Genomic DNA, 56,893 nt, shown 5'->3' with positions numbered 1-56,893 from the left:
TCACCCCGGTGACGTCGCGCGAGGTCCACGGGGCCAGCGCCTGCAACGGTTCGGGGATCCTCGCCTCCGAGCCGGTGGCGAGCACGACTGCCCGCTCGGCGTGGACGAGTGTCGGCCCGCTGCCGTCCTGGCCGTCGGCGGGCTCGACGAGCACCTCGCGCTCGCCGACGAGCCGGCCGTGCCCGCGCACCACCTGGATCCCGGCACCCTCGGCCCACTGCACCTGGCCGGAGTCGTCGTAGTTCGAGACCCACGTATCGCGTCGTGCCAGCAGGGCGTCCCGGTCGATCTCGGGATCACCGACCCCGTCGAGATGAGCGGCGGCGCCGGCCACGGACGTCGGCCGCAGCAGAGCTTTCGAGGGGATGCAGGCGTAGTACGAGCATTCGCCGCCCAGCAGTTCACCCTCGATGATCACGGCGCTGAGGTCCGTGCCCTCGGTGGCGTACTGGGCGGCGTTCTCACCCACGGGGCCGCCGCCGAGCACGACGACGTCGGCGGTGATCTCTGTGGTCGGGGCGGAGTCGGTGGCGTTCGCTTCGTGGGCCATGACGGCACGCTACGCCGCCCGGCGGCCGACGTCACGGGGTGTTCCTCCCCAGTGCCGTCCGTCCACAGCGCCGCGCGGCGCGCCCGGGTTGTCGGCGGCGGTCCTTAGAGTCGGAGCCATGAGAATCCTGCACACCTCGGACTGGCACCTGGGGCGCACCCTCCATGAGGCCGATCTGCACGATCACCAGGCCGACTTCCACGACTGGCTGGTCGACCTGGTGACCGAGCGCGAGGTCGACGTGGTCGTCATCCCGGGTGACGTGTACGACCGCGCGGTGCCTCCGGTGCGGTCCGTGGAACTGCTGGGGCGGACTCTGCGGCGTCTGGCCGACGTCGCCACCGTGATTCTCACGCCCGGCAACCACGATTCCGCGAAGCGTCTCGGCTTCGGCTCTGCCCTGATGCGCGACGGGGTGCACATCCTCGCCGATGCCCGCACCGCGCTCGAGCATCCCGTCGTGGTGCCCGATGCCCACGGTGAGGTGCTGTTCTTCGCTCTGCCCTACCTCGAGCCCGACATCGCGCGCTTCGCCCTCGCGGCCGACGAGACCCAGCCGCTCGGCCGCAGCCACGAGGCCGTCACCCGCGCCGCGATGGAGCGCATCGCCACGCGGATCGCCCAGCACGCGGAAGCCGCCGAGCCGGGACCGAGGGCACGATCGGTGGTTCTGGCGCACACCTTCGTCGCCGGCGGCTCCGGCAGCGACTCCGAGCGGGACCTCAGCGTCGGCGGCGTCGACTCGGTGCCGGCCGATGCGCTGCGCGGCGTCGACTACGTGGCCCTCGGTCACCTCCACGGCTGCCAGGATCTCTCCGCCCAGGCAGGCACCACGGCCTGGTACTGCGGGTCACCGCTGGCCTTCTCCTTCTCCGAGAAGGACCATCGCAAGTCCGTGCTGCTGGTCGAGCTCGACGCCCCCGGGGAGGTGTCCGTCCAGCGCATCGCCACCCCGGTGCCGCGGCGCCTGAGCGAGCTGCAGGGCACCCTCGAGGAGGTCCTCGCCCAGGCCGAGACCCACGGCGAGGACTGGGTCAAGGCGGTGATCACCGATCCGCATCGGCCGCCCCACCTGCTCGAACGCCTGCGCGGCGCGTACCCGCATCTGCGCCATACCGAGCATCGTCCCCAGGGGCGCGAGGACAGCGACCTCACTCCCGTGGTGCGCCGTGAACAGGATCCGATGGAGGTCATGGGCCAGTTCCTGGAGTACGTCACCGGGACGGAGGCGACCGACGCGGAACGTGACGTGCTCGAGCAGGCCTACCAGAGCGTGCGCGCGCAGCGGTCGGAGGCCTCATGAAGCTCCACCACCTGCGCCTGACCGGCATCGGCCCCTTCCGCGACACCGTCGACATCGACCTCGCCTCCCTCTCGACCAGCGGCATGTTCCTGTTGGAGGGGCCGACGGGATCGGGCAAGTCCACGATCCTCGACGCGATCGTGTTCGCCCTCTACGGCACCGTGGCCGGCAGCGAAGCCAGCGGCGAACGGATCCGCTCCCAGTTCGCCGACCCCACCGCCCCCAGCGCCGTCGACCTCGTCTTCGAGACCGGTCACGGGATCTACCGGGTGCGCCGCCAGCCGCAGTACGCCCGCGCCAAGCGCCGCGGCACCGGAACCACCAAGGAGAACGCCCGGGCCATCCTGTGGCGGCTCAGCTCGCCCGAGCTGATCCCCGCCGCCCTCGCCGACCGCGCCGGGGAGGGGGCCGGCGTCACGCCGATCTCGACCCGGCTCGACGAGATCGGCGGGGAGATCACCCGTGCCGTCGGCCTCTCCCGCGAGCAGTTCACCCAGACCGTGCTGCTGCCGCAGAATGAGTTCGCCCGCTTCCTGCGCGCAGGCACGGGCGAGCGCCAGACGGTGCTGCAGCGCGTGTTCGGCACCGAGATCTACCAGAACGTCGAGAAGCAGCTCGAACAGATGCGGCGCGAGGCCGCCACGGAGGTCACCGCCGCCCGCAACGACGTCAGCAAGGCCGTCGCCCGCTTCGCCGAGGCCGCCGGCCTCGAGGACGAACAGCGCAGCGAGCTCGACGACCACGCCGCGAGCGGTCGCCGGGACGAGCTGAGCGTCGCCGTCACCAGCATCGAGAAGGCCCTCACCGCCCGGGCCGAGGACGCCGCCGAGGCCGCCACCGCCGCCACTGGGCGCGAGACCACGGCCCGCGAGCACGCCGACCGCGCCGCCACCCACCGCGCACGGATCACCCGCCGCCGCGAGCTCGATGCCCTGGCAGCGCGCCTGGCCGAGGAGGAACCGGCAGCCCGCGCGGCGCAGCGCCGACTGACCTGCGACGACGCCGCCCGGCCCGCCGCCGTCGCGCTGCAGCGGGCGAGCCACGCCGCCCAGCGGCTGAGCGACCTGCGCGCTGCCCGGGAGGACGTCGCCGCGAGGCACCGGGAGTCCCACCCGGACCTCGTCGAGCTGCTGGACGGGGAGGATCCGCTGGAGGCCCTGGCCGCCGCCGCCGAGGACGCCACCTCGGCCGCCGGAGCCCTGGGGGACCTCGTCGACCTCGAGAAGGCCCTGCCCCAGCGCGCGAGGGAGATCGAGACCCGCCGCCAGACTGATGCCGAGCTGGCCACGAGCATCCAGGCGCTGACCGAGCAGCTCGCCGCCCGCCCCGAGGCCCGCCAGAAGCTCGTCGCCGAGCGCACCACTGCCCAGACCGCCGCGGAAGCACTCGGCGATGCCCGCGCCGCTCGCGTGACCGCCGCCTCGCACCTGGCCGCCGCCCGCGACGCGGACCGGCTCGCGAAGGAGGTCACCGCGGCGGAGAGGACCGCCGCCGCCGCGCTCGCGGCCGCGCGACGGGCCGCCGACGAGGAGAAGAGGCTGCGCGATCGCCGCCACGCCGGCATCGCCTCCGAGCTCGCCCTGCAGCTCGCCCCCGAGGAGGCCTGCCCCGTCTGCGGGTCCACGGAACATCCCGCACCCGCGGAACCCGCCGAGGACCACGTCGGCCCCGAGCAGATCGAGGCCGCCGAAGAGCACCGCCGGAGCGCCGACGAGGCCGCCTCCCGCGCCGCCGAATCGCTCACCGCCGTGCGCACACAGCGCGACAAGGCCCTGGCCGACGCCGGCGGGCTCACCCTCGAGGACGCCCGCACCGCCGACGCCGACGCCCAGCAGGCCGTCGAGAAGGCGCTGGCCGCTCAGAAGCGCGCCGAGACCCTGGAGAAGGAGCTCGAGGCGCACGACGCCGAGACCACCCGGCTGACCCAGCACTGCAGCGCCCAGGAGCGCGAGCTGGAGGGGCGGGCCGCCTCCCTGCGCGAGGCCGAGACCGCTCTGGCCAAGGACACCGAACGGGCGCGTGAGGCCCGTGGCGAGCATGCGAGCGTGACCGAGCGTCGCGCGGCCCAGCTGACCAGAGCCAGAGCGGCGACCGCGCTGCGCGAGGCGCACCTCGCGGCGGACCAGGCCGCCGCTCGCCTCGCCGAACTCGAGGAGGAGGCAGCCGCCGCCCGCGCCGAGGCCGCCGAGCAGCTGACCGCTGCCGGGCACACTCCCTTCGCCACGGATGACGAGCTGCGCGCCGCCGTCCTGGCCGAGGGCGAGCGGGCAGAGCTGACGACGCTGCTCTCGGACCGCACCGTGAACCGGGCCCGATACACCGATGGCATGGCCGAGGAGGGCGTCGCCGAGATCGACGCGAGCGAGGACGCGGCCGGCGCAGTGGACCAGGTCGTCACGGCCGCCGCCGAAGCCCTCACCCTCGCCCGCACCGCCGCCCGGGAAGCCGGCGACCACGCCGCGAGGCTGCGCGCCGCAGCCGAGCGCACCGCCGGTGCACGCACCGCGCTGGACGGGGCGCTGGACCGCCTGGCACGTCTGGACAGCACCGCCGGGGCCATCGTGCGCGTCGCCGACCTCGCCACCGGGCGCTCCTCCGACGGCACCCGTATCCAGCTGTCGACCTACGTGCTCATGCGCCGCTTCGAGGAGGTCGTCGCCGCGGCCAACACCCGCCTGGCCCAGTTCTCCGACTCCACCCTGGAGCTGCTGCGCGACACCGGGGCCCGAGGCGCCAAGAAGACCGGACTGGACCTGCTGGTCATCGACCACCGCACCGACCAGCATCGGCTGCCCGAGACCCTCTCCGGCGGCGAGACCTTCTTCGTCTCCCTCGCCCTCGCCCTCGGCCTGGCCGACATCGTCACCGCCGAGGCCGGGGGAGTGCAGATGGAGACCCTGTTCATCGACGAGGGCTTCGGCAGCCTCGACCCCGAAGCCCTGGAGCGGGTGGTCGCCGAGATCGGGCGCCTGGCCGAGCACGGTCGCACCATCGGCATCGTCAGCCACGTCAGCGAGATGAAGGCCCAGATCGCCGAGCAGATCCATGTGCGGCGCCTGCCGGACCGCTCCTCGACCCTGTCGGTGACCGCGTGACCGCGTGACCGCGTGACCGCGTGACCGCGTGACCGCGTGACCGCGTGACCGCGCGACCGCGTGACCGAGCCGCGCTACAAGGGGAGCGGCCCGCCGGTCGCCGTCACGGCCACGGGTCCTCATCCGCGGCGCCCTCGTGTCCACCCTCGCGGCCGCGATCATCGTCCAGCGGTCGCTCATGGACGAACAGCGGCACTCCCAGCCGGGTGAACACCGGGGCGATCAGCGCCCCCAGCAGTGCACCGAGGGAATTGGCCAGCACGTCGTCGATGTCCGCGATCCGCACCCCGCACGGATACAGCCCCCACGCCCCGGTGTACTGCGTGGCCTCGATGAGCACCGACAGCATCACCCCGATGGCCAGCGACGTCGTCGTATCCAGCCGGAACACCCCGCGCAGGATCGCCCCCAGCGGCACGAACAGCACGATGTTCATGCCCAGCTGCAGCACCGGCCAGCTCAGCAGCAGGCCCAATCCGGTGGTGCCCTCGGCATGGACCGCGAGGATCTCGCCCACCGCGTTGAAGGGGTAGGGCCGCAGCTCGCCGCCCGCCCGGTTCTGGCAGGTGCTGGCCACCTCGTAGGCGGGAGCGACCGTCAGGCCCGCCAGCGTCATGGTGTACACGCAGATCACCAGCACACCGACCAGCCGCAGCGGCCGCACCCGGCCGAAGCGTCGTCGCTGCAGCAGCACGGCGGGGAGCAGGATCGCGACGAACACCCCCACGCCGCCCGCGATGCCCACCAGGGCCAGGCGCACGAATTCGGTCACAGGAGCACGCTATGGCCAGTTGCTGGACGCTGCACAGGAACCGTCGGATGACCCTCCCGGGACCGGCTCCACCCACGGTAGGAGCGACGCAGACACATGGGCCCATCCCCCCGGAGCCCCCTGCGACCTTAGGGTTCAGCCATGATCGACGCATGGGCCTGGCAGATCCCCTTCAGCCTCCTCGGCGGCACACTGTGCTTCCTCGCGGTCCTGCTGCCGATCCTGATCATCCAGTACTACGCCTACGGGCGCCTCAGCCCCGCCCGCCTCATCGGCGCCGCCGGCGTCGCGATCTACGCCGTCGCCCTGGTGGCATACACGCTGCTGCCGCTTCCTGACCCCTCGGTCTGCGCGGGCGGCGGCGGGACCTCGCTGCAGCCGGTACCGCTGGCGACCATCGGCGACATCGCCCGGCTCGCCGGGCAGTACGGCCTGGGCTCGACCACCACCATCGCGGCGATCGCCCAGCCCATCCTGAACGTCGTCCTGTTCATCCCCCTGGGCGTGCTGATCCGCGTGATGGCCGGCCGCGGCATCCTCACCGCCACCCTCACCGGCGTCGCCGCCTCGCTGCTGATCGAGACCACCCAGTACACGGGGCTGTGGGGCCTGTTCGACTGCGCCTACCGCGTGGCGGACGTCGATGACCTGCTGACCAACACCGCCGGAGCGCTGATCGGCGCACTCCTCGCCCCGGTGGTGGCCGGCTGGATCCCCGAACCCACCGCGCTCGCGACGCTGCCGCCGCGACCCGTGACCCGGCTGCGCCGCCTGCTGGGGATGGCGATCGACGCTGCGGTGATCTCGGCCCTGCCCGGGCTGCTGCTGACGGCCGGACTGCTGACCTACGTCGTGGTCTGGACCCTGGCCAGTGATGGGGGAGAGGTTCCCAATCCGCCCGGCCATGCGGCGGTGCTGCCGCTGGCCTCCATCCTCATCGGAGCGCTGCTGAGCGTGGTGCTGCCGGCGCTGATCGGCAGCGGCGCCTCGCCCGGGCAGCGGATGGTGGGGATCGTGCCGGTCTTCGACGGCCGACGGGGCAGCGCGGGCCGGCGGCTGACGCGCGCCCTGTCCGTGGCCGGCCTGTACGCGGCCCTGGCCCCGATCGGCGACGTGCTCGAGGGCCTCGGGGTGCCCGTCCTGCCCGTGCTGCTGCGCCTCGCCTCGGGCGGCCTCGTCCTCGTCGCGATCGCGATCGTGCTCTTCGTCGACCGGCGGGGCCTCTCAGGCCTGATCAGCGGGGCCGACCTGGTCGACCGCCGCGCCGCCCGCCGCTGACGACGCGGGGCACCCCGTCGGCGCCCAGCGCTGCGTCACTAACTGGTGCCCCACGCTGTCCGCTCCCTCACCCGTCGGCCGCGTGCCGAGCCGGCAGCGGTAAGGTGCTCGGCGCGCTCGCCGCACCGACCACACCGCTCCTGCTCACCCCACACCCCGGACCCCAGAGCCCACCGGGCCGACCCACCCGCGTCCCGGCTGACCCGGCGCATCGGGGACCTGTTCAACGGGACCTGCCGGAGAGGCGCGAGGATGTCGATCCCCGGCGGGCGGCACATCTCGACACCAGAAAGCAGACCTTGCCGATGAGCCAGCCGGATACCCCCGCACCCTTCCACTCCCCGACCCCCGCTGCGGGGTCACGGATCATGGGGACCGGCCACTATCGCCCCGCCCGGATCCTCACCAACCATGACCTCGAGCAACTGGTCGAGACCAGCGACGAGTGGATCCGCCAGCGCACCGGCATCGAATCGCGGCGGATCGCCGGCGAGGACGAGACGGTCGCGAGCATGGCCACCGAGGCCGCCCGCGCAGCCCTCGCGGACGCCGGCATCGACGCCTCCGAGATCACCCAGGTCCTCGTCGCGACCTGCTCGAACGATGAGCACTCACCCAGCGCCGCCGGCCGCGTGGCCGAGGCCCTGGGCCTGCCGGCCCCGGCCGCGTTCGACGTCGGCGCCGCCTGCTCCGGCTTCAGCCACGCCCTGGCCCTGGCCGATCAGTCGATCCGGGCCGGGGCCTCCACCACGACCCTGGTGATCGGGGCGGAGAAGCTCTCGACCTACACCGACTACACCGACCGCACCACCTGAATCCTCACCGCCGACGGGGCCGGCGCCGTGGTGCTGCGCGCGAGCGAGCGGCCCGCCGTCGCGCCCGTGGTGTGGGGGACGGTCCCCGACCTCGCCGATGCCGTGACGATCACCGGCCCCGGGCCGTACTTCGCCCAGCAGGGACGTGCGGTGCTCGGCTGGGCCCTGCGCGAGGCCCCCGCCATCTGCCACCGGATCGTGGAGGCCGCCGGGGTGACCATGGCCGATATCGACGTCTTCGTCCCCCACCAGGCGAACCTGCGGATGATCGAACCGCTCGCGGAGTCCCTCGGGCTGCGTGAGGACGCGGTGATAGCCGACGACGTCATCACCAGCGGCAACACCTCCGCGGCGACGATCCCGCTGGCGATCTCCCGGATGCGCGAGGCGGGCCGGATCCCCGCCGGGGCGACGGCCCTGCTGATCGGGTTCGGCGGCGGGTTCTCCTGGGCCGGCCAGGTGGTGCGCCTGCCCTGAGGGCCCGACGGGCGGACGAGCGGCGGCGGGACGGCGCCGATAGGATGGTCACGGCCCGGCGCACCGCTTTCCCAGCGGTGCCGCGCCCCCACCCTCGACACTCCCCGGAGGACCCGTGGTCGACTCCCTGACCATCCAGATCATCGTGACCGTGCTGGTCTGCCTCGCCTACATCGTGGGCCTGGTGGGGATCGTCGTCCCCGTCCTGCCCGGCACGATCACCATCGTGATCGCCACGCTGATCTGGGCGATCGTCACCGGCGGCTGGATCCCGTGGATCGCCTTCGCGATCATCCTGGTCCTCGGGGCGATCGGCATGACCACCAGCTACGTGCTCACCGGGCGGCGCCTGCACCAGCACGAGGTGCCGATGTGGCCGATTTACGTCGGCATCGCCTCCGGCATCGTCGGCCTGTTCGTGATCCCCCTGCTGGGCCTGCCGATCGGCTTCGTGATCGGCCTGTACGTCTCGGAGTCGCTGCGCCTGCAGGACTGGAGGAAGGGCCTCGGATCCGCCTGGGTCGCGGTCAAGGCCCTGGGCATCGGGATCATCATCGAGTTCACCCTCGCCATGCTGGCCACCATCGTCTTCGCCATCGCCGTCGTGGGCCACTTCGTCTCCGTATGACCAGCACCGACGCCTCCGCCACGAACCGATCCGCCCACGAGGGCCCGGGCGCGACCCGCTCCGGCCGCCCCCGCCCCGGCAACCACCCGCACGACGACCGCACGGGCAGCTCCCGGCCCGCAGGCTCCGCCCCGCCCGCCGTGCCCGCACCTCAGCACCCCGCCGTGCTCATCCCCGGCATGAAGCGCCTGCTCACCGGTGCCTGGGAGAAGCGCAAGTGGTTCATCCCCGCCGTCCTCGGGGCGCTGCTGTTCTCGGTGCTGCAGATCGCGACCTCCGCGATCATCGGCCGCGTCACCGAGGAGGTCATCGTGCCCTCCTTCCAGCGCGGCGAGCCCGTCATCCCCGTCGTCCTCGGCGGCGGTCTGGCCATCCTCGGCATCGGCGTCGCCCGCGCCGTCTCCGTCATGACCCGCCGCATCTTCGCCGCCGCCACGCAGTTCGACCTGTTCGGCCTCTACCGCCGGCGACTGGCCGCCGTGTACGCGAAGGTGCCGCTGCTGTGGCACCGCCGCCAGTCCACCGGCACCCTGCTCTCGGCGATGTACGCCGACATCGAGGCCACCTTCTTCGCGATGGCGCCGTTCCCCTTCGCCCTGGCCACGATCGCCATGCTGGTCTACGCGACCGTGGTCGTCGCCCGGATCGACCCGGTGATCCTGCTGGTCATGCTCGCCCTGATCGTCCTGCTGATCGTGGCGAACGTGCTGCTGCAGCGCTTCGCGACGCCCTTGGCGATGCGTTCCCAGCAGCTGCGCGCCGAGGTCGCGGAGATCGCCCACGAGTCCTTCGACGGCGCCAACGTCGTCAAGTCCCTGGGGCGGGAGGACGTCGAGCAGGAGCGCTTCGACCACTCCGCCGAGCAGCTGCGCCGCACCGGCATCCGCTTCGGCTACGTGCGCGGCTGGTTCGACCCCCTGATCGACGCCCTGCCCAACCTCGGGATCCTCGCCGTGGCCGTGCTCGGCGCCTGGCGCATCGGCGACGGGCACCTCACCACGGGCCAGCTGGTCGAGGTCTCCTACCTGTTCACGCTGATGGCGCTGCCGATTCGCTCCTTCGGCTGGGTCCTCGGCGACCTCTCGCGCACCGTCGTCGGCGGCGGCCGCGTCCAGCAGATCCTGGACGTGAGCGAGCAGCGCACCTACGGCCCCGACCCGCTGCCCGACGGGCCCGGTGCGTTCGAGGTCGACCGTGTCTCCTTCGTCTACCGCGACGACCCCTCCCAGGTGATCCTGGGCCGCGACGTACGCCCCGAGGACCAGCAGCTGCGCGAATCCCGGGCCCTCGACCAGGTCTCCCTGCGCGCCGACCCGTCGGCCGGCACCCGCGTGCTCGCCGTCGTCGGGGCCACCGGCTCGGGCAAGTCGACCCTCGCGCTGCTGGCGGCCCGCCTCGTCGACCCCACCGAGGGCAGCATCCGGCTCGACGGGGCGGACCTGCGCTCGCTGACCGCCGACGCGCTGACCGCTGACGTCGCCCTGGTCCTCCAGCAGGCCTTCATCTTCGATGCGAGCGTGCGCGAGAACGTGACCCTCGGCGAGGACATCGACGAGGACACCGTGCGCTGGGCGCTGCGCGTCGCCCAGGCGGAGGGCTTCGTCGACGCCCTCAGCGACGGCCTGGACACCGAGCTGGGCGAGCGCGGCGGCTCCCTCTCCGGAGGGCAGCGCCAGCGCATCGCCCTGGCCCGCGCGCTCGCCCGCCGCCCCCGGCTGCTGATCCTCGACGACGCCACCTCCGCCTGCGACCCGAGCGTCGAGCTGGCCATCCTCGACGGGATCCGCCGCGAGATGACCTCCTCGACGCTGCTGTCGATCGCGTACCGCAAGTCCACGATCTCCCTGGCCGATCAGGTGGTCTTCCTCGACCACGGCCGCGTCGTGGCCACCGGCACCCACGAGGAGCTGCGCTCGACGAGCCCCGGGTACCGGGCCCTGGTCGACGCGTACGACGAGGCCGCGATCTCCCACAACCTGCTCGAATCCAAGGGGCCCCAGCCCAGCGACGGGCCGGACCCGAGCATCGCCGTGCCCGCCGAGCGCGCCCGCACCGTGGCCGATGCCGTCGAGCGTCACGGCGCCGGCCGCTACCGGCGCGAGGACGTCACCTCCGAATGCGAGGAACCGGAGACGAGCACGGGGGCGACGCCCGCCCTCGGCACCGGCGAGGACCGCACCGCTCGCGGCGCGGGCGAGGACCGCGCCGTCCACGGCGCGGGCGAGGACCCCGCCGCACGCCCCGCCCGCGAGCAGGAGGAGGGACGATGACCGCCGCACCCGCCGCCCGCGCCGCTCAGAACTCCTCGGAACTGGGCACCGAGACCACCACCGATGAGTCCGCCCTCCACACCATCCGCCGCGGTCTCTCCCTGACCCCGCAGCTGCTGCGCGGACTGTGGATCACTCTGCTGCTGGCCGTGGTCGCCACCGCCGGCAAGGTGGTGGTGCCCATCGCGGTCCAGTCCATCCTCGACCGCGGCATCATCGCCCCCGAGCAGCCCGACGTCGCGTTCGTCGCCGGCGCTGCCGGACTGGCCGCACTGCTGCTGCTGATCACCGCGGGCTGCAACGTCATCATGAACCGGCGCCTGTTCCGCCTGGCCGAGACGTCGCTGGCGACCCTGCGCAAACGCGCCTTCCGCCACATCCACGACCTCTCGCTGCTGACCCAGGGCACCGAGCAGCGCGGCGCCCTGGTCTCCCGCGTGACCAGTGACGTCGACACCGTCAGCCAGTTCATGAGCTTCGGCGGCATGATGCTGCTGGTGATGACCATGCAGCTGGTGCTGGCCACCGGCGTGATGGTCTTCTACTCCTGGCCGCTCGCGCTGGCCGTGTGGCTGTGCTACCTGCCGATCCTGTTCATCATGAGCAAACTGCAGCGCCGCATCCGCGCCCGCTTCCAGACCGTCCGTCTCAAGGTCGGGCAGATGCTCGGGACCGTCTCCGAGGCCCTCGTCGGCTCCGCGACCGTGCGCGCCTACGGCATCGAGAACCGCACCCGCGACGACCAGTTCGACCGGATCGACCAGGTGCGCAACGCCCAGTTCGCCGTGCTGCGGCCGCAATCGGCCTCGATGTTCCTGTCGGAGACGGCCGACGGTCTGGCCACCGGCGTCGTCGTGGTGGTCGGCGTGCTGCTGGGTACCCAGGCCCTCGGTGCGAACCTGCCCGGCGCGGACCTCACCGCCGGTGGCGTGATCGCGTTCGTCTTCCTGGTCTCCCTGTTCAGCCAGCCCGTGCGGATGGGCATCGAGATGCTCTCGGAGGCCCAGAACGCGGTGGCCGGCTGGCGGCGCGTACTCGGCGTGCTCGACACCCCGGCCGACGTCGCCGACCCCGGCGGTGCCATGGACCCCCACACCGGCCGGCGCCTGGAACCGACCGACGGGGCGACCGCGCTGCCCGAGGGTCTGCTGGACATCGAGGTGCGCGACCTCCACTACCGCTACCCCTCCGGCCCGGAGGTGCTCCACGGCATCAGCGTCGACATCCCCGCCCGCAGCCGGATCGCGATCGTGGGGGAGACCGGCAGCGGCAAGACCACCTTCGCCAAGCTGCTGACCCGCATGATGGACGCCACCAGCGGTGAGCTCACGATCGGCGGTGTGCCCCTGCACCTGATCACCTATGCCTCGCTGCGCAAGCGCGTGGTGATGGTCCCGCAGGAAGGGTTCCTGTTCGACACGACCGTCGCCGGCAACCTGGCCTACGGCAAGCCCGATGCCACCGCCGAGGAGATGCGCCGCGCGCTGGATGAACTGGGGCTCGGCGGCTGGGTCGACGACCTTCCCGAGGGCCTGGACACGCCCGTCGGCCAGCGCGGTGAGTCGCTCAGCGCGGGGGAGCGGCAGCTGGTGGCCCTGGCCCGCGCCTACCTCGTCGACCCCGACGTGATCGTGCTGGACGAGGCGACCAGTGCGGTCGATCCCGCGGCCGACGTGCGCCTGCAGCAGGCCATCGACGGCCTCGCCCGTGGTCGAACCACCATCACCATCGCCCACCGGCTCTCCACCGCCGAGCGCGCGGACCGGATCATGGTGCTCGATGAGGGGCACCTGGTCGAGCACGGCACCCACGACGAGCTGGTGAGCCTGCCCGACGGGATCTACGCCGGCCTGCATCGCTCCTGGGTGGCGCACCGTCAGGCGCGGTGAGCGCGGCAGGAGAGGACGGGACATGAGCACTGAGCGGTCGCAGAGGCCTCCCGCGCCGACTGCGGGCGGGCGCCGCCGCCCCATCATCGCCGTGCTCTCCATCGCCCTCGGCGTGCTCGGCGCCGTGGCGGCAGGTCTTGTGACCGCGTACGTCATCGCCTCCGCCCGGATCACCTACTACCTGCCGCCGGCGCCCGGCAGCACGGAGCCGTCGACGCACCACGACGTCCACGAGCCGATGCTGATGCTGGCACCGGTCGGCGGGCTCGGCCTCGCTCTCTCGATCACCGCGATCGCCCTGGGTGCGTGGGGGCTCGCACGCCGGCGGGGCGCGCGGGCCTGGACTCTCGCCGTGCCCTGCGCGGCGCTGCTGATCGTGCTCATCGTGCTGGTGATCGCCGGCAGCATGACCATGTCGGTCTACTGAGCGTGCCCACCGGCCCTAAGATCCTCGGCGTGGCCGATCCGCTTCACCCGCCGATCCCTCCGGTCTCCTCGCGTGAGGAGCCCCGGTTCGCCAGCGCAGCGCGCAAGCGGGCGCTGGCCGCCGCCTTCGAGGAGCAGGGCGGGGAGTACGACCGGCTGCGTCCCGGCTATCCCGATCCGGTGCTCGAGGCGATGCTCGCACCGGTGCCACGCCCGATGAGCGGAACCCCCGCCCGGGCGATCGATCTGGGCGCGGGCACCGGGAAGCTGTCGTGGGCGCTCGTCGCTCGGGGCCTGGACGTCATCGCGGTGGACACCAGTCGCGCCATGCTCGAGACCGCGCTGCGCCGGGGGCCGTCGGCCGGCTCCGGGCCTTCGTCGCCGCGCGCGGCCTCGCCCACCCTCCCGGCCGGCCACGACGTCGACCAGGTGCCATCCGCCGCGCCCGCACCCGACCTCACCACGCACCTCGCCCCGGCGGAGGCGACCGACCTCCCCGACGCATCGGCCGACCTGGTCACCGTCGCCCAGGCCTGGCACTGGTTCGACGCCCGCGCCGCCTCCGCCGAGGTCGCGCGGCTGCTCGCACCCGGCGGGGTGCTGGCGCTGGTGTGGAACACGCTCGATGTAAGGATCCCGTGGGTCCACCGCCTCTCGCGGATCATGCACGCCGGGGACATCCACCGCGAGGACTTCCGTCCGACCGTCGGCGCCGAGCTCGCGCTCGTCGAGCGCAGCGTGCACGAGTGGGAGGACCCGATGCCCACCCACGACGTCATCGACCTCGCCCGCACCCGCAGCTACGTCATCACCGCTCCCGAGGAGCGCCGCGCGAAGGTGCTCGCGAACCTCGACTGGTACCTCCACGACCATCTCGGCCATGAGCGCGGCGCCGTCATCGGCGTCCCGTACCGCACCGACCTGTTCCTCTACCGGAGCGGGTCCGCGTCGTGACAGCCAAGAGCGCCCTTGGGAAGCGGAACGCCTTCTGCGGCTCCGTCCGTTGCGACCGCTAGTGTCGATGTCCGAGCCTGGCACGGGAGGGGTGGAGATGAGCGGAGAAGCTGGCTTCCGCGCCGCCCGCCGTCACGCCGGAGAACTCGGCAGGCCTCTCGAGGTCTACGCGGACCGTCCCGGCACCGTCGTCGTCGGCGCAATCGTGTTCGTCTGGCTCATCTTCACCGGGCTCACAATGATCAACCCGGCGGAATCCCCCCTGCTCATCGCAGCACCCGGCATCATCTTCGCGCTGCTCGCAGCGGGCATCCTGGTACTGATCAGTGGCGAGCGGCTGATCGTGTGCGAGCGAGGACTGCTGGTCGGGAGCGTCGCGCCGGGGACGCGCCCCTACATCGTGCGCTACGAACAGATCGTCCCGGGCAGCCTGGTGCCCGTCACCGGGGCCGGCCGCTACGCTCGCGAGACCGGGACGGGCGGTTTCCCACAGTCGACCGTCCGGCGTTCGGCCTGGACCCGGCAGGGCATTCACTTCGTCGGGCCGTCGGCCCAGGAAGCCCGCCGGCGCCCGGCCTTGATCGCGGTCCTGCAGGATCCACCGCCGCGTTCCGTCGACGGTCGCTGGGTCTGGTTCGCCGGCACCGGGCGCACGTCCCCGGAAACCGTCACCGCGCGGATCGCGCAGGCCGCGGGCGCATCCGGAGCCCAGCAGCTTGCCCGGGCGACGGCCTCGGCTCCGGTCCGCACGCTCAGCGGCAACCCTGCGGAGGCCGCTGCCCATCTCCCCGGGTTGCCGTAGCCCAGGGTCTCTGCCGACGGCCGGTGGCGCTTCGCGGGCAGGGGGCTGCAATGGCCGGCCCCGCGGCTGCCCGGTTCCAGAACCGCAGAGCACCTGGCCGGCTCCGCGCCACGCCTGCTACGTCGCCGTGGCAAGGTGAAGCCCATGAACGCCCGTCCGCGCAGTCGCACCCGTCGCACGGTCCTCGACCGTGTCGCCGTGGTCCTGGGTGCTCTGTGCCTGGTCGCGGCGGTGCTCTCGGGGATCAGCATCGTGGCCTCGAGCCACGTCGGCCCCGACGGCCCGGAGTCACCGTTCGTCGTGGGTTCCTGGGATCTGCGGCGCTCGACCCCGTTCCTCGGGGTTCCGGTGGCAGCGTTCCTCGGTGCGTGGGCCGTGCGCCGAGGCGCGGGCCTTGGGGATCCTGGCCGCCCGCACGGTCGTGCCGGCGGCGCTGCGCACGCGGGCCGCCTTCATGTCGGCCTCGCGCTGGTCGGTCTCGTGATCGCGCTACGGATGGCGATGTACGCCGACGGGTTCGGCTTCTTCGGCCTCACCTTCTGACGCACTGCTTCTGCATGGCCCCAGGGCGCCCCCAAAGGTCCCCGCCCATAGCCCCGCCCTGGGGCACAGATGCCTGCGCAGACGCCTGCGCGGATGCGAACACCCCCTCTGGGAGGCCGTTTAGCATCCTCCATTCCGGCCTTCCAGACGGGGTGCAGGGCTTGGGCCCGGCTCTCGTGGCGGGCTCCGCGCTCCTGGCAGCCCGGTGTCGCTGGCAGGCCCGGCTCTCATGGCGGGCCCGGCGTTCCTGGCGTGGGGCGCGGTGAGCAGCACCCGGCAGGCCTGGGAGGTCTCGAGCAAAGACGCTCGGGTGTCAGGGCCTCCAGCCGTGGCGGATGAGCTCGTCGCGGACGATCCGTACGGCGTCTCCGCAGTCCGGCAGGGTGTCCTGCGAGTACAGGCGGACTTCGGTGAAGCCTGCACGGGCGACCGCCCGCCCACGCCGGATGTCCCTCTCGACCTGACGGGTGCCGTCATGGGGTCTGCCGTCATACTCCGCGCACATTCCGTATTGCGGCCACTGGAAGTCGGGAGTGATGCGGTTGTTCCCGTCGGCACCAGCGAGCGGTGTGTTGATCTCCGGCGTGGGAAGGCCCGCCTCTCGGAATGCCAGTCGCAGAAGCGTCTCCATGGGTGAATCGGCGCCGATGCGTATGTCGCCCACGGCGGCGCGCAGCGCCTGCATGTGGTTCCCCCGGCACACGTCCCGAAGCTCGTCGATGGTGCACCAGGGGCGGTGACGTCCACGTTCGAGTCCGGGGCGTGGAGTGCGGACTAGGTGATCGCCGACCGCGACGAGCCGCCAGTGGGAAAGGAACTGCGCGAGATCGCGCCACGTTCTAGCTCTGGTGGAGAGCCGCAGAGACGACGTCGGTTCCGCGCCCGGAGCGCCTGCAACTGACGGCTGGCGATACGAGAACCTCCCTACGTCATGATCCTGGAAGGTGAAGTCGTGCCACCGCACGACCTGGTCGGAGCCGGACCGCCCTCCGGGGACGGAGACATGCACGGGAGTGGAGATGCCCCAGGACTCCACCTCCTTGGGCAAGGGCATTTGCAGCAGCCGTGCCGCCGAGAGGCCGACGATGACGGCAGTTCGCTCGTGGCGACACAGAGCTGCGGCGACGTCCACCTCGAAGACCGGACTGCTCGTCCTCCGGTACAGCCCCCGACGAAGTGCAGTCACATCCGAACGCTTGAGCCGCCCCGGGGGAACTCCCGCTCGAAGCGCCTCGTCGCGGGTGAAGACCCGCCACGGCAAGCCTGCTGGTAGGGGGCTCGGGCGTCGGCTCATGACCTCACACTTGCGCAATAGGGGGTGACGAGCCCTGACCATCCACAATTGCAGCTTGGGGAGGAACGGTCAGCACGCGTGGGTGCGCGAAAGTGGTACTCGCGGTCATGGAGCGTCACGCTCAGTGCAGCGGCGAGCTGTGTGCAATGGAGCGTCGGCGGCGAGACGGGCGAGCATCATGAACAGCGGAGCGCCCCCTCTGAGTGGCCGTTTAGCACCCTCCATTCCGGCCTCAACGAGGGGGTGCTCGGCGCGGCCCGCCCACGCCCGCGCCGCTCAATCGCCGACGCCCGCGCCGCCCGTGTCGCTCAGCCGCCCGCGCCGCCGGCGTCGCTGGCCCCGCCCGCGTCGCTGGCGCCCGTGCCCTCGGGGGCGATGCTCATATCGGTCACGCGCCAGCGCTCGCCGTCCCAGGCGATCTGGGCCACGAGCTGGCCGGAGACCTCGGGAAGCTCGTTGGCCTGGAGATTGGGATCGTCGACCAGGATGCTGGCCTCCTGGGTGAAGTCCGCGACGACCTCGCCGCTCGCGGGCGGGTCGCCCTTGCCCTCGAACGTCGTCGAATGCACCGCGAAGTCGCCATCGACCAGGTAGCCGTCCTGCTCGGCGAGCAGCTGGGCGTTGTCCAGGAAGGACATGCAGACCTGGCACTGCGGGTCGATGGAGCTCTCCCACACGGAGACGTCACCGGTGGTCATCATGTAGGTGTACGACTCGAGCAGGTAGGTCACCGTCTCCTGCGCACCCTCATCGGTCTGCTCGGTCAGGCCCGCGGGTTCCTCGGGGCGGGGCACCTCGGGCCGCGGCGGCTGGTCGGCGGGGTCCGCCGTCGGCCGGTTGTCCGGGTTCTCGACCGCGGTCGGGTCGGCCTGCTCACCGCCGTCGTTGCCCAGCAGCTGGCCGATCCCGATCACGCCGATCGGGACCACGAGCACGAGGGCCAGGACGATGATGATGATGCGTTGGACAGGTCGGTTCACGCGGGCCACGGTAGACGACGCGGCTCCGCGGGCACTGGATCATCCCGTGATCACCGCGCGGCGGCCGGACCGAGCTCACCGCCACCCACCATTCGGTCCGAGGTGCGGCGCAGGAGCCGAGCCGGTGGTAGGCAGAGGACATGGTCGACAACCACGGCGCGCACAGCGATCCGGCACACGCCACGGCGGCCGGCGGCGTCCTCGTCGTCGGCCAGATCGGTCGCGACCTGGTGATCTCGACCGACCGCGTTCCCGACCCCGGGGCGAGCGTGGACGTCGCCGAGCGCCTCGAGATGTGGGGCGGCAAGGGCGCGAACCAGGCCGTCGGCATGCGCCAGCTCGGCACGCCGGTGGGGCTGCTCGGCGTGGTCGGTGAGGACGAGGTGGGGGAGCGGCTGCTCGCCTCGGCCCGCGCAGACGATGTCGATGTCCGCGCCGTGGTGCGTCGTGGTACCAGCGCCCTGCTGGTCGACGTGGTCGATGCCGAGGGCCGGCGTCGCCTCTTCGAGCACGTCCCGGCCGAAGCGCTGCTGACCGGGGGTGACGTGTACAGCGCCCGGGAGGCAGTGGCACGGGCCGACACGGTGTGCCTGCAGCTGCAGCAGCCTGAACCGGCTCTGCTGGAGGCGGCGCGGCTCGCGACCGCGACCGGCGCCGACCTCGTCCTGGATGGCGCCCCGCAGACGCCCGAGGTGCGTGCACTGGTCGGGCAGGCCCGCGTGGTCCGCGCCAACGCCCACGAAGGCGAGCTGCTGACGGCGATCGCACTGGAGAGCGAAGAGGCAGCACTCTCCGCGGCACGCGGGGTGCTCGATGAAGGTGTCGAGGTGGTGGCATTCGGCGTTGCCGACGCCGGTGACCTGGTCGTCTGGGACGAGGGGCACCGCTTCCTGCCCCACGGCCCCCAGCGCGTCCTCGACCCGACCGGGGCGGGCGATGCCTTTCTTGCCGGGCTCGTCACGGGCCTGCGCAACGGAGCCGCCCCGGCGCAGGCGGGCGAGCTCGCCGCCGCCTGCGCGGCCTCGGCGGTTCAGCGGTTGGGAGGACGGCCGGACCTGTCCGCGCTGCGACCGTGACGTCGTTCCGGTAACGGCCCTCGTCGGCCGTACCCGAGCCCATACACTCCAAGAATGACCCCGGGCCCGCCTCGCCGCCGCGCAGCAGCCCCTCGCCGAGCCGCGGCACCGCACCGCGCACCGGCCCCTCCTCTGCCTGCGCCCCCGGATGCACGAGCAGCGGCGGTTCTCGTCGAAGTTCGGCCACATGGCCGAAGCGGGGAGCGCCCGTGCCGGGGGAGCGTGGCCGCATGGACACCACGCCGCCCCTGCCCGACGCGACTCCTGCCGACGCAACGCCCACGGCCGACCCGATCCCCACGCCCGCTGCCCGCACGCTTCGCAATGGGCCCCGAAAGTCCAGGAGGCCGCGGATCCCGCGCCGTGAGTGGCTGCTCGGCGCCGGCCTCGCCCTGCTCGCGGCCATCCCCTCCATCGCCGGCGCCGTGAAGCTCGAAGGTCTGGCCACCGGCGTGCCCGCGACTCCCGAGACGGCGCGCTTCGTCGAGATGCCCACGCCCGTCGCGATCCACATCGTCGCGGCCATCGTCTATTCGTACGTCGGCATCGGCCAGTTCCTGCCCACCGTGCGCCGCCGCAACCTCGGCCTCCATCGCGCGATGGGCCGGTACGTCCTGGTCCCGGCCGGATTCGCCGTCGCGCTGACGGGCCTGTGGATGAACGTGGCCTATGAGTTCCCGGCGATCGACGGTGTGGGTCTGCTGATCTCCCGCTACGTGGTGGGGATCGGCATGGCCGTGGCGCTGGTGCTCGCGCTGGGCGCGATCGGCCGACGGGACGTTCCGACCCACGCGGCCTGGATGATCCGCGCCTACGCCCTCGCCCTCGGCGCCGGCACCCAGGTGCTGACCTCCGCCCCGCCGATGATCCTGTTCGGCCCGCCCGACGAGCTCGGCCGGCTGCTGCAGATGGACGCCGGGTGGCTGATCAACATCGTGGTCGCCGAGCTCGTGATCGCCCGCTGGATCCGCCCGCGCCGCCGGCCCTCGACGACCTCCGGCCACCGCACGAAGACGTCCCGCCGTGCCGGCACGGCCCGCCCCAAAGCCGCGCAGGCGTGAGCGCGATGCCCCCGTCCGTGCCCTCGACATCGGCCTCATCGGCCGCGGATCCGCCGGATCCGGGCGCCTCGAGCGCGGGCTTCTCGAATCCGAACCCCACAGGCCCGTCCCCGTCACCGCGTCGCGCTCTCCCGCCCTGGGCGGACGGGCTGGTCACGACACCCGCCGCCGGTCCCCGACCCCGCGACGCCCTGCTGCTGATCCCCTTTACTCTCATCGCCCTGGCCGAGGGCATGCTGCGCACAGACCTCCCTCTGCCCGCGCTCACCACGGCCGCGGCGATCGCCATGATCGCCGGACTGCCGTGGCGTCGCCGCCATCCGCTGCTGGTGCTGACCTGGATCACCCTGCTCGGCGCTGTACTGGGCATCGTGCAGGCCGCGTCCGTGCACGTCGCGGTCGGCATGGGAGCGATGGTCGTGCTGCTCACCGTGCCGTACGCACTGTTCCGTCACGGAACTGCTCGCATGCGCGTCGTCGGCGGGACACTGCTGGCCGCCGGCCAGGCGCTGACCCTGCTGCAGAGCCGCGCCGCGCTCGCCGACGTCGTCGTGGGGATTGCCGTGCTCGGCGCCACCGCGCTGAGCGGTGCGCTGGTGCGCGAGCGCGTCCAGGCCCGCGCCCGAGAGATCGAGATGGCGCGATCGCGGGAGCGTGAGGCCCTCGCGCGGGACCTGCACGACACCGTCGCCCACCACGTCACCACGATCGCCATCCGCGCCCAGGTCGCCTCCGCCATGCCGGAGGACCGCAACCAGGTCGCCGAATCCCTCGCCGTCATCGAACGCGAGGCGCAGAACGTGCTCGCCGAGACCCGCGCCCTGGTTCGCGCGCTCCGGGAGCCGACGGGTGGTTCCGGGGCCACGGGGAGCGCGGCCGCCGGGGCTGCCGCCTCCGATCCCATGCCCGCCGACGTCGACCTGCCCGAGACGGAGCTGGCCCCCGCCGCCGGCCTCGCCCAGCTCGAGGCGCTCGCCGATCCCGGCCCGCCGCAGGTCACCGTGCGGATCACCGGCACCGACCAGCTCGCGGGGGAGATGCCGCAGATCGTGCAGTCGACCCTGTTCCGCATCGCCCAGGAGGGCGTGACCAACGCCCGGCGCCACGCCCGCGGCGCCCGCGCGATCGACGTGAGAGTGAGCGTCCGCGACGCCCGCACAGTGCTGGAGGTGCGGGACGACGGCCCCCGCGACGTGGCCCCGCACCGGGCCGACGGATCCGGTGGCGGTCACGGTCTGCTGGGGATGACCGAGCGCGTCACCCTGCTCGGCGGCACCCTCGAGGCCGGCCCCGTCCCCGACGGCGGATGGCTGCTGCGCGCCCAGGTCCCCACCACTCCGGAGGCGGCATGACCAGTCCTGATGACGCGTCAGGAGCCGACGCACCGAGTCCGGCCGGCTCGCCCCGCCCGCTGACGGTCCTGATCGCCGACGACCAGGAGCCGGTCCGCACCGGGCTGCGCCTGCTGCTGGGCACCCGGCCCGGCATCGACGTGATCGGGGAGGCGGCCGACGGGATCGAGGCTGTGACCATGGCCCAGCAGCTGCGCCCGGACGTGTGCCTGGTGGACATCCGCATGCCCGGGCTCAACGGCATCGAGGTGACCAGGAAGCTCTCCGGGCCCGCCGTCTCCGACCCGCTCGCCATCGTCGTGATCACCACGTTCGACCTCGACGAATACGTCCACGGCGCCCTGCGCGCCGGGGCACGCGGATTCCTGCTCAAGGACGCCGGCCCCGAACTGCTGGGCGAGGCGGTGCGGGCCGCCGCGGCCGGGGACGCCCTGATCGCGCCGAAGATCACCGCCCGGATGCTGGGGGAGTTCTCTCGTCGGCCCGTCGCCCCACCCCGCGCCCCGATCGACCCGCTCTCCCCGCGGGAGGAGGAAGTCCTCGCCCTGCTCGCCGCCGGCCGCACCAACACCGAGATCGGTGCCCAGATGCACCTGTCCCTGGGGACCGTGAAGACCCACATCGGCGGGATCCTCACCAAGCTCGGTGTGCGTAACCGGGTCGAGGCTGCGATGTGGGCGCACGAGACCGGGCGCGTGCGTGCCGAGGACTGATCATCCGCGCGACGGGGCACGGGGCACGGGGCACGGGGCACGGGGCGCGGGCACGGGGTCCGGGGCAGGGGCGCGAGCCGCGCCCGCATGCCGCATCGGTGAGCCATGCGACAACGATTGGTTTTCATGCAGTGGCATGAATAGTATTCACGGGTGACTTCCACCCGTCCCCGTCGGCGCAGCCTGCTGCATGCCGCGCCGCTCGCACTCGCCGTCGGCGCCCTGACCCCTGCGCTGGCCTCCTGCACCCGCGCCTCCGAGCGCCTGGACGCCGAAGCGAACGCGGTGCCCGAGGTGGGCCTCTCGGAGATCACCGAGGTCCCGGAGCTCGCCGAGCTGGTCCCGGCCGACATCCGCGAGCGCGGCGAACTGATCAACGGCGCCGCCCTCAACTACGCGCCCGGCGAGTTCGTCGGCTCCACCGGCGAGGCCGTCGGCTACGACATCGACATCCTCGCCGCGATCGGCAAGGTGCTGGGCCTGGCCACACGTACCGAGGCCGCGGTGTTCGCACAGATCATCCCCGCCGTCGGCTCGAGCTACGACGTGGGTATCTCCAGCTTCACGATCAACGAGGAGCGCCTGGCGACGGTCACCATGGTCTCCTACTTCCAGGCGGGGATCTCCTACGCGGTCAAGGCCGGCAACCCCTTCGACATCCACCCCGACGACCTCTGCGGCAAGCGGGTCGCGGTGCAGGTCGGCACGTATCAGGAAAAACTCTCGAACGAGCGCTCCCAGCAGTGTCGGGAGGCGGGGGAGCGTGGCTACGACCTGCTGGCCTACGCCTCCAACTCCGACGCCGCGACCAACGTCGCCGGCGGCAAGGGCGACATCCTCATGGCCGACTCCCCGGTGACCGCCTACGCCATCGCCCGTTCCCGCGGGAACCTCGAGGCGATCGGCGAGATCGAGGAATCCGCCCTGAACGGCATCGTCGTCTCCCCGGACCAGCCCGAGCTGGCCGAGGCGATCCGCGCCGCCGTCCAGCACCTCATCGACTCCGGCCACATGCAGCGCATCCTCGCCGCATGGGGCAACGAATCCGGCATGATCCCGACCGCGGAAGTGAACCCCCAGCCGTGACCAGCACCGAGACCGCCCCCACGCCCGCGCCCGCCGGCCCGGACGGCTTCACCCCGATCCGTGCCAAGGCCGCCCCGCGTCCGGGCACCTGGATCTCCGCGATCATCGTCGCCCTGCTGGCCCTGGGCCTGCTCACCTTCCTGGTGCGCAACCCGGTGCTGGAATGGGGCACCGTCGCCACGTACCTCTTCGACATCAAGGTCGTCCAGGGCGTCGGCTGGACGCTGCTGCTGACGGTGCTGTCGATGGTCCTCGGCACGATCGTGGCCCTGCTGGCCGCGGTGATGCGCCGCAGCGACAACCCGGTCCTGCGTGGCGTCTCCTGGGTCTACATCTTCGTCTTCCGCGGCATCCCGGTGTACACCCAGCTGGTGTTCTGGGGCCTGTTCACCGTGATCGTGCCCAAGATCGCCGTCGGCGTGCCCTTCGGGCCGGAGCTGCTGAGCTTCTCCACCCGTGACCTGCTGACCGCGTTCTGGATGGCGGTGATCGGCCTGGGCCTGAACGAGGGTGCCTACCTCGCCGAGATCATCCGATCCGGCCTGAACAGCGTCGACCGCGGGCAGAGCGAGGCCTCCAAGGCGCTGGGCATGAGCAACGGGACGATCCTGCGGCGCATCATCGTGCCCCAGGCCATGCGGGTGATCGTCCCGCCGCTGGGCAACGAGACCATCGGCATGCTCAAGACCACCTCGCTGGTGCTCGCCGTGCCGTTCACGCTGGATCTGACCTTCGCCACCAACGGCATCGCCAACAAGCTGTTCACCCCGATCCCGCTGCTGATCGTCGCAGCTCTGTGGTACCTGGCGATCACCAGTGTGCTCATGGTCGGCCAGTACTACCTCGAGAAGTACTTCGGTCGCGGCTTCGACGACCGCACCCCGGCCGCTCCTCGCCGCGGCTCGACCGCCTCGCGCCAGGCGGCGGTCAACCGCGCCGGCACCACCCCGCACGACCCGCTCCCGGAGGTGGAGCTGTGATGACCCAGAACCCCGCTGCTTCCGGCTCCCCGGAGCCCGCACCGTCGGACCCCGCCGCCCCGTCCCACCCCACCGGCGCGCCGGACGCCCCGCCGGTGATCGAGGTCGAGGGCCTGCACAAGGCATTCGGCGACCTCCACGTCCTCAAGGACTGCGACCTCACGGTGCGCTCCGGCGAGGTCGCGGTGCTTGTCGGCCCGTCTGGCTCCGGCAAGTCCACGCTGCTGCGCTGCCTGAACCAGCTCGAGGACGCCACCGCCGGCACCGTGCGCATCGAGGGCGAGCTACAGGGCTACGCCGAGCAGCCGCTGCCCGACGGCAGGCTGCAGAGGCTCTCGCCCAAGCAGATCGCCGCCCAGCGCTCCCGCATCGGCATGGTCTTCCAGCGCTTCCACCTCTTCCCGCACCTCACCGCGCTGGGCAACGTCATGGAGGCACCCGTGCAGGTGCGCGGCGTGTCCAAGGCCGAGGCGGAGAAGAAGGCGCGCGAGCTGCTGGCCCGGGTGGGGCTGGCCGACCGGGCCGACCACTACCCCTCCGAGCTCTCCGGCGGCCAGCAGCAGCGCGTCGCGATCGCGCGCGCCCTGGCCATGGACCCCGAGCTGATGCTCTTCGACGAGCCCACCAGCGCCCTGGATCCCGAACTGGTCTCCGAGGTGCTCGCCGTGCTCAAGGATCTGGCGGCCGACGGGATGACCATGGTCGTCGTGACCCACGAGATGGGCTTCGCCCGTGAAGTGGCAGACCAGGTCGTGTTCATGGACGAGGGCCGCATCATCGAGCGCGGCACCCCCGAGCAGGTCATCGACCATCCCCGCTCCGAGCGACTGCAGGGATTCCTCGCCTCGGTGCTCTGAGCCGTTCCGCGCAGCAATCAGCCGCGGCACTGCAGCTGCGCCCCGCCGCTCGGCAACTCTTGCATTCCGCCGCTCCGCAACTTTCACCCGCCGCTCCGCAACTTTGTGGACGCCAGCGCCGAGTCACCGCACTCAGAGGGGTCGAGGATGCGCAGACGTCCAACTAGTTGCGGCCTGCCCCGCAGCCGTCCCGGTTCAGGTCAGCTGAGCAACCTTGCGTCGCCCCAGTGGACCCACCTGCTCGATGGTTTCCAGGAGAGCCTTCAGCGTGTGCTCCCACGTCCGCCAGGTCTGGGCGTAGCTGAGGCGGATCAGCTGCAGACCGTGCCGCCGCACCGCGAGGTCTCGCTGCCGGTCCGCCTCGAAGGCTTCGGGGGAGCTGTGATGGGCGCGTCCGTCGATCTCCAGGAACACCCCGGCGACGTAGGCGTCGACGTATCCCGCGCCCTCGACGAAGACCTGCTGCTCGACATGGAACCCACGCCGTCGGAGAGCTCGCACCACACGGGTCTCCGAGCCCGAGTCGCTCGCGGTGGAGATTCTTCCGACGCGCGAACGAGGCCGGGTGGGCAGCTCGTCGAGGAGCCCCTGCACCGCGGCCGGCTCCTGCAGCCTGCGTTCGATCGCTGACTCCAGGAGGATCGCTGCCGATTCGCCGTCCAGGCAACGGACGACGTGCTGGAGAGCAAGAGGGAGGGATGCGACCGGGTCCGGCTCGGGCCACGCGCGAAGCCCGGCACTGTGATCGACAGCCCACGGCGGGCACGCGACGCATCGCCGGTTCCGGTACACGTGGAGTCGGCGGGCGTCGGCGCCCGCTCGGTGAGGCGTCCACAGGCCGTGCATCTCCACCGCGTCGAGACAGGTCAGGCGGTAGCCCGCGGAGAGCGCGCGAACCAGCCGGGACTCTGCGTCGGGGTGTGCGTACCACCCGGGGGCTATGCGCTGGAGGGACGTGTTACCCGCTCTCGCGCGCAGCTGGGAGCTGGAGAACCCCGCATCCAACAGCTGCCGACGGCTGATCACCGAGGTGCTTCGCGGAGGAAGGCGAAGGGTTCCGCGCACCTGACCGCGAGGCCGACCGGGCGGGTGCGCACCGGCGGGGACGACGAGGTCGCTGGCCGTGTGCATGGGCCGAGCCTGCCCGGGGACGGCCGGGTGTCGCCATCACGGACTCCTGGCAGGGGATGGCGGATCGATGGGGAGGAACCGTCCAGGGCGCAGACCCGCCACGAGGGTCGGGGGAGTCGGCGCCTGGTTCCACACGGGCGGGGCCGGCGCAACTTCCTGGACGCCGGCGCCGAGTCACGCGGCCTCAGCTCGTCCAGCTCGCGCTGGCGTCCATAAAGTTGCGCGTCCCCACGGGCCGCGGCACTCACCCGGCACTCATTCAGTACTCACCCGGCACCCACCCGGCACCCCCGGCACCCACCCGGCCCGGGCCTGGTGAGGCGGGGCCCTGTGCCGGCCGGTGGGCGCGGCTCACCACTCCAGGATCTGCCACCGCTTCTTCTTTGCCACGGCGTACAGCCCCAGGTCGGGCGAGATGGCGGTGGGGGTGCCCATCAGGTCCAGCCAGGCCGCGTCGGCGTGGGAGTCGCCGTAGCCGTAGGAGGCGGACAGGTCCGCGTCGTGGGAGGCGGCGTACTTGCGCAGCCAGTTCCCGCGGGCCTCGTCCACCAGCGGGGGAGTGGCCAGGAAGCCGGTCATGACCCCGGCGGCGTCCTCGTCCATGTGGGTGGCGACGACCTCGTCGAACAGGTCCGCCAGCGGCTCGACCAGCACGTCCAGCGCGCCGCTGACCAGCACGGTGCGGTGCCCGGCAGCCCGGTGGCGCTCGATCACCTCGAGGGCCTCGGAGCGGATCGAGGCACGGATGCGCCGGCCGGCCTCGCCCCGCATGAGCTCGCGCAGCTCGTCGGCGCGGTAGCCCTTGTAGCGGCGGTTGACCAGGCGGATCAGCTCGGAGCGGTCGCGCTGCTCGGCGCGCAGGTAGCCCGGCACGGCGGCCAGCAGGCCACCGATCTCGGCGGGCCACACCCGGCGCGGGCGCGTCGCCCGGACCACGGCGAAGTACTGCTGGACGATGTTGGTGGCCAGCACGGTGCCGTCGAGATCGAACACGGCGAGCGCGTTCGGGTTCTGCGTCAGCTCCGGCGTGGGGCGGGAGGCCCGCTTGCGCTGGGCGGACTTCGCCCGGGAGTACGCCTTGGTCAGCTCGGTGACCGCCGGCAGGTGCTGCTGCTGGAAGTATTCGCGCCAGGAGATCTCCGTGACGTCGAAGTCGTGCTCGGCGAGGAACTCCGCCGGGAGCTCCTCCCGCAGCGCACGGGTGTTGGCGTCGTCGAAGACCATCTCGGTCTTGGTGTACTGCCGGTACAGCTCGATGTACTTGCGCAGCATGGTCAGCCCGGAGGTGGCCTTGTGCAGGTCGGAGGTCCACTGCCGGGTGCGCTTGGTCGCGGGCAGGTAGGCGACCGCGGTGGCTCCGGCCTTGGCGACGATCTCCTTGGCCCGGAAGCGCTGCTCGACCATCTCGACCGCCGGGAAGTTCCACTCCGGGATCTGGACGGGCTGGCCGTTGTCGTCCTCCAGCGGGTGCTCGAGGAAGTACTCCCGCACCGCGCTGACCATCTCGTGGAAGGCCAGCGGATTGGTCGCGCCGGAGACCACCTGGAAGTAGGCGTCATCGCCGCGGCGGGAGACGTCCTGGGTGGCCAGCGCGACGATCACGTTGACCACGAAGTCGACGGGGATGATGTCCAGGACGGAGTCGGCCAGGCCCGGGAACTCCGGCAGCGAGCCGCGGCCGTAGGCCATGATCAGCGGGTCGGCGACCTTGTAGCCGTCGATCCAGCCGGGGTAGGGCCGACGCATCGCGGATTCGATGATCGAGGGGCGCACGAAGGAGACGCGGTGGCCGGCGTCGGCCCACAGCTCCTCGGCGACCTGCTCGGCCATGGCCTTGGTGAAGGTGTAGATGTCGGTCCAGCCCACGGACTGGGCGCGGGTGCGGCCGAAGTCGATCAGGCGCTGATCGACCCAGTCGCGGCGGGCCTCCTCGGTGGCGGAGGCGACGGCCTTGGGGCCCATCCTCCCGTCGCGCAGCTTCGCGGTGCGCATCTGGGAGCGCAGCGTCTCGGGCCGGCGCGACTCCGCCTCGACCCGGGAGCGTGCCTCGATGGCGGCCTGGTACTCATCGCGCCAGTTCACGTCGGCCCCGAGCCGGCCCTCCTGGCGCAGCCCCTTGGAGATTCCGCCGACGTAGGCGGTCGAGACGTGGATGACGTGCGGGTCCTGTCCCGACTCCAGCAGTGCCTCGTAGAGGTTGCGGGCGCCGCCGACGTTGGTGCGGAAGGCCTCGTCGATCGGCGGGTCGAAGGAGACGGAGGAGGCCGAGTGGATGACGACGTCCAGCGGCTCCTCGATCACGGGCATGTCGGTCAGGTCACCCTCGAGCACGCCGACGCGCGCGTCGAAGACGGCCTTGGCCTCGTCCTTGCCGATCTTCTCGACCCATGAGGCGAACACGGGCTTGCGCAGCAGCTGCTCGAGGCGCTTGCGCCCGTCGACCGAGCCCTTGGGGCGGATCACGGCGGTCACGTGCGTGTCCTGGGTGGTCTCGAGCAGCGAGCGCAGCACCGCCTGCCCCAGGAAGCCGGTCACGCCGGTCAGCAGGATCCGTCGGCCCCCGCTGGTGGATCCGCCGGAGGCGGACTGGTCGGCGGGCGTGGTGCTGTTCGACATGGATTCCCTTTGTGGACGGGTACGGCAGGAGCTGACGAGGAGCCGGGGAGCGAGAACGGAGGTGGAGGGCGGATCCGGGCGGCGGCTCACGCGCCTCGGGGTCGCCTCGCGAGGGGTCGTCCCAGCGCTGGTCAGGGCGGCGCTAGTGTATCGTAGCCGCCATGCATAGGGCCCTGATCACCGGCGGCACCGCGGGCATCGGGGCCGCTTTCGCCAGAGCATTCGCCACTCGTGGAGCCTCGCTCGTGCTGGTCGCACGGGATGCCGAGCGGCTCGACGAGGCCGCCCAGAAGCTGCGCGATGACTATGGGGTCGAGGTCGAGACGCTGGTCGCCGATCTCGCCGACCGCGAGGCGCAGCAGCGTGTCGCGGACCGTCTGGAGACCGGCACCGATCCGGTCGACGTGCTCGTGAACAACGCGGGCTTCTCGGTGCGGGCGAGCCTGCTCGATGAGGACCTCACGCCCCACGACCTCGGCTTCGAGGTGATGATCCGCGCGGTCCTCAAGCTCGGCGGCGCCGCAGGACGCGGCATGCGCGAGCGCGGCCAGGGCTGGATCATCAATGTCTCCTCCGTCAGCGGCCTGGTCACGCAGAACAACTACTCCGCGATCAAAGCCTGGGTGAGTAACTACTCCGAGTCCCTCGGCGTGCAGCTGGCCGGCACCGGTGTGCAGGTGACCGCGCTGATGCCGGGCTGGGTGCGCACCGAGTTCCACTCCCGCGCCGGCATCAAGGGCTCCTCGATCCCCGGGGTGCTGTGGCTCAGCGCCGATCGCCTGGTCGAGGACTGCCTGCGCGACGTCGCCCGCGGCAAGCCCGTGTCCGTGCCCAGCAAGCGCTGGAAGCTGATCGCCGGCATCCTGCGCACCACGCCGCGCGGTGTCGTCGCCCGGCTCAGCGCCGTGCTCAGCCACCGCCGCAGCCGGGAGCGCTGACGTATGACCCCCACGACCTCCGCCGGCGGCCCGGCCGACGACGAACCCACTGCCGCCACGCCCGAGCCCGGCACGCCGTCCAGCGGCAAGCCCACCCCGAAGGCGACCGACGGGGCCTCCCGCTCCCAGCGCCTGCTGCATTCCCTCTCGGCCCGCTCCCGCGGCCAGGGCTGGGAGAAGCCCGAGGGGGACCTGGCCAAGTACCGCTCGCGCTGGCGCGCCGGCATCCGCTTCGTCCTCCAGCGCATCTTCTTCCGCAGCGTGGTCGGCGCGAACCTGACCACCACCGCTGTCGTCCACCGCCGGGTGCGCACCGTGCGCGGACCGTTCGTCCTGGTCGCCAACCACTCCAGCCACATCGACGCCCCGATGCTCGCCGCCGGCCTGCCCTGGGCGCAGGCGAGGTTCCTGTCCACCGGGGTGGCCGCGGACTACTTCTTCACCGTCTGGTACCGCCGCTGGTTCGTGCGCTGGATGTTCAACGCCTTCCCGATCGATCGCGGCGGCAGCCGGAAGTACTCCGGCTACTCCCGGCGCCTGCTGCGCTCCGGGGTGCCGATCCTGGTCTTCCCCGAGGGCAGCCGGCAGAAGACCGGCAGGATGGGCGAGTTCAAACCGGGCGGGGCGGCGCTCGCGATCGGCGTCGGCGTCCCGGTGATCCCCGCCGCGATCATCGGCGCCTATGAGGCGATGCCCAAGGGCCGCAGCTGGCCGAAGAAGGGCCGCCCGCCGGTGGCCGTCGTCTTCGGCGAGCCGATGATCTCCCACGAGGACGAGTCCGCCGTGGAGTTCTCGGCCCGCATCCGCGCCTGCGTCAAAGACCTGTACGACCAGCATTACGACGAAGTTCTGGGCAACGGGGCCAGTGAGGCTGGCGGCACCGCCCCGGACGAGGAGGAACCCGCATGAGCGCACCCCTGAGCGCCCGCGAGGTCAAGCGCCACAAGTGGTGGGGCTGGGGCCTGGACGACGTCACCTTCAACTGGCGCAACAAACCAGGGTTCGCTCCGCTGGCGAAGGAGAAGATCGGCCTGGACCTGCTCTCCAAGCCCGATCCCGTCGCCCCCGATCTCTCCGAGCACCAGGTGCCCGCCTCCCGCCTGGGCGCCGCCCAGCGCGACGGCCTGGCGGAGATCGTCGGCCCCGAGAACCTGCTGGACGATGACGAGTTCCGGGTCCTGCACTCCTTCGGCCGCTCCCTGCCCGACCTCTTCCGCGCGCGGGCCGGGGACTTCACCCGCCTCGTCGACGCCGTGGTCTACCCCGGCAGCGAGGAGGAGATCGCCGCGATCCTGCGCCTGGTGATCGAGCACGACCTGGTGCTGATCCCCTACGGCGGCGGCTCGTGCATCTCCGGCTCCCTCACGCCCGACGAGGCGGAGCAGCGCCCCATCCTCACCATGAACCTCGGCCGGCTGCGCGAGGTCGTCGAGATCGACGACACCTCGGGCCTGGCCCGCGTCCAGGCCGGCGCCTACGGGCCCGACCTCGAGGAGCAGCTGAACGCGCTGGGCTGGACCATGGGTCACTTCCCGGACTCCTTCACCTACTCCACCGTCGGCGGCTGGGCGGCGACCCGCTCCTCGGGCATGCAGTCCGACCGCTACGGCGACATCGAGCAGATGGTGCGCGGGCTGCGCATGGTCCACCCCGACGGCGTGGCCGTGACCAAGGCGATCCCGGGCCGCGACGCCGGGCCCAGCGTGCACGAGATGATCCTGGGCAGCGAGGGCCGCCTGGGCGTCATCTCCGAGTGCACCGTCCAGGTCCACCGCACCGCGCCGGTGCGGCAGGTGATCGCCTACATGTACCCCGACTGGGAGCACGGCATCCGCGGCATGCACGCGATCGCGCGCTCAGAGGTCAAGCCCACCTTCACCCGTCTCTCCGATGGCCCCGAGACCCGCTTCAGCCTGGCCCTGGTCAAGGAACCCACCTCCACCAAGAGCAAGCTGATGGGCAAGGCCCAGGATGGGCTGTTCGCCTTCCTGCGCTCCAAGGGCTGGGACACCACCGAGGGGATGTGCATCTCCTACGTCTGCTTCGAGGGCACCAAGGAGCGCGTCGAGCGCGAGAAGGCGATGGTCAAGAAGATCGTCTCCCGCAACGGCGGCATCACCCTCGGCGCCGGGCCCGGCGCGGTCTACGACCAGAAGAAGTTCGACACCCCCTACCTGCGCGACTTCCTGCTGAACTACCAGGTCTTCGGCGACGTGTGCGAGACCGGCGCCAGCTGGTCGAACCTCAACGAGGTCCACGCCACCGTCTACGACGCCTTCCACGGGGTGCGACAGGCGGCCGACGGGCCCGGCTTCATGTTCTGCCACATGTCGCACAGCTACCACGGCGGCGCCTGCCTCTACTTCACCTTCGCCTTCCCCTACGCCAGCGACGAGACCGCGCTGGCGGAGTACTACGACGCCAAGAACGCCGTCCAGCAGGCGTTCGTGGACCTCGGCTCCGGTGTCTCCCACCACCACGGCGTGGGCACCGAGCACCAGCCCTGGATGGCCGAAGACATCGGCGAGGTCGGCGCCCGCATGGTGCGCGGCCTGTTCGCGGACAACGACCCCGGCCGCAACCTCAACCCCGGCAAGGTCCTCGCCCCCTGACCATGAGCGACATCTGGGTGCTGCGGCACGGCGAGTCCACGGCCAATGTCGAGGGGCTGATCGTCTCCGCGCCCGGCCCCAGGGCACTGGTCGAGGTGGGGCTCACCGAGCTCGGCCGGGAGCAGGCCCGCCGCGCCGCGGCCGATGCCGCCGCCCACGGGCTCGGGCCCGGCACGAACGTGGTCTCCAGTGACTTCGCCCGGGCCCGCCAGACCGCCGAGGAGTTCGCCGCCGGGATCGGGGCGGCGGCGCCCCGGCTGGATCAGCGCCTGCGGGAGCGCAGCTTCGGGACGCACGACGAGGGGCCGGTCAGCTCCTACGACCTGGTGTGGGCCGTGGATCGCGACCGCGGGGAGCACGAGCACGAGGTCGAGCCGGTCCGCGCGGTCGCCGAGCGGGTCGATGCGGTGCTGCGCGATGCGGACCGGTGGGCCGCCGAGGCCCCCGTGGTGCTGGTCGCCCACGGCGACGTCCTTCAGATCGCCCTCGCGCTCGGCAGTGCCGAGGACCCCCACGACCACCGCGACGTCCCCCACCTCGGCAACGCTGAGCTGCGCCGCATCGGCCCGGCCCGGCTCGCGGACGCGTCCGGTGCCCGCTGCGCGCTCCGCCCCGGGACCCCATGACGACGCCGTCGGGCAGGAACCCAGCCGAGACGGGCCCCTCGGACCAGGTCGTCTACGTCGTCCGCGGAGACCACGACGACACGCGCGAGAGCGTCGAGTGGTTCTTCCGCGAGCACGGCTGGAGCCCGCGCGAACGCGGACCCGGCCGGGTCGACTACGAGCGCGGCAGCCGCCGGCGGACCATCCTGCTCGGCGCCCTGGCAGGCCGGAGGTTCTTCCTCACCGCCCAGATCGAGATCCGCGAGCGCGACCACACCACCGACGTGCGCTACAGGTGGGGCGCCGGGGCCGGTCTCGCGCTCGGCGGCACCGTCGGCCGTGACCGTGCGGCCCGCGCGCACCGGGAGACGGCCGCCGCGCTGGAGAAGCATCTCGAGGCCGACGGCCGGCTGGTGAGCACGCGCGAGATCTGAGGCGGATCGGGGCCGAACGAAGAAGAGGCTCCCTCGCCATTGAGGGAACCTGCGTCGACCATAGTCGGCTTCCGGTGAGTAACAGGTCACATCCGGGTCACGGTTGTCTGCACGTATGGACGCCGGGACGGCGCGCGGTATCCCTTCCGGCGAGTCGCGGACAGGACTGCGTCGGCGCCGGGCCGCGTGCCTACGATGGATCGGCCGCCCGCACGGGTGCGGCCACAGCCAGACAACAAGGGACTGACATGACACTGCGCATCGCCGTCTTCGGCGAGAACCGGCACGAGAAGGTCGATCCGAAGGTTCAGGAGATCTACCCGGAGGGTATGCACACCGTCATCGCCGACTGCCTGCGCGAGCACCTCGCGGCCGACGGCGTCGAGGCGGAGGTGCGCATCGCCCTGCTCGACGACATCGAGGACTCCCTCTCCGAGGAGGCCCTGGCCGAGACCGACGTTCTCACCTGGTGGGGCCACATGGCCCACGGCGACGTCCCCGACGAGGTCGCCGCCCGGGTGGCGCGTCGCGTGCACGAGGGCATGGGTCTGATCCCGCTGCACTCGGCGCACTACTCCAAGCCCTTCAAGCTGCTCATGGGCACCACCTGCAACCTGCTGTGGCGCAACGAGGCCGAGGAGGAGCGGGTCTGGACCGTGAGCGGCTCCCACCCCATCGCCCGCGGCGTCCCGCACCCGATCCTGGTGCCCGAGCAGGAGACCTACGGCGAGATGTTCGACATCCCCGCGCCCGATGAGCTGGTCTTCGTCTCCTCCTTCACCGGGGGCGAGGTGTTCCGCTCGGGCTGCGTGTTCCGCCGCGGCAAGGGCAAGGTCTTCTACTTCAGCCCCGGCGACCAGGAGTACCCCGTCTACTTCCAGCGCGACATCCAGCGCGTGCTGGCCAACGCCGTGACCTGGGCCCGCCCCGAGCATCACGACCAGGCTCCGGTGAAGATCGCCAACGCGCCGCGCGACTGGTTCCGCGGCGAGGAGGTCACCCATGTCATCTGACGTCCTCAGCGTCCCCGGCACGGACACCTCGGCGGCTCCCGTCCTCGACCCCGAGCTGACCGGCTTCCCACGGCTCCCGGCCGACCGCCCCGCCCGCGTGGTCGTGGTCGGCGCAGGCGGCATGGGCAGCTGGTGGGCCCGCGAGATCGTCGCCAGCGACGTCGCCGAGCTGGTCGGCGTGGCGGATCTCGTCGAGGGTGCCCCGCAGCGCGTCATCGAGCAGTCCGGCATCGCCGATCCGTCGGCGGTGAGCACAGGGGCCGACGGCACCGATCTGGCCCTGGAGGTCGGTGCGGACCTGATCGTGAACCCGACCGTCCCGGTCGCGCATCATCCCGTGACCGTCAAGGCGCTGCACGCCGGGATCCCCGTCCTCGGCGAGAAGCCGGTCACCGAGACCCTGCCGGAGGCCCTCAGCCTGCTCGCCCACGCCGAGCTGACCGGGGTGCCGTTCATGGTCTCCCAGTCCCGGCGGTTCTTCCGCCAGGTCCGGCAGCTGCGCAGCTTCGTCGCCGCCCACGGGCCGACGGTCCTGACCAGCGCCTTCTTCTCGCTGTTCACGGAGATGGAGGGATATCGGCGCACCCAGCTGCATCCGCTGCTGCGGGACATGGGAATCCATGCCTTCGACACCGCCCGCTACATCATGGACGCCGATCCGGTCGCGGTGACCGCCCGTGGCGCGCAGCCGGAGTGGAGCGTGTACTCCCACGACGCCACCGTGACGGCGACGTTCGAGATGTCCGACGGCTCCCTGTTCGTCTACAACGGCACCTGGAACGCCCGGGGCCTGCCGACGTACTGGAACAGCGAGTGGCGGATCGGGGCACAGCTCGGCTCGGCCACCTGGGACGGCAAGGGAGCGCCGGTGCTGGGCACCGACGACGACGAGGCCACCGCACGCCTGCAGGCCGAGGTCGACTCGGAGACGGGGGAGGAGCCCGACCAGATCGCGGCCTCCCTGATCGAGTTCGTCAGCGCGCTGCAGGAGGGCCGCACCCCGATGTGCGAGGTCCACGAGAACCTGCTGAGCTTCGCCATGGTGGAGGCGGCCGTCGCCTCCGTCGACCGGGGCGAGCGGGTCAAGGTCGACGACCTGCTCGAACTGGCCCGCACCGACGCGATCGCCGCGGAGACCCACCCCGAGGCCCGGGACCTGATGCAGTCCTGGGGTTCGGTGCGCGAGGTGCTCGCCGCCGCACGCTGAGGTCCCTCCCGCGCTCCCGGAGCCCGGCCGGTCACGTGGTGGCGGCCGGGCTCCGGCGCGTCCGGGGCTCTGTGCCCGTGCTCCCGTCAGCCGCGCCCGGGTGGGCGGTGCCCTGGCGGGCAGGAAGCACCCGGACCCGTGCGCGTTCGAGGTGGGGGAGCCGGAGGCGCAGCTGCTCCTCGACGGACGCGGCGAGCGCCTCCGCCTCCTGCAGACCGAGGGACGGGCGCGCGGTCACGGCGAGCTCCGCCTCCAGGCGGTGCCCGATCCAGCGGGCGCGCGCCTCGCCGACCGCGATCACTCCACTGACCTCACCGGCCGCGGATTCCACGGTCTCCAGGGTTCTCGGGTCGATCCCGTCCATCAGTCGCTGCAGCACCGTGCGCATCGAGCCGATCAGCACCGCGACGACGACAGCGGCGATCACCAGGCCGATCAGGGGATCGATCCAGGGCAGCCCGCACCAGGCGCCCATCACCCCGATCACCACGGCGAGCGAGGTGAGGGCATCGGTGCGGGCATGCTGGCCCTCGGCGATCAGCGCCGCGGAGCCGATCCGCCGGCCCGCGCGGATGCGGTAGATCGCGACCACCTCGTTGCCGGCCGCGCCGATCAGCGCGGCCGCCAGCACCCAGCCGAGGTGGGTGAGATCGCGGGCCGAGGTCAGGGCACGGACCGATTCCCCGACGATGAGCACGGCGGAGAGGGCGATCATGGCCCCGATCAGCAGGCCGACCAGGTCCTCTGCGCGCCGGAACCCGTAGCTGTAGCGGCGGGTCGGGGCGCGCCGTCCCAGCCGGAAGGCGAGGATCAGCGGGATCGTCGTGGCGAGATGGCCGAGGTTGTGCACGGTGTCCGCCAGCAGTGCGACGGACCCGCTGAGCGCAACGATGGCGATCTGCAGCAGCGCCGTGGCGCCCATGCCGGCCAGCGAGATCCACGCCGCGCGGATGCCGATGGAGCTGGCCTCCTCCGCGGTGCGGATGGCCTCGCCGTGGTCGTGGCTGTGCGGAATGAGCGCGTGCTGCAGGCGGCTCCGCAGCCCACCGGAGCCGCCCTCGTGGCCGTCACCGTGACTGTGAGCCCCACCGTGGTCGTGAGCGTGGCCGTGAGCATGGGCGTGCTCATGATCGTGACGGGCCTTGCGATCGCGACTCTGCACCATCTGGAGAATGTATCTGCGTATACATGCAGATAGCAAGATGTGTCCCGGCAGGCGCCGTGGACCAGAGCTCCCACCCCATAAGGTAGGGCCATGCATGACGAGCCCGTGCGCCGCGTTCCCGACGACGAGCATGCGCAGATCGCCGTCGGCACCTTCCGGATGCTCTCCGATCCCACTCGGGTGAAGATCCTCTGGGCCCTGTTCCACGAGGAGTCCAGCGTCAATGCTCTGGCCGACGCGGTGGGTGCCAGCCCGGCTGCGATCAGCCAGCATCTGGCGAAGCTGCGCCTTGCCGGGCTGGTCCAGAGCCGCAGGGAGGGGACGTTCGCCTTCTACAGCGCGTCGGACACCCATGTGCGGCGGCTGCTGGCCGAGTCGCTCTCGCACGCCGAGCACGTCACCGGTGTGGCCGAGGGGGAGGACCCGCACGGCTACTGAGCCGCGCCGGGACCGCCCAGCTCGCCCGCCGACGCGAAACGGCCCTGATCAGCGAATTCTCGCTGGTCAGGGCCGTTTTCCTGAAGTGCGCCCGGAGGGATTCGAACCCCCAACCTTCTGATCCGTAGTCAGATGCTCTATCCGTTAAGCTACGGGCGCCTGCCGGTGAAACCGACCTGGTCGAGTCTAGTACCCCGGCCAGATCGGCGCCAATCGTGCGCCCATGAGCCTGCTCACACGGTGCACGACCGGCCCGTCGGCCGGGCGATCACCAGCTCGGAGCCTGCGGCGGCTGCGGAGGCCGGTTGTCGCCCTGCGGGTTCTGCGGATCGCTTCCCGGGTAGCCATAGCCCTGGTTCGGCTGGCCCCACTGCTGACCCTGGCCGCCCTGCGGAGGCGCGGGCGGCGGCGAGGCCTGGCCCCACGGCTGGCCCTGGCCGCCCTGCGGAGCTGCTGCGGGCGCCTGGGACCCCGGGCCGCCGAAGGCCGCCGGAACGCTCGCACCACCGGAGCCGCCACCCTTCTTGCGTCGCGACCGGATTACGAAGAACGCCACGGCCGCGAGCACGAGAAGCAGGAGGAAGCCCAGCACGAGCGCGATGACGATGACGATCCACCAGGGGAACCCGCCGGCTTCTGCCGTGATGTCCACGCCCTCGGAGAACTCGCTGACGTCCGTGTAGGTGACGGTGTTGCCGTCGATCGTGCCGCCGCGGGACTCGAGCACCTTGCCCGGGAAGGCGAAGGTGGCCCGGAAGTCGAATTCGTTGATCTGGTCGCCGTAGGCGAACTCGAGATCCTCCTGGCTGAGGGACTCCCCGTCGGTCCCCAGGTCCATCGTGAGGTGGAACTGGCCGTCCTCCTCGGTCAGCTCCATGCCCTCGGCGAACTGTGCGCGCTCCAGGACGCCCGACGCGCGGCAGCCCCAGTACCCGTCCTCTTCGTACGGAGTGACCTCGGCCTGGCCGAAGGTGGCTTCGCCCTCCTGCTGCGAGTCGCTGCACATCTCCTCGGCGCTGGCGTACTCGCCTTCGATGAGCTCCGACTCGATCCCGAAGTCGACGGACACGTTCATCGTGTCGACGTCCTGGATCTCGTAGTCGGCGTGCAGACGCCCGCATCCGGCGAGGAGCAGGACGAACGGCAGGACGAAGACGGCGATCAGCCGGCGCCGCGCCGAGATGGTGTTCATGGTTCCCCCGTCGGATCATGGGCCCCAGCTGCCTGTCGGCCCCTGGAGGTGGTCGGTCGAGGTCAGACTACCCGGGCGCGACCCAGCGCGCGGTGGGGAGAACTCCCCATCGCGCGCGGGTCCGGCAGTGCTCTGTGCGGCGGAGCTGTGTCCGGCGGAGCTCTGTCCGGCGGAGCTCTGTCCGGCGGCGCCTATTTCCAGAACATCAGCATGCCGCCGCCGACGAGCATCACACCGAAGCCGGCCGCGAGGTTCCAGTCGCCGATCGGCAGCGGCAGCTGGCCGCTGGAGAGGTAGTACGTGACCAGGTAGAGCAGGCCCAGGATCAGGAACACCACCGCGGCGGGCGCCAGCCACGGGGGATTCGGCGCCTCCGCGGCGACCCGGCGCCGCGTGGTGCGAGCGGTCTCCGCCGCCGCGGCCTTCTTCGCCGACGGAGTGCGCGTGGCGTCCTTCGCCTTCTCGGTGACCTCGCTGCCCGCGCTCGTGCTCTTGCCGCCGGAGCGCTTGCCCTTCGTCGCCACCGGGTCCTTCGCCCCCGCGGCGCGTGAGCGCTTCACGGGCTCCTTGCCGCTGGCGCTCTCGGGGCTCGTGGCTTCCGAGGCATCGTCTGCGTCTACGTCTGTCCCGGCGTGGTCTGCGCCGCTGCCGGCAGCGCTGTCGCCGTCGGCCGCGTCGGACGTGGCCGTGCCGTCGGCCTCGGCCGCATCCGTCCCGCTGCCGTCGGAGCCGAGCTCGTCGAGGTCGTCCGTCTCGGGCGCGACGGGCGTGTCCCCAGCTTTCGCCTTCGACGTCGCGCGCGCGGACGACTTCTTCCTGCTCCTGGCCATGAAACGGTGCTCCCTCGAGGCGGCCGATCGCGCGGCGGTGCCGCACGGGCCCGCGGACGCGGACCTTGGCCTAGGGTAATGGTCGTCGACTGAGGGCGCGAAGCGAGGAGTGACCATGGCGGAAGATCCCGCGAACCGCGCTGACGGCGCCGACCCCGTCGAGTCGGCCGAGCATCCCACTCCCGCCCCCGGCCCCGCCGGGCCTGCGGCCCCGTCGTCGCGTCGGGTCCGGGGCCGGATCGGGGTCGTGGCCGTGATGATCCTGTGCGGTCTCCTGTTCGCCACCACCGGCCGGCTGGCCGGCGGAAGCTCGCTGCGTGACGAGAGCGGCGACGTCGCCGGGGTGCTGCAGGAGCGCGGGCGGACGATCGAGGAGCTCACCGAGGACGCGGAGGCCAAGCGCGCGGAGATCGAGGAGCTGACGCAGGAGGGCGGGAACGCCGCGGCCGACGAGCGCACCACGGAGGTCTCCGACGCCGTCGGGCTCAGCGAGGTCAGCGGGCCCGCCCTGCGCATCACCCTGACCGACGCGCCCAACAGCGCGCTGGGTTCCGTCCCGGACGTCGAGCCCGATGATCTCGTGGTCCACCAGCAGGACATGGAGTCCTACATCAACGCGCTGTGGGCCGGCGGGGCGGAGGCGATGATGCTGCAGGACCAGCGTGTGATCAACGGCAGTGCCTTCCGCTGCGCCGGCAACACGCTGCTGCTGGAAGGCCGCGTCTACTCCCCGCCCTTCGTGATCACCGTCATCGGCCCCACCGAGGAGATGCTCGCAGCGCTCGACGAGTCGCAGGGGGTCTCGGTGTACCGTGAATGGGTGGACTACGTGGGTCTGGGGGAGCGCATCGAGACGCTGGACTCGCAGACCCTGCCCGCCTTCTCGGGGTCCCTCACGCTCGACGTCGCGCAGGCCGCATGATGGCCCGACGTTCCAGGCACCGCGCGCGGCCGCAGCAGCGCGGGCCGGGCGTCGTCGGCGGCGTGATAGGTGTCCTGGGGGAGCTGCTGCTGACGGCGGGCGCGCTGCTGCTGCTGTTCCTGGTGTGGCAGCTGTGGTGGACCGACGTCATGGCCGATCGCGAGCAGTCCGGCATCATCGCCGGCCTCGACTCCGAGTGGGGTCAGGTCGACCAGGAGCGCATCGCCCCCGCCCAGGAGGGCCCGCCCCCGGTGCCCGAGATCCCCGGCGAGAACATGGTGTGGGGCACCATGCACGTGCCCGCCTTCGATCGCGACCGCTTCCCACTGGCCGAGGGCGTGAGCCTCGAGGACGTCCTCAACGTCAAGGGCGTGGGCCACTATCCCGAGACCGCACTGCCCGGCCAGGTCGGGAACTTCTCCGTGGCCGGGCACCGCAACACCTACGGTCGACCGTTCGAGGACATCGCCCGGCTCGAGGCGGGCGATCCGATCGTCGTCGAGACCGCCGAGGCGTTCTACGTCTACGAGGTCACCGAGTCGCTGATCGTGATGCCCCAGGACGTCGAGGTGATCGCCCCGAACCCGGCGGATCCCGAGGCCGAGCCCACCGAGCGGATGCTGACCCTGACGGCCTGCCACCCGATGTACTCGGCGCGCGAGCGCTACATCGTCCACGCCGAGTTCGCGTACTGGACCGACCGTGCCGACGGGATCCCGGAGGCCCTCGCCGCGCAGGGCGGGGCGTCCGACGGGGCCGGCGCAGCGGAGAGAGCGACCGACGGGAGTGACGAGGAGGACGCGACCGCGGCGGCCGTCACCCTCCCCGTGGCGCGCGAGGAGGAGAGCTGATGTACGCCTGGCTGTTCCGGCACCTGCCCGGCCCCCGCTGGGCGCGCATCGTGATCACCGTGCTGCTGCTGGCTGCGATCGTGGTGGCCCTGTTCGGGTGGGTCTTCCCCGCGATCGCGCCCTACGTGCCGCTGAACGACGGACTCGTCGGCTCCCGCGGAGCCCCCGGCCAGACCGGTGCGCCGGCCGTCTGACCCGTGCCGCCGCGTGCTCAGCCGGCGGTCATGAGGGGCTTCAGCCCCGCGGAGCGCTCGGCGGCGTCGATGCCGTCGCACAGCTCGAGGAACCGCGCCAGCATCAGGTGCCCGTTCTCGGTGAGCACGGACTCGGGGTGGAACTGGACGCCGTGCAGCGGGAGCTCGCGGTGGACCAGGCCCATCACCATGCCATCGGCGGTGCGGGCGGTGATCTCGAGGACCTCGGGGATCGTCTCGGGCACGACGGTCAGCGAGTGATAGCGGGTCGCCGTCATCGGCGACGGGGCCCCGGCGAAGACGCTGCGCCCCTCATGGGTGAGGTCGCTGGTGCGCCCGTGCATGAGCTGCGGGGCATGGCCGACGGTGGCCCCGAAGTACTGACCCAGCGCCTGATGGCCCAGGCAGACTCCGAGCATCGGCACGGATCCCTCGGCGCAGGCGCCGATCACCTCGAGGGTGCGGCCGGCCGTGGTCGGGTTGCCGGGACCGGGGGAGATGAGCACCCCGTCGAATCCGGTGAGGTCGACGGCGCCCGCCTCGTCGGCGGGGACCTCGTCGTTGCGCACCACGACGGTCCGGGCGCCCATCTGCTGGAGGTACCCGACGATCGTGTAGACGAAGCTGTCGTAGTTGTCGATGACCAGCACGCGAGCCGGAGAGGTATCAGTCGCCACCGTTTCCTCCTCCGACGGCCTCGTCGACGTTGCCGCCGCCGTTTCCGCCGCCGCCATTGCCGTTGCCGCCACCGTTGCCGTTGCCGCCACCGTTGCCGTTCCCGCCGCCGGTCTCCTCACTCGGCGTCTCGCTCGGCGTCTCGCTGGGCGTCTCGCTCGGGGTGTCGCTGGGCGACGGGCTCGGTGAGTCGCTGGGGGTCGGCGAGGGCGTGGCCTCCGGCCCGTCGGAGACCACGATGGTCACGGTCGAGCCGCGCTCGGCGTCCTCGTTGGCCTCGGGGTCGGTGCGGATCACCCGTCCCTCCTCCACGCTGTCGGAGTTCTCCCGCTCCGTGACGGTGCCGAAGCCCTCATCGCCGAGCACCTGCTGGGCTTCCTCGAGCGTGCGGCCGGTGACGTTGGGAACCGCCACGGGGCCGGGCGCCGCGGCCACCACCAGGTCGACCCGGGAGCCGTACGGCGCGGTCCCGCTCTCGGCGGTGGGCGTCTGGGTGAGCACCGTGCCCGGGTCCGCCTCGGCGTCCTCCCGCTCGGAGGAGGCGACCTCGAAGCCGCGCGCCTCCAGGGACTCCTGGGCCTGCTCCAGGGCGACGCCCTCGACGTTGGGGATCTCGACGTCGCCCGAGGCGACGGTCAGCTGCACCACGGTGCCGCGCTCGGTGCTGGTGCCGCCCTGCGGATCGGACCGCAGCACGGTGCCGCGCTCCTTCGCCGCATCCTCCTCGCCGGCGACCTCGGAGTCGAGCCCGGCGTCCTCGAGGGCCTGTTCGGCCTCCTCGCGGCTCATGTCCGTGACGTCGGGGACCTCCACCGCCTCCGGACCGGCGGAGACGGTCACCGCCACGGTGGAGCCGACCTCGACCTCCTCGCCCTCCGGCGGATCGGTCTCGATGACGGTCCCGGCCTCCACGTCCTGGGAGGCGACCTGGCTGAACTCGGCCTCGAGCCCGGCCTCGTCGAGGATCGTGCGGGCCTCGTCCTCGGTCTCCCCGGCCACGGCCGGCACCGCCACCGTCTCCGGCTCGGAGGGTCCGAACGGATTGAAGTAGACCAGCGCGGCGGCGATCAGGGCGAGGACGGCGAGCAGGACCAGGATGATCAGCCACCAGGGGCGCTTGCGCTTCGGCTCCTCCTCGACCTCCGCGGGGGAGTGGGGAGTGAGACCGGTGGGCTCAGCGGGCGCGCCGCTGCTCCAGTCCGCGGCCCGCGTGGTCGTGGCCGCTCCCGCCCCGGCGGCCGCGCCGGCAGCGCTCATCGCCGGCAGGGCCTCGGTGGCGTCGCCGACCGGGCCCAGCACGGTGGTTGCCTCGGCGTCGGACCCTGCCGGGACGGCCCCGGCGACCAGTGCCGGGGTGCGGCCGGAGACGGCGGCGGCGATGTCGCGGGAGAACGCGACGGCGCTGGGGTAGCGCTTCTCGCGGTCCTTGGCCAGGCCCGTGAGGATCACGGCATCCAGCGCGGGCGTGATCGCGGGGTTGTAGGCCGACGGGGGCTGAGGCTCCTCGCGCACGTGCTGGTAGGCGATGGAGACCGGGGTGTCGCCGGTGAACGGCGGGCGCCCGGTGAGCATCTCGTACATCACGCACGCGGCGGAGTAGATGTCCGAGCGGGCATCGACCAGCTGGCCGCGGGCCTGCTCCGGCGAGAGGTACTGGGCGGTGCCCATCACGGCCTGGGTGGCCGTCATCGCGCTGGTGGCGTCGGCGACCGCGCGGGCGATGCCGAAGTCCATGACCTTGACCGCGCCCGAGTCGGTGATCATCACGTTGCCCGGCTTGATGTCGCGGTGGACGATCCCGGCCCGGTGCGAGTACTCCAGGGCGCTGAGCAGCGCGGCCATGACCTCCCCGGCCTGATGGGCGTCCATCGGGGGGTCGACGTGCTCGCGCAGCGTGGTGCCGTGGACGTACTCCATCACGATGTAGGGGATGGTGACGTCGGCGCCGGTGACCGTGCTCTGGTGCTCCTCGCCGGTGTCGTACACGGCGACGATCGAGGGATGGTTCAGCGAGGCGGCGCTGTGCGCCTCACGGCGGAACCTCTCCTGAAAATTGGAATCCCGGGCCAGATCGGAGCGCAGCACCTTGACGGCGACCGTGCGGTGCAGGCGGGTGTCCTCCGCCAGGAACACCTCGGCCATGCCGCCTGTCCCGAGGATGCGCCCCAGCACGTAGCGGCCTCCCAGGACCACGTTCTCTTCGCTCACTCCACACCTGTCCTCGTGCCGTGGCCGACACCGACCGATCCGTTCATCGTACGTGCTGACACCGTCTCCCCGGGCCCGACCTGGTCGAACCGGTCGAACTGGTCGACGGGGCCGAGCCCCGTCGCGCCCAGGGGCAACCATCCCATTCCTCCGGCGACCGCGACCGCGATGACCACCACCACGAGGATCACCAGGATCAGCCCGGGCAGGGACAGTGGCCCGATCCGTCGGCCCGTCGAGGTGCCCCGCACGGTCCGGGCCGAGGCGGCGGTGTCCACCCCGCCCGGCGTCCCGTCCCGGGACGACCGGTCTGCGGTCCGCTCCCGCGACGAGGTGCGCGGCGCCGGCGACGGGGACGCCGCGGAGCGCGCGGACCCGGCAGAGACAGCCGACGCAGCGGAACCGGCCGACGCAGCAGAGCGCGCCGAGGTCGCCGACGCGCCGGAGCGGTGCCGGACCCCTCGGCCCCGGCCCGACAGCGGCAGCGGCATCGCGGCGGTCCGGGTCCCCGTCGGCGAGGCGCCCGGCCCGGTGCGCGGACGCTCCCCGGTGCCGCTCTCGCCGCGCACGGCGTTCTCACCGGTCCAGTCGTGGTCCTCGACCCGGGTGACCGGGATCGCGCCGGTGGTGAAGCGCGGCTCCACGCCGCGCTGGATGGCCTCCAGGATCCGGGCCACCGCCGCCGCCGAACGGGGGCGGTTGGCCGGGGCCTTGGCCAGCGTCATCATCACCAGGCGCCGCAGGTCCTCGTTGATCGACTCGGGCAGCTCCGGGGGCTGCTGCTTGACCTGGGCCATGGCGATCTCGACCTGGCTGGAGCCGGTGAAGGGCCGGTGGCCGGCGAGCATCTCGTAGGCCACGATCCCCAGGGCGTAGATGTCCGAGAGGGAGGTGGCCTGCTTGCCCATCGCCTGCTCGGGGGAGAGGTACTGGGCGGTGCCCATCACAAGGCCGGTCTTGGTCAGCCGGGCCTGGTCCTTGCTGCGGGCGATCCCGAAGTCGGTGATCTTCATCGACCAGCCGTTGTCCTCGTCGACCAGCACGTTCTCCGGCTTCACGTCGCGGTGGACGACCCCCTTGGAGTGGGCGGCATCCAGCGCGCGGGCGAGCTCGATGAGGATCGAGATGACCCGCTTCTCGGGCAGCCCGCCGGGGTTCTCCTCGATGATGTCCGACAGCGGCCGGCCGGGGCAGAGCTCCATGACGATGTAGGCGCGCCCGTCCAGCTCGCCGTAGTCGTACAGGGCGGCGATCGCGTCGTGCGAGAGGGCGGCGGTGTGGCGGGCCTCGGCGCGGAAGCGCTTGAGGAAGCCCTCGTCCCCGGCGTACTCCTCGCGCAGCACCTTGACGGCCACCTTGCGATCGAGCTCCTGGTCCTGGCCCTTCCAGACCTGTCCCATGCCGCCGGTGGCGATGAGCGAGGTCAGCTCGTAGCGCCCTTCGAGCACGAGTCCTGGTTCGGTCCTCATGGATCGATCACCGCCTCCATCACGTCCTGGGCGATCGGTGCCGCCGTCTGCGACCCGTATCCGCCCTCCTCGACCACGACCGAGAGCGCCACCTTCTGCTCGTCGGTCTGCCCGTAGCCCACGAACCAGGAGTGGGCCGCGCGGTCCTGGCCCCACTGCGCGGTGCCGGTCTTGCCGCCGACCTCCACGCCGTCGACGGCCGCGGCCGTCCCGGTCCCGTCCTCGACGACCCCGACCATCATCTGGCGCATCTGGGCGGCGTTGGCGGCGCTGACCGGCTGGCCGAGCTCGTCCGGGGTCAGCTCGGCCACCGTGGAGAGGTCGCTGGTGCGCACGGCCTGGACCAGCTGGGGCTGCATCACCACCCCGTCGTTGGCGAAGGTGCCGGCGACCATGGCCATCTGCAGCGGCGTCACCCGGGTCTCGAACTGCCCGATCGACGTGGTGGCGAGCTGGGCGGGATCGAGATCGGTGCCGATCGAGGACGGCGTGACCGACAGCGGGATCTCCAGGCGCTGACCGAAGCCGAACTCCTCGGCGGTGCTTCGCAGCTGGTCCTCGCCGACCTTCTGCCCGAGCAGCGCGAAGGAGGTGTTGCAGGACTGGCGCAGGGCGTCGGCCAGGGTGGACTCTTCACCGGGCCCGCAGGGCTCGGTGCCGCCGCCGGCATGGTTGTTCATCACCGACGACGAGTTCGGCAGCTGGTACGTCCCCGGCCCCGGGATCACCGAGTCCGCGGTGGCCGTGCCGGATTCGAGGGCGGCCGCGGCGACGACGAGCTTGAACGCCGAGCCGGGCGGGTAGAGGTCCCCGCCGATGGCGCGGTTGGTCAGCGGGCGCTGGGGATCCTCGTTCAGCTCCGTCCACGCGTCCTGGACCGCCCCGATGTCGTGGGAGGCCAGTCGGTTGGGGTCGTAGCTGGGGGAGGAGACCATGGCCAGGATCGCCCCGGTCTCCGGGTCCAGCGCGACCACGGAGCCGCGGCGGCCGTCCAGCGCCTCCCACGCGGCCTCCTGGGCGCCGGAGTCCAGCGTCAGCTCGACCGTCGCCCCCCGGCCCTGCTTGCCCGAGAGGATGTCGGAGATGCGGTGGTAGAACAGCGCATCGGCCTCACCGGACAGCGTGTCGTTCAGGGCCCGCTCGATGCCGGAGAAGCCGTAGACCACCGAGTAGTAGCCCGTGACCGGGGCGTACATGGCTCCGGGGTCGTAGCCGCGCAGGTACCCGTAGGTGTCCCCGGACTCCTGCGAGCTCGCGATCACCTCGCCGTCGACCACGATCGGGCCGCGGTGGCGGCCGTACTCGTTGTAGCGGGTGCGGTCGTTCTCGCCGTGGGCGTTCAGCCGGTCCTGGGCGACGACCTGGAAATAGGTGGTGGAGGTGAACAGCAGCACGAACAGCACGCTGATCACCAGCCACACATGGCGCAGGGGCCTGTTCACGCCATCACCTCCCCGCCGGTGCCGTGCGGGACCGGCCGTGCGGTCTCGCCGCCGCTGCCGTTCGCCCCGGGCACGTTGCGGGCGGCGGGCCGGCGGGCGGCGTCCGAGAGCCGCACCAGGATGCCCGCGACGATCCAGTTGCACACCAGCGAGCTGCCGCCGGCGGCCAGGAACGGCAACGTGAGGCCGGTCAGGGGGATCACCCGGGTGAGGCCGCCGACGACGACGAACACCTGCAGGGCGAGGACGAAGCCGAGACCGCCGGCCAGCAGGGTCCCGAACCCGTCGGAGATGCCGACGGCGGCGCGCACGGCGCGCTGGACCAGCAGCAGGTACAGCAGCAGCAGGGCGAAGGCGCCGACCAGCCCCAGCTCCTCCGCGAAGGAGGCGAAGATGAAGTCGGACTCGGCGAAGGGCACCACGTCGGGCCGTCCCTCACCCAGGCCGGCGCCGGTGATCCCGCCGTTGGCGAGCCCGAACAGGCCCTGACCGATCTGCTCGCAGGTGCTGAAGTTCGCGCTGGAGAGCGGGTCCAGCCAGCAGGTGATGCGCGTCTTGACGTGGCCCATCTGGGTGGCCGCGAAGATGGCCGGCGGCAGGAACAGCACGGCCCCGATCACCAGCCAGCTCAGGCGGTCCGTGGCCACGTACAGCATCACCACGAACAGGCCGAAGAACATCAGCGAGGTGCCCAGGTCGGTCTGGAACACGAGCACCGCCATCGCGAAACCCCAGGCCACCAGGATCGGGCCGAAGTCGGACCAGCGGGGCAGGTGGATGCCGAGCACCTTGGGCCCGGCCAGGGCGAGGGTGTCGCGGCGGGAGACCAGGTAGCCGGCGAAGAAGATCGCGAAGGCGATCTTGGCCAGCTCGGCAGGCTGGAAGCTGTAGCTGCCGATCGAGATCCAGATCTGGGAGCCGTAGCGCGCGGAGCCGATCACCGGCAGCAGGGGCAGCAGCAGCAGCACCGCACCGGTGACCGCGGAGATCCACGAGTAGCGGCGCAGGTGGCGGTGATCGCGCAGGAGCACCAGCACGCCCACGCACAGCATCACCCCGATGGCGGCCCACAGCATCTGCCGGTCGGCACTGCCGGAAGAGCGCACCGAGTAGATCTCATGGGCGGCGTGGACGCTCTCGATCACCGCGATGCCCAGCAGGTTCAGCAGCACCACCACGGGCAGGATCACCGGGTCCGCGTACGGTGCGCGCCACATGACCGCGATCTGCAGCGCCCCGGCGAGCACCACGGCGCCGATGGCGTACTGCGGCATGTTCGCCGGCAGCTCCTCGTAGCGCCCCAGACCCACCAGGGCGTAGGCGCCCAGGCCGATCACGACCGCGAACGCCAGCAGCGCGGCCTGGGTCAGCCGGCGCGGGCGAGCGGTGTAGGACACGATGGTGGCCACTAGGTCTCCTCACCCGGGCCGGGGCTCGCGCCGTCGCCGGTGCTCCCGCCGATCCCTCCGCCGTCGGAGGGGCCTCCACCGTCGGAGGGGGCGGGAGAGCTGGGAGGCGGCCGGTTCGCGGCGGCGACCTGCTCGAGGCGGTCGATGATCGCCTCGGCCGAGTCCCGGTCGCTCGCCGAGATCGTGTTCTCGACCTGCTGACGGGTCGCCTCGGGAAGATCGTCCAGGGCCACGTCGGTGACCTCGACCGGGTCGGACATCGAGATCGGGCCGAGATCCTGGGACAGGCCCTGGTAGAGGACCACGTCGGTGCCGTCGGTGCCCACGTAGTACTGCCGCTGGGACCAGGCGTACCCCGCCCACAGCACGCCGCCCAGCAGCGCGACCAGCAGCACCATCGCCACCAGCGCGGGCCAGGGGCTGCGCCGCGGCGGCTCGTCCTCGGAGAAGTCCTCGTCCTCGTAGGGGACCTCCGGCTCCTCGCGGGTCAGTGCGGCCGCCTTCGCGGCGGGGCCGGAGGCGGCGGTGGGCTGATTGCGGTTGCGCGCCGCCGAGCCCACGATCTGCGGGGCGGAGGACGGGGCCTCCTCGCCGCGGGGCAGCTCGTCGAGATCGATGACGTCGGCGACGATGCAGGTGATGTTGTCGGGGCCGCCGCCCTTCAGGGCCAGCTGGACCAGCTCGTCGGCGCACTCGCCGGGATCGGCGAACTCCTTGAGGGTGGCGTCGATCGTGTCCAGCGAGACCAGGCCCGACAGGCCGTCCGAGCACAGCATCCAGCGGTCGCCCGGATGGGCCGGGCGCAGCGACAGATCCAGCTCGGGGTCGGCGTCGACGTCGCCGAGCACGCGCATCAGCACCGAGCGCTGAGGATGGCGCTCGGCCTCCTCCTCGGTCAGCCGGCCTTCGTCCAGCAGGCGCTGGACGAAGGTGTGGTCCTTGGTGACCTGGGTGGTCTCCTCCTCGCGCAGCAGGTAGGCGCGGGAGTCGCCGATGTGGGCGAGGGCGAACTTGCCCTCGGCGCGCAGCAGGGCGGTGATGGTGGTGCCCAGGCCCCGCAGCTGCGGCTCGTCGCGCGCCCGGCGCAGGATCTCCTGGTTGGCATCGAGCACGGACTCCTCGAGGGTCGCGACGATGTCCGAGGCGGGCGTGTCCGAGTCGAGCCCGGCCAGCCGCCCGATGGCGACGGAGGAGGCGACGTCGCCGCCGGCGTGGCCGCCCATGCCGTCAGCGACCACCAGCAGGTGACTGCCCGCGTAGCCGGAGTCCTGGTTGTTGGACCGCACGAGGCCGACGTCGGAGCGGGCGGCGTACCGCAGGGCGATGCTCATCGCGGACCTCGTCTCAGCTCGATCTCGGTGCGGCCGATCCGCACCTGAGCACCGGGCCTGAACGGTACGGATCCTTCGATGCGCCGGCCGGAGACCAGGGTGCCGTTGGTGGAGCCCAGATCCTCCACCATCCACTCGCCCTCGCGCTGGAAGACGCGGGCGTGGCGGTTCGAGGCGTAGTCGTCATCGAGCACGAGGGTGCACTCGGGGGCACGTCCGATCAGGATCGGGGTGGAACCCAGCGTGAGCGAGGTCCCGCGCAGGGGACCGGCGGTGACGACCATCGCGGTGGCCGTGACCTCCGGGTCGGTGCGCAGCGCGGACGGGTCGGCGTCGGACCGCGAGGAGTTCCCGCCGGGAGCGGTGGAGGCAGGGCGCTGCTCACGGCGCGGATCGCGGCTGGAGCGGGTCACGACCGTGGTCCCGAACAGGTCGTTGCGCAGCACCAGCACCGCGATGATCACGAACACCCACAGCGCCAGGACGAAGCCCAGGCGGAGGGCGACGAGGGTCAGTTCGCTCATGTGATCGTCACCCGGTCACCAGCTGACCGGGCCGGCGGCCGGGAGCAGCACGGTCAGGCGGGTGCGGCCGATCTTGATCAGCGAACGGTCCTGCAGGGTGACCGGCGTGCGGATCCGCTCGCCGTCGACGAAGGTGCCGTTGGTCGAGCCGAGGTCGGTCGCCACCAGCGCGCCCTCGCCGTCGGTGCGCAGCTCCAGGTGATGGCGGGAGACCCCGGTGTCCTCGAGGATGATGTCCGCGTCGCCGCCGCGGCCGATCACCGTCACCGGCCCCGTCAGCAGGTACTGCTGGCCGTCGATCTCGACGATGGGGCTGGATCCTGCCCCGGAGCGGGCGGCGCCGGTGGCGGGGGCCACGCTGCCGCGCTCGGTGCGGGACTCGGTCTCGAAACGGCCGGGGCGGACCTCGTCGTCGCGCTCCAGGCCCACCACGACGCCGCCGGCGAACATGTAGCGCTGCTTCTCGGCGTGCTCCATGAGCAGTCGCTGCAGCTCGTCGATCAGGGTGTCCTGCCAGGAGGCGAAGCGGTCGAAGTCCTGGGAATGGAGATAGATCGTGTACACGTTCGGCGCCAGGGTCCGGGTGCGGTCGAGCACCTGGATCTGGTCGTCGCACTCGCGCTTGAGCCCCTGCGCGAGGTCGAGGGGTTTCAGCTGCCCGCGCCCCGGCGAGAACACGCTCGTCACGCCGCGGTCGAGGCCGCGCTCGATCCGATCCAAGATCCCCACGGTGGTCCTTCGCTGTCGCTGTCCCTGCACCCCGCCGGCCGACGGGGCTGTTCGCCCTCCCGATCGTAGCGCGTGGCCAGGTCATCGACCCGCCGACGGAGCGGTGGGGCAGCAAGGGATTCGTGCAGGAACCGTAAAGGACTCCCGGCGGGCAGGTCAGGCGTGGACGTGGACGCGACGGCCCTCGACCATCCAGCCGCGCGACCACAGCATGTCGGTGGCGGCGGTGGAGATGCGGCAGCAGCCGTGGGAGGCCGGGTAGGTCGGGATCGACGTGGATCCGTGGATGGCCCAGCCGCGGTCGTAGTACCCGGGGCGGTACAGGTCCCCCAGCGAGCCGGACTGCCAGCCGTCGGGGTAGAAGGAGTACATCTCAAAGTCGCCCTCCGGCGTGGTCGCCGTCTTCCAGCGCCCGTCGGAGTAGTACTCCTCGCCGCTGCCGGTGGAGGTGTTCAGGATGTACCGCAGGTCGCTGTCCCAGGTGGCGGTGATCAGCTGCGTGCTGAGATCGACCTCGAAGCTGTACCCCTCGGTCTGCTCCCGGCTCGGCTGGACGCCGTCCGCGATCGCGCCGTACGTGTCCGGGCCGACGACGCCGTCCGTGGCCAGGCCTCCCGCCTTCTGCAGGGCGAACACGGCCTGCTCGGTGATGTGCCCGAAGCTGCCGTCGGCCTCGCCGCACCAGTAGTTCAGCGAAGTCAGGTCCTCCTGCAGGGCCGTCACGTCCGAGCTGCGGTCCCCCTTGCGCAGCGTCGGGGCCGCGGCGGCGGGGCCGGCGCCCACGGCGAGCCCGGCGCCCAGCGTGCCCACCCCGAGCAGCAGGGTGCGGCGGGTCGGTGTCCTGGAACGGCCGGGCGCGGCCGGGCCGCTTGCTCGTGCACTGCTTCTGGTGATGATCGACATGATCTCTTCCCCTCTGTTCTCCCCTGACGGACTGATTTTCTGGGCACCTGTACGAGATGTGGGCTTCATCCTGCACGGGTCAAGGAAGTGCAAACAAGGGGAAAAGTCGACTGGTCTCCGAGATTCTTGTGAGGGTTCTGTGACGCCGCAGGTCGGCACCTGGTTTCCAGTGGGTCAGCAGCGCGGGCCGGTCCGTCGGGCCCGCGGCGGACGGGCCCCCGTGCCATATTTGAGGCGTGGAGACCGCGAGCCAGCCCCCGCCCGACCAGCCCCGCCGGCCTGACCGGTCCGGCCAGGCCCGCCGGCCCGAGATCCCGGTCGACGCCGATTTCGAGCACGCCCTCGGCGTCACCGACGCCGGCGCCACCGTGCACACCCAGGGCGATGTCGAGCGGGTGTGGGATCTGGCCAGCGTCTCCAAGCCGCTCGCCGCGCTCGGCGTGCTGGTCGCCGTCGAGCGCGGGCTCGTGGACCTCGACGAGCCCGCGGGACCCGAGGGCGCCACCGTCCGCCACCTGCTGGCGCACACCGCCGGCTACGCCTTCGACGGGGAGTCGACGGTCGCCGCGCCCGGCACCCGCCGCATCTACTCCAACACCGGCTTCGAGGTCCTCGCCGCCCACGTCGAGCAGTCCACCGGGTACGAGTACGAGGACTGGATGGAGCAGACCGTCGTCCAGGGGCTCTCACTGCGCGACGTCGAGGTCACCGGCTCCCCGGCGGCCGGATACCGCGGCAGCATCCGGGACCTGCTGGCCGTCGGCCGGGAGCTGCTCGAGCCCACCCTGATCTCGCGGGAGCTGTGGCGCGAGGCGAGCGCCGTCCAGTTCCCGGGGCTGGCCGGCATCCTGCCCGGCTACGGGCGCCAGAAGCCCAACGACTGGGGCCTGGGGTTCGAGATCCGGGACGGCAAGGATCCGCACTGGACCGGCACCGCCGCCGCCCCCGAGACCTTCGGGCACTTCGGCCAGTCCGGCTCCTTCCTGTGGGTCGACCCGACGCGCTCCCTGGCCGCCGCCTTCCTCGGCGCCGAGCCCTTCGGCTCCCGGCACGTGGAGATCTGGCCCGGCCTCAGCGACGAGATCCTCGCCCGCTTCGGCGACTCCGCGCGATGAGCGCCCTCGATCTGCTGGAGGACTTCGGCTTCGAGGCCGCCGCGATCGTGCTCGGGCCCGACGGGGTGCGTGAGCAGCGCGGCGACCTCGACCTGCCGCGCCGCTGGCGCTCGGTGACCAAGACCCTCACCGGGTACGCGAGCGCGATCGCGCTGCAGGAGGGGTACGTCGGCCTCGACGACGAGGTGGGCCCGCCCGGCGCGACGCTGCGCCACCTGCTGGCCCACGCCTCCGGGTACTTCTACGAGTCCGACGGGACGCTGCAGGCGCCCGGGCAACGTCGCCACTACTCCAACTTCGGCATCGACGAGGCCGCCCGCCACATCGAGCGAGCCACGGGCTGTGACTTCGGGGACTGGGTGGGGGAGAAGGTCGCGCGCCCGCTGGGGATGAGCCGCCTGGAATGGGGCGGCTCGGCCTCCGTCGGCGCCCGCGGCCCCCTGAGCGACCTGGCGCGCTTCGCCGCGGAGGTGCTGCGCCCGACGCTGCTGGAGCCGGAGTGGTTCACCGCCGCGACCACCCCGTCGTTCCCGGAGCTGGTGGGCATCATGCCGGGCTTCGGCAAGCAGAGCCCGAACCCCTTCGGGCTGGGGTTCGAGGTGCGCGGGGCCAAGTCGCCGCACTGGACGGGGACCGCCAACAGCGAGGAGACCGTCGGGCACTTCGGGATGCGGGGCACCGCGTTCTGGGTGGACCATGCGGCCGATCTCGCCCTCGTGGTCGGCACCTCCCACGACTTCTGCGACGCCCACCGCGAGGTGATGCCGCGCCTGGCCGACGCCGTCCTGGCCGCCCACGCCCGGCGAGCCTGAGCCCGCGGACGTGACGCACGGCTCATGCGGTCGCTAAGCTCGGCCATCGGCGGCGGCTCGGCCCGCCGCCCCGCGAACCCGTCTGCCGGCACCGCCCGGCCCCATCAGCTGGCGCCGAGCGCGCCCTGAGGAGCACCTTCATGTTCGACGACAGGGAACTCACCGAGGCCAGGATCCGCCGCGTCACCCGCGACCACCTCGTTCCCGGCATCTACCAGGAGACCGCCCCGGTCCGGATCACCGCCCACCGCCTCCCCGGCGAGCCGGTGCCCCCGCACGAGGCCATCGGCGCGGATGCGGCGGAGGACTCGCCCTACGCGCCGATCGAGATCGGCGCGCCGCTGGGCCGTCCCTGGTCGACCACCTGGCTGCACATCACCGGCACCGTCCCCGCGGAGTGGGCCGACGACGACGCCTCCGCGCCCGAGCTCCTCGTCGACCTCGCCTTCACCGGCATGCCCGGATTCCAGGCCGAGGCGCTCGCCTTCACCCCCGACGGGGTCCCGCTGAAGGCCATCAACCCCTTCAACCGGTACCTGCCCCTGGCCGCCGGCCAGGAGGTCGACCTCTACCTCGAGTGCGCCGCGAATCCCACCGTCTCGGGCGGATGGTCGTTCGCCCCCACCCCGCTCGGTGACCTCGCGACCATCCCCGAGGAGGAGCTGTACTCGATCTCCCAGCTCCACCTCGCCCGCCGCGACACCCGGATCTGGGAGCTCGTCGAGGACGTCCGCGCCCTCAGCGGGCTGATGGCCGAGCTGCCGGAGACCAGCCAGCGCCGCCACGAGATCCTGCGCGCCCTCGAGGCCGCCTGCGACATCGTCGACCCGGACGACCTGCCCGGCACCGCCGAGGCCGCCCGGGACGTGCTGAGCCCCGCGCTGCAGCGACCGGCCGGCTCCTCGGCGCTGACCGTGCTGGCCACCGGCCACGCCCACATCGACTCCGCCTGGCTGTGGCCCGTGCGCGAGACCGTCCGCAAGGTCGCCCGCACCTTCTCCAACGTCGCCACGCTGCTCGAGCAGGACCCGGACCTCACCTTCTCCGCTTCCTCCGCCCAGCAGTACCAGTGGCTGAAGGACCGCTACCCCGAGCTGTTCGCCCGGATCACCGAGCACGTCGCCGAGGGGCGCTTCGTGCCCGTCGGCGGCATGTGGGTCGAGTCGGACACCAACATGCCCGGCTCCGAGGCCATGGCCCGCCAGTTCATCGCCGGCAAGCGGTTCTTCCGGGAGAACTTCGGGGTCGAGACGCGGGAGACGTGGCTGCCGGACTCCTTCGGCTACTCCGCCGCGCTGCCGCAGATCGCCGCGCTCGCCGGCCAGGAGTTCTTCCTGACCCAGAAGGTCAGCTGGAACCAGACCAACACCTTCCCCCACCACACCTTCCGCTGGGAGGGCCTGGACGGCACCAGCGTCTTCACCCACTTCCCGCCGGCCGACACCTACAACGGCGACCTCAGCGGCGCCGAGCTTGCCTACTTCGAGCGGAACTTCAAGGAGAAGGGCCGCGCGAGCATCGGGATGGACCTGTTCGGCCACGGCGACGGGGGCGGCGGACCCACCCGCGAGATGCTGGCCGCCGGCCGCCGGGCCTCCGACCTCGAGGGCTCCCCGCGCGTCGAGTTCGGCACCGCCGAGGACTTCTTCGAGCGCGCGAGGGAGGAGTACCCCGACGCCCCGGTGTGGAACGGGGAGCTCTACCTCGAGCTGCACCGCGGCACCTACTCCGCGCAGCTGGGCACCAAGCAGGGCAACCGCCGCAGCGAGCACGTGCTGCACGAGGCCGAGTTCCTGGCCTCCCTCGCCGCGATCCGCGCCGGGTACGACTACCCGTACGACGAGCTCGAGGCGCTGTGGCACGACACGCTGCTGAACCAGTTCCACGACATCCTCCCCGGCTCCTCGATCGCGTGGGTTCACCGCGAGGCGGAGCAGCAGCACGCCCGGATCGCCGAGCGCGCTGAACGGATCATCGAGCAGTCGCTGTCCGCACTCGGCGCCGGGGACGCGGAGAGCGACGCGAAGGGCACAGGGCCCGAGACGCCCGCTGACGGACCCGATGCGGAGGGCGGCTGCCCCTCCCGGACGCTGCTGAACACTGCGCCCGTCGCCCGCCGCGGCGTTCCCGCCTACTCCGCCGGGACGGTCAGCAACGGCCAGGAAGCGGTGGTCGTCATCCGCGAGGGCGGGACCATCACCATCGAGAACGCCTCGGTGCGCGCGGTGCTGGATCCCTCCGGGGCGATCTCCTCGCTGGTGGACCGCGCGAGCGGCCGCGAGGCCATCGCCCCCGGCAGCCGCGGCGCGCTGCTGCAGCTGCACCGCGACACCCCCAACGCCTGGGACGCCTGGGACATCGACGAGTTCTACCGCCACGTGGTGCGGGACCTCGAGACCCCCACCGACGTCGAGGTCAGCGAGGCCGACGCCGGCGTGCGGGTCTCCTTCACCTACACCACCGCGCTGGCCGACGGGGCCGAGACCTCCGGCGTCACCGGCGCCGGGTCCACCATCGTCAAGACCTACCGGCTGCGCCCGGACGACGAGTCGCTGGAGATCATCCACGACATCGACTGGCGCGAGCGCAAGAAGGCCCTCAAACTCGCCTTCCCCCTCGACGTGCGCGCCGCCCACCTCAGCAGCGAGATCCAGTTCGGCCACCTCGACCGGCCCATCCCCGTGAACACCAGCTGGGACTTCGCCCGCTTCGAGACCTGCGCCCACCGCTGGGTCCACCTCGCCGAGGGCGACTACGGGGTGGCCATCGCCAACGACTCCACCTACGGCCACGACGTGCTGCGCACCGTGCGCGAGGACGACGGCGGGACCACCACCACGACCCGGCTCACCCTGGTGCGCGCCCCGGAGTACCCCGACCCCGGCGCCGACCACGGGACGTACACGCTGCGGGTCGCGGTGCGGCCC

The 56,893-nt window shown here is 72.0% G+C and carries 51 protein-coding genes and 1 tRNA gene (2 of these 52 cut by a window edge); 33 read left to right on the top strand and 19 right to left on the bottom strand.

Features of this window, described 5'->3' with window-relative positions; genetic code table 11:
* Positions 1–550 carry the 5' end (the start) of a dihydrolipoyl dehydrogenase family protein gene (locus ACFQS2_RS07435; RefSeq protein WP_377793202.1) on the bottom strand. Its footprint begins 953 nt before the window's first position, so the window shows 550 of its 1,503 coding nt (coding positions 1–550); the start codon lies at positions 548–550; the stop codon falls past the left edge of the window.
* Positions 551–668: 118 nt separating this feature from the next.
* Here ACFQS2_RS07435 and ACFQS2_RS07430 point away from each other — a divergent pair, with 118 nt between their 5' ends.
* Both ACFQS2_RS07430 and ACFQS2_RS07425 read left to right on the top strand, forming a co-directional pair.
* Positions 669–1,853: an exonuclease SbcCD subunit D gene (locus tag ACFQS2_RS07430; RefSeq protein WP_377793201.1), complete on the top strand. Its 1,185-nt coding sequence runs from the start codon at positions 669–671 to the stop codon at positions 1,851–1,853.
* Positions 1,850–4,948 (top strand): AAA family ATPase, encoded by a 3,099-nt coding sequence (locus ACFQS2_RS07425; RefSeq protein WP_377793200.1) that lies wholly within the window; start codon positions 1,850–1,852, stop codon positions 4,946–4,948. The genes ACFQS2_RS07430 and ACFQS2_RS07425 overlap by 4 nt, the downstream gene beginning before the upstream one ends.
* A 103-nt stretch (positions 4,949–5,051) precedes the next feature.
* Here ACFQS2_RS07425 and ACFQS2_RS07420 read toward each other — a convergent pair whose 3' ends face one another.
* The gene (locus tag ACFQS2_RS07420) at positions 5,052–5,720 is read right to left on the bottom strand and encodes a VanZ family protein (RefSeq protein ID WP_377793199.1); all 669 of its coding nucleotides are present in this window, start codon (positions 5,718–5,720) and stop codon (positions 5,052–5,054) included.
* Positions 5,721–5,861: 141 nt separating this feature from the next.
* Between ACFQS2_RS07420 and ACFQS2_RS07415 the strand changes: the two genes are divergently transcribed.
* The 10 genes from ACFQS2_RS07415 (at position 5,862) to ACFQS2_RS07370 (ending at position 15,802) form a co-directional block, all read left to right on the top strand.
* Positions 5,862–6,998 carry a VanZ family protein gene (locus ACFQS2_RS07415; RefSeq protein ID WP_377793198.1) on the top strand — a complete coding sequence of 379 codons (1,137 nt, stop codon included), beginning with the start codon at positions 5,862–5,864 and terminating at the stop codon, positions 6,996–6,998.
* A 305-nt stretch (positions 6,999–7,303) separates the two neighbouring features.
* Entirely contained in the window at positions 7,304–7,813 is a 510-nt protein-coding gene (locus ACFQS2_RS07410) for a hypothetical protein (protein WP_377793197.1), read from the top strand.
* Between the two features lie 30 nt (positions 7,814–7,843).
* On the top strand, positions 7,844–8,290 hold the full coding sequence (locus tag ACFQS2_RS07405; protein WP_377793196.1) for a 3-oxoacyl-[acyl-carrier-protein] synthase III C-terminal domain-containing protein: 447 nt from the start codon (positions 7,844–7,846) through the stop codon (positions 8,288–8,290).
* Between the two features lie 115 nt (positions 8,291–8,405).
* Positions 8,406–8,918, top strand: coding sequence for a DUF456 domain-containing protein (locus tag ACFQS2_RS07400; protein ID WP_377018414.1), 513 nt, complete (start codon positions 8,406–8,408; stop codon positions 8,916–8,918).
* Positions 8,915–11,188, top strand: a complete 2,274-nt coding sequence (locus tag ACFQS2_RS07395; RefSeq protein ID WP_377793195.1) for an ABC transporter ATP-binding protein — start codon at positions 8,915–8,917, stop codon at positions 11,186–11,188. Before ACFQS2_RS07400 ends, ACFQS2_RS07395 begins: the two co-directional genes overlap by 4 nt.
* Positions 11,185–13,077: an ABC transporter ATP-binding protein gene (locus tag ACFQS2_RS07390; protein WP_377793194.1), complete on the top strand. Its 1,893-nt coding sequence runs from the start codon at positions 11,185–11,187 to the stop codon at positions 13,075–13,077. The genes ACFQS2_RS07395 and ACFQS2_RS07390 overlap by 4 nt, the downstream gene beginning before the upstream one ends.
* Before the next feature lie 22 nt (positions 13,078–13,099).
* Positions 13,100–13,504, top strand: a complete 405-nt coding sequence (locus ACFQS2_RS07385; protein WP_377793193.1) for a hypothetical protein — start codon at positions 13,100–13,102, stop codon at positions 13,502–13,504.
* 29 nt (positions 13,505–13,533) lie between these two features.
* On the top strand, positions 13,534–14,457 hold the full coding sequence (locus ACFQS2_RS07380) for a class I SAM-dependent methyltransferase (protein WP_377793192.1): 924 nt from the start codon (positions 13,534–13,536) through the stop codon (positions 14,455–14,457).
* A 97-nt stretch (positions 14,458–14,554) separates the two neighbouring features.
* Positions 14,555–15,259 carry a hypothetical protein gene (locus ACFQS2_RS07375; RefSeq protein WP_377793191.1) on the top strand — a complete coding sequence of 235 codons (705 nt, stop codon included), beginning with the start codon at positions 14,555–14,557 and terminating at the stop codon, positions 15,257–15,259.
* A 144-nt stretch (positions 15,260–15,403) separates the two neighbouring features.
* Positions 15,404–15,802: a hypothetical protein gene (locus tag ACFQS2_RS07370; protein ID WP_377793190.1), complete on the top strand. Its 399-nt coding sequence runs from the start codon at positions 15,404–15,406 to the stop codon at positions 15,800–15,802.
* 313 nt (positions 15,803–16,115) lie between these two features.
* Here ACFQS2_RS07370 and ACFQS2_RS07365 read toward each other — a convergent pair whose 3' ends face one another.
* On the bottom strand, positions 16,116–16,934 hold the full coding sequence (locus tag ACFQS2_RS07365; protein WP_377793189.1) for a hypothetical protein: 819 nt from the start codon (positions 16,932–16,934) through the stop codon (positions 16,116–16,118).
* Positions 16,935–17,404: 470 nt separating this feature from the next.
* Positions 17,405–18,076, bottom strand: coding sequence for a DUF6318 family protein (locus ACFQS2_RS07360; protein WP_377793188.1), 672 nt, complete (start codon positions 18,074–18,076; stop codon positions 17,405–17,407).
* A 140-nt stretch (positions 18,077–18,216) separates the two neighbouring features.
* Here ACFQS2_RS07360 and ACFQS2_RS07355 point away from each other — a divergent pair, with 140 nt between their 5' ends.
* The 7 genes from ACFQS2_RS07355 to ACFQS2_RS07325 all read left to right on the top strand — a co-directional run bounded on the left by ACFQS2_RS07355 (position 18,217) and on the right by ACFQS2_RS07325 (position 25,201).
* On the top strand, positions 18,217–19,152 hold the full coding sequence (locus ACFQS2_RS07355; RefSeq protein WP_377793187.1) for a PfkB family carbohydrate kinase: 936 nt from the start codon (positions 18,217–18,219) through the stop codon (positions 19,150–19,152).
* Between the two features lie 230 nt (positions 19,153–19,382).
* A complete protein-coding gene (locus ACFQS2_RS07350; RefSeq protein ID WP_377793186.1) occupies positions 19,383–20,213 on the top strand; it encodes a DUF2306 domain-containing protein in 831 nt (276 codons plus the stop codon).
* Positions 20,214–20,218: 5 nt separating this feature from the next.
* The gene (locus ACFQS2_RS07345) at positions 20,219–21,565 is read left to right on the top strand and encodes a sensor histidine kinase (RefSeq protein WP_377793185.1); all 1,347 of its coding nucleotides are present in this window, start codon (positions 20,219–20,221) and stop codon (positions 21,563–21,565) included.
* Positions 21,562–22,278, top strand: a complete 717-nt coding sequence (locus tag ACFQS2_RS07340) for a response regulator (RefSeq protein WP_377793184.1) — start codon at positions 21,562–21,564, stop codon at positions 22,276–22,278. Before ACFQS2_RS07345 ends, ACFQS2_RS07340 begins: the two co-directional genes overlap by 4 nt.
* 153 nt (positions 22,279–22,431) lie before the next feature.
* Complete coding sequence (locus tag ACFQS2_RS07335; protein ID WP_377793183.1) at positions 22,432–23,364, top strand: ABC transporter substrate-binding protein; 933 nt, start codon at positions 22,432–22,434, stop codon at positions 23,362–23,364.
* Complete coding sequence (locus ACFQS2_RS07330; protein WP_377018401.1) at positions 23,361–24,344, top strand: amino acid ABC transporter permease; 984 nt, start codon at positions 23,361–23,363, stop codon at positions 24,342–24,344. Before ACFQS2_RS07335 ends, ACFQS2_RS07330 begins: the two co-directional genes overlap by 4 nt.
* Positions 24,344–25,201, top strand: coding sequence for an amino acid ABC transporter ATP-binding protein (locus tag ACFQS2_RS07325; RefSeq protein WP_377018400.1), 858 nt, complete (start codon positions 24,344–24,346; stop codon positions 25,199–25,201). Before ACFQS2_RS07330 ends, ACFQS2_RS07325 begins: the two co-directional genes overlap by 1 nt.
* 195 nt (positions 25,202–25,396) lie before the next feature.
* Here the strand turns inward: ACFQS2_RS07325 and ACFQS2_RS07320 are convergent, their stop codons facing one another.
* Together ACFQS2_RS07320 and ACFQS2_RS07315 are read right to left on the bottom strand one after the other, a co-directional pair.
* Positions 25,397–25,702, bottom strand: a complete 306-nt coding sequence (locus ACFQS2_RS07320; RefSeq protein ID WP_377793182.1) for an endonuclease domain-containing protein — start codon at positions 25,700–25,702, stop codon at positions 25,397–25,399.
* Positions 25,703–26,683: 981 nt separating this feature from the next.
* Complete coding sequence (locus ACFQS2_RS07315; protein WP_377793181.1) at positions 26,684–28,948, bottom strand: HAD-IB family hydrolase; 2,265 nt, start codon at positions 28,946–28,948, stop codon at positions 26,684–26,686.
* 161 nt (positions 28,949–29,109) lie between these two features.
* Between ACFQS2_RS07315 and ACFQS2_RS07310 the strand changes: the two genes are divergently transcribed.
* From ACFQS2_RS07310 to ACFQS2_RS07280, 7 genes are all read left to right on the top strand, one after another.
* Positions 29,110–29,886 carry an SDR family NAD(P)-dependent oxidoreductase gene (locus tag ACFQS2_RS07310; protein ID WP_377793180.1) on the top strand — a complete coding sequence of 259 codons (777 nt, stop codon included), beginning with the start codon at positions 29,110–29,112 and terminating at the stop codon, positions 29,884–29,886.
* A gap of 3 nt (positions 29,887–29,889) precedes the next feature.
* Positions 29,890–30,795: a lysophospholipid acyltransferase family protein gene (locus tag ACFQS2_RS07305; protein ID WP_377793179.1), complete on the top strand. Its 906-nt coding sequence runs from the start codon at positions 29,890–29,892 to the stop codon at positions 30,793–30,795.
* A complete protein-coding gene (locus ACFQS2_RS07300) occupies positions 30,792–32,498 on the top strand; it encodes an FAD-binding oxidoreductase (RefSeq protein ID WP_377793178.1) in 1,707 nt (568 codons plus the stop codon). Before ACFQS2_RS07305 ends, ACFQS2_RS07300 begins: the two co-directional genes overlap by 4 nt.
* Before the next feature lie 2 nt (positions 32,499–32,500).
* Complete coding sequence (locus ACFQS2_RS07295; protein ID WP_377793177.1) at positions 32,501–33,124, top strand: histidine phosphatase family protein; 624 nt, start codon at positions 32,501–32,503, stop codon at positions 33,122–33,124.
* The gene (locus tag ACFQS2_RS07290; RefSeq protein ID WP_377793176.1) at positions 33,121–33,537 is read left to right on the top strand and encodes a hypothetical protein; all 417 of its coding nucleotides are present in this window, start codon (positions 33,121–33,123) and stop codon (positions 33,535–33,537) included. The genes ACFQS2_RS07295 and ACFQS2_RS07290 overlap by 4 nt, the downstream gene beginning before the upstream one ends.
* 248 nt (positions 33,538–33,785) lie before the next feature.
* A complete protein-coding gene (locus tag ACFQS2_RS07285) occupies positions 33,786–34,550 on the top strand; it encodes a ThuA domain-containing protein (protein ID WP_377793175.1) in 765 nt (254 codons plus the stop codon).
* A complete protein-coding gene (locus tag ACFQS2_RS07280) occupies positions 34,540–35,757 on the top strand; it encodes a Gfo/Idh/MocA family protein (protein WP_377793174.1) in 1,218 nt (405 codons plus the stop codon). Before ACFQS2_RS07285 ends, ACFQS2_RS07280 begins: the two co-directional genes overlap by 11 nt.
* Positions 35,758–35,788: 31 nt before the next feature.
* Here the strand turns inward: ACFQS2_RS07280 and ACFQS2_RS07275 are convergent, their stop codons facing one another.
* Positions 35,789–36,922, bottom strand: coding sequence for a cation diffusion facilitator family transporter (locus ACFQS2_RS07275; RefSeq protein WP_377793173.1), 1,134 nt, complete (start codon positions 36,920–36,922; stop codon positions 35,789–35,791).
* A gap of 90 nt (positions 36,923–37,012) precedes the next feature.
* On the opposite strand from ACFQS2_RS07275, the gene ACFQS2_RS07270 reads away from it, so the two are divergent.
* A complete protein-coding gene (locus ACFQS2_RS07270; RefSeq protein WP_377018389.1) occupies positions 37,013–37,360 on the top strand; it encodes an ArsR/SmtB family transcription factor in 348 nt (115 codons plus the stop codon).
* An 86-nt stretch (positions 37,361–37,446) separates the two neighbouring features.
* Here ACFQS2_RS07270 and ACFQS2_RS07265 read toward each other — a convergent pair.
* The 3 genes from ACFQS2_RS07265 to ACFQS2_RS07255 all read right to left on the bottom strand — a co-directional run bounded on the left by ACFQS2_RS07265 (position 37,447) and on the right by ACFQS2_RS07255 (position 39,382).
* Positions 37,447–37,519: transfer RNA gene (locus tag ACFQS2_RS07265), tRNA-Arg, on the bottom strand.
* Between the two features lie 109 nt (positions 37,520–37,628).
* Positions 37,629–38,552, bottom strand: a complete 924-nt coding sequence (locus ACFQS2_RS07260) for an LppM family (lipo)protein (RefSeq protein ID WP_377018388.1) — start codon at positions 38,550–38,552, stop codon at positions 37,629–37,631.
* Positions 38,553–38,743: 191 nt separating this feature from the next.
* Complete coding sequence (locus tag ACFQS2_RS07255) at positions 38,744–39,382, bottom strand: cell division protein CrgA (RefSeq protein WP_377018387.1); 639 nt, start codon at positions 39,380–39,382, stop codon at positions 38,744–38,746.
* A 115-nt stretch (positions 39,383–39,497) separates the two neighbouring features.
* Here ACFQS2_RS07255 and ACFQS2_RS07250 point away from each other — a divergent pair, with 115 nt between their 5' ends.
* The 3 genes from ACFQS2_RS07250 to ACFQS2_RS07240 are packed head-to-tail and all read left to right on the top strand — an operon-like array spanning position 39,498 to position 41,349.
* Positions 39,498–40,304: a DUF881 domain-containing protein gene (locus ACFQS2_RS07250; protein WP_377018386.1), complete on the top strand. Its 807-nt coding sequence runs from the start codon at positions 39,498–39,500 to the stop codon at positions 40,302–40,304.
* Positions 40,304–41,155: a class E sortase gene (locus ACFQS2_RS07245; RefSeq protein ID WP_377018385.1), complete on the top strand. Its 852-nt coding sequence runs from the start codon at positions 40,304–40,306 to the stop codon at positions 41,153–41,155. The genes ACFQS2_RS07250 and ACFQS2_RS07245 overlap by 1 nt, the downstream gene beginning before the upstream one ends.
* Entirely contained in the window at positions 41,155–41,349 is a 195-nt protein-coding gene (locus ACFQS2_RS07240) for a hypothetical protein (RefSeq protein ID WP_377018384.1), read from the top strand. The genes ACFQS2_RS07245 and ACFQS2_RS07240 overlap by 1 nt, the downstream gene beginning before the upstream one ends.
* Before the next feature lie 17 nt (positions 41,350–41,366).
* On the opposite strand, the gene ACFQS2_RS07235 is transcribed toward ACFQS2_RS07240, so the two are convergent.
* The 9 genes from ACFQS2_RS07235 to ACFQS2_RS07195 all read right to left on the bottom strand — a co-directional run bounded on the left by ACFQS2_RS07235 (position 41,367) and on the right by ACFQS2_RS07195 (position 52,039).
* Positions 41,367–42,026, bottom strand: coding sequence for an anthranilate synthase component II (locus ACFQS2_RS07235; protein ID WP_377018383.1), 660 nt, complete (start codon positions 42,024–42,026; stop codon positions 41,367–41,369).
* Positions 42,016–44,232, bottom strand: coding sequence for a Stk1 family PASTA domain-containing Ser/Thr kinase (gene pknB / locus ACFQS2_RS07230; protein ID WP_377018382.1), 2,217 nt, complete (start codon positions 44,230–44,232; stop codon positions 42,016–42,018). The genes ACFQS2_RS07235 and pknB overlap by 11 nt, the downstream gene beginning before the upstream one ends.
* Positions 44,229–45,701 (bottom strand): serine/threonine-protein kinase, encoded by a 1,473-nt coding sequence (locus ACFQS2_RS07225; protein WP_377793172.1) that lies wholly within the window; start codon positions 45,699–45,701, stop codon positions 44,229–44,231. Before ACFQS2_RS07225 ends, pknB begins: the two co-directional genes overlap by 4 nt.
* Positions 45,698–47,143: a peptidoglycan D,D-transpeptidase FtsI family protein gene (locus tag ACFQS2_RS07220; RefSeq protein ID WP_377793171.1), complete on the bottom strand. Its 1,446-nt coding sequence runs from the start codon at positions 47,141–47,143 to the stop codon at positions 45,698–45,700. Before ACFQS2_RS07220 ends, ACFQS2_RS07225 begins: the two co-directional genes overlap by 4 nt.
* The gene (locus ACFQS2_RS07215; RefSeq protein WP_377793170.1) at positions 47,140–48,552 is read right to left on the bottom strand and encodes an FtsW/RodA/SpoVE family cell cycle protein; all 1,413 of its coding nucleotides are present in this window, start codon (positions 48,550–48,552) and stop codon (positions 47,140–47,142) included. Before ACFQS2_RS07215 ends, ACFQS2_RS07220 begins: the two co-directional genes overlap by 4 nt.
* Positions 48,552–49,883: a PP2C family protein-serine/threonine phosphatase gene (locus ACFQS2_RS07210; protein WP_377793169.1), complete on the bottom strand. Its 1,332-nt coding sequence runs from the start codon at positions 49,881–49,883 to the stop codon at positions 48,552–48,554. Before ACFQS2_RS07210 ends, ACFQS2_RS07215 begins: the two co-directional genes overlap by 1 nt.
* Complete coding sequence (locus ACFQS2_RS07205; protein WP_377018377.1) at positions 49,880–50,407, bottom strand: FHA domain-containing protein; 528 nt, start codon at positions 50,405–50,407, stop codon at positions 49,880–49,882. Before ACFQS2_RS07205 ends, ACFQS2_RS07210 begins: the two co-directional genes overlap by 4 nt.
* 15 nt (positions 50,408–50,422) lie before the next feature.
* Complete coding sequence (locus ACFQS2_RS07200) at positions 50,423–51,136, bottom strand: FhaA domain-containing protein (protein WP_377018376.1); 714 nt, start codon at positions 51,134–51,136, stop codon at positions 50,423–50,425.
* 156 nt (positions 51,137–51,292) lie between these two features.
* Positions 51,293–52,039, bottom strand: coding sequence for a peptidoglycan-binding protein (locus ACFQS2_RS07195; protein ID WP_377018375.1), 747 nt, complete (start codon positions 52,037–52,039; stop codon positions 51,293–51,295).
* 311 nt (positions 52,040–52,350) lie between these two features.
* Here ACFQS2_RS07195 and ACFQS2_RS07190 point away from each other — a divergent pair, with 311 nt between their 5' ends.
* The 3 genes from ACFQS2_RS07190 to ACFQS2_RS07180 all read left to right on the top strand — a co-directional run.
* The gene (locus tag ACFQS2_RS07190) at positions 52,351–53,154 is read left to right on the top strand and encodes a serine hydrolase domain-containing protein (protein WP_377018433.1); all 804 of its coding nucleotides are present in this window, start codon (positions 52,351–52,353) and stop codon (positions 53,152–53,154) included.
* Entirely contained in the window at positions 53,151–53,966 is an 816-nt protein-coding gene (locus tag ACFQS2_RS07185; protein WP_377018374.1) for a serine hydrolase domain-containing protein, read from the top strand. The genes ACFQS2_RS07190 and ACFQS2_RS07185 overlap by 4 nt, the downstream gene beginning before the upstream one ends.
* Positions 53,967–54,106: 140 nt before the next feature.
* Positions 54,107–56,893: the 5' portion of an alpha-mannosidase gene (locus ACFQS2_RS07180; RefSeq protein ID WP_377018373.1), read on the top strand. 387 nt of this gene lie beyond the right edge of the window; 2,787 of the gene's 3,174 nt are visible here — the first part of the coding sequence; its start codon is at positions 54,107–54,109; its stop codon lies off the right edge, out of view.

This window comes from Brachybacterium sp. GCM10030267, from assembly GCF_042666875.1.
Classification (GTDB): domain Bacteria; phylum Actinomycetota; class Actinomycetes; order Actinomycetales; family Dermabacteraceae; genus Brachybacterium.
Note: the sequence above shows the minus strand (reverse complement) of the source record. Positions and strands in the feature narration are given on the sequence as shown.

Coding starts and splice junctions, on each gene's coding strand:
- ACFQS2_RS07205 (WP_377018377.1), bottom strand. CDS start 50,407: ATGAGCGAACTGACCCTCGTCGCCCTCCGCCTGGGCTTCGTCCTGGCG.
- ACFQS2_RS07275 (WP_377793173.1), bottom strand. CDS start 36,922: ATGGTGCAGAGTCGCGATCGCAAGGCCCGTCACGATCATGAGCACGCC.
- ACFQS2_RS07255 (WP_377018387.1), bottom strand. CDS start 39,382: ATGGCCAGGAGCAGGAAGAAGTCGTCCGCGCGCGCGACGTCGAAGGCG.
- ACFQS2_RS07280 (WP_377793174.1), top strand. CDS start 34,540: ATGTCATCTGACGTCCTCAGCGTCCCCGGCACGGACACCTCGGCGGCT.
- ACFQS2_RS07425 (WP_377793200.1), top strand. CDS start 1,850: ATGAAGCTCCACCACCTGCGCCTGACCGGCATCGGCCCCTTCCGCGAC.
- ACFQS2_RS07290 (WP_377793176.1), top strand. CDS start 33,121: ATGACGACGCCGTCGGGCAGGAACCCAGCCGAGACGGGCCCCTCGGAC.
- ACFQS2_RS07260 (WP_377018388.1), bottom strand. CDS start 38,552: ATGAACACCATCTCGGCGCGGCGCCGGCTGATCGCCGTCTTCGTCCTG.
- ACFQS2_RS07240 (WP_377018384.1), top strand. CDS start 41,155: ATGTACGCCTGGCTGTTCCGGCACCTGCCCGGCCCCCGCTGGGCGCGC.
- ACFQS2_RS07305 (WP_377793179.1), top strand. CDS start 29,890: ATGACCCCCACGACCTCCGCCGGCGGCCCGGCCGACGACGAACCCACT.
- ACFQS2_RS07285 (WP_377793175.1), top strand. CDS start 33,786: ATGACACTGCGCATCGCCGTCTTCGGCGAGAACCGGCACGAGAAGGTC.
- ACFQS2_RS07185 (WP_377018374.1), top strand. CDS start 53,151: ATGAGCGCCCTCGATCTGCTGGAGGACTTCGGCTTCGAGGCCGCCGCG.
- ACFQS2_RS07210 (WP_377793169.1), bottom strand. CDS start 49,883: ATGAGCATCGCCCTGCGGTACGCCGCCCGCTCCGACGTCGGCCTCGTG.
- ACFQS2_RS07415 (WP_377793198.1), top strand. CDS start 5,862: ATGATCGACGCATGGGCCTGGCAGATCCCCTTCAGCCTCCTCGGCGGC.
- ACFQS2_RS07295 (WP_377793177.1), top strand. CDS start 32,501: ATGAGCGACATCTGGGTGCTGCGGCACGGCGAGTCCACGGCCAATGTC.
- ACFQS2_RS07390 (WP_377793194.1), top strand. CDS start 11,185: ATGACCGCCGCACCCGCCGCCCGCGCCGCTCAGAACTCCTCGGAACTG.
- ACFQS2_RS07225 (WP_377793172.1), bottom strand. CDS start 45,701: ATGAGGACCGAACCAGGACTCGTGCTCGAAGGGCGCTACGAGCTGACC.
- ACFQS2_RS07345 (WP_377793185.1), top strand. CDS start 20,219: ATGCCCCCGTCCGTGCCCTCGACATCGGCCTCATCGGCCGCGGATCCG.
- ACFQS2_RS07410 (WP_377793197.1), top strand. CDS start 7,304: ATGAGCCAGCCGGATACCCCCGCACCCTTCCACTCCCCGACCCCCGCT.
- ACFQS2_RS07310 (WP_377793180.1), top strand. CDS start 29,110: ATGCATAGGGCCCTGATCACCGGCGGCACCGCGGGCATCGGGGCCGCT.
- ACFQS2_RS07430 (WP_377793201.1), top strand. CDS start 669: ATGAGAATCCTGCACACCTCGGACTGGCACCTGGGGCGCACCCTCCAT.
- ACFQS2_RS07270 (WP_377018389.1), top strand. CDS start 37,013: ATGCATGACGAGCCCGTGCGCCGCGTTCCCGACGACGAGCATGCGCAG.
- ACFQS2_RS07370 (WP_377793190.1), top strand. CDS start 15,404: ATGAACGCCCGTCCGCGCAGTCGCACCCGTCGCACGGTCCTCGACCGT.
- ACFQS2_RS07245 (WP_377018385.1), top strand. CDS start 40,304: ATGGCCCGACGTTCCAGGCACCGCGCGCGGCCGCAGCAGCGCGGGCCG.
- ACFQS2_RS07325 (WP_377018400.1), top strand. CDS start 24,344: ATGACCCAGAACCCCGCTGCTTCCGGCTCCCCGGAGCCCGCACCGTCG.
- ACFQS2_RS07315 (WP_377793181.1), bottom strand. CDS start 28,948: ATGTCGAACAGCACCACGCCCGCCGACCAGTCCGCCTCCGGCGGATCC.
- ACFQS2_RS07195 (WP_377018375.1), bottom strand. CDS start 52,039: ATGTCGATCATCACCAGAAGCAGTGCACGAGCAAGCGGCCCGGCCGCG.
- ACFQS2_RS07340 (WP_377793184.1), top strand. CDS start 21,562: ATGACCAGTCCTGATGACGCGTCAGGAGCCGACGCACCGAGTCCGGCC.
- ACFQS2_RS07395 (WP_377793195.1), top strand. CDS start 8,915: ATGACCAGCACCGACGCCTCCGCCACGAACCGATCCGCCCACGAGGGC.
- ACFQS2_RS07350 (WP_377793186.1), top strand. CDS start 19,383: ATGGACACCACGCCGCCCCTGCCCGACGCGACTCCTGCCGACGCAACG.
- ACFQS2_RS07375 (WP_377793191.1), top strand. CDS start 14,555: ATGAGCGGAGAAGCTGGCTTCCGCGCCGCCCGCCGTCACGCCGGAGAA.
- ACFQS2_RS07385 (WP_377793193.1), top strand. CDS start 13,100: ATGAGCACTGAGCGGTCGCAGAGGCCTCCCGCGCCGACTGCGGGCGGG.
- ACFQS2_RS07250 (WP_377018386.1), top strand. CDS start 39,498: ATGGCGGAAGATCCCGCGAACCGCGCTGACGGCGCCGACCCCGTCGAG.
- ACFQS2_RS07355 (WP_377793187.1), top strand. CDS start 18,217: ATGGTCGACAACCACGGCGCGCACAGCGATCCGGCACACGCCACGGCG.
- ACFQS2_RS07300 (WP_377793178.1), top strand. CDS start 30,792: ATGAGCGCACCCCTGAGCGCCCGCGAGGTCAAGCGCCACAAGTGGTGG.